Genomic DNA, 53287 nt, shown 5'->3' on the forward strand with positions numbered 1-53287 from the left:
CGCTCGGCGTCATCGGGCTCGAGTTTCTGCGGCTGCAGGTCGGGCTCGACTGGTGGATCTACGAGAAGCTGACCCGCGAGTACGAACAGGATCAGTTCGCCGGCTACGGCTACTACATGGTCAGCATGACCGTCGCGGTCCTCCTGTTCGAACCACAGATCGCCCTCCCCGCAATGTTGATGCTCGCGATCGGCGATCCGATCAGCGGCGCTGTCTCCGACGACACGCTCAAGACCGTCAAGGGACCGACGGTGCTCGGGACGATGTTCGTTGTCAGCGCCGTCCTCGCGGCACCGTTCCTCTACGAGGCGCCGCCGGCGGTGCTCGCGGCCGCGCTCGGCGCGACGATCGCCGACGGGATCAAGGTACAGGTCGGCGACTTCATCGTCGACGACAACCTGACGATCCCCATCTACGCAAGCGTGCTGGCGTATCTCGCCCTCGAGTTCCTGTAGCTACGGCCCGCCGTCGAGGACGCCCGCCACCGCTCGCGCTTCGCCCCGGCGCAGCAGCCCGGAGGCCGTCGACACCGCACAGCCGAGCTCGGCGGCGACGTCCTCGATCCCGTTTCGTCGGGGCACCTCGTAGTAGCCGAGCTCCCGGGCGACCGCGAGAGCCTCCCGCTGGCGGTCCGAAACGACGTCCCCGGAAACGGGAAGCTCGTCGCTCGCCCACAGCACCTCCAGCGAGACGCCCTCCGGCACCGTCTCGAGGATCGTCCCGAGGTCGTCGGGGTGGCCCACGAGCGTCAGGCGCATGGTCCGATCGGCACGAACCTCGATCGGCGGGACGACCACCACGGTCTCTCGCGCGAGCGCGTCCAGCAGCGAGCGTCCCTCCGGGCCGAGTTCCTGGCGCAAGTAGAGGAAGAACCCGTCCTCGGCGGGCGTGATCTCGTACTCCAGAACTCGCTCGGAGTCGGCGAGCAACGGCTCGTAGGCTGCCGGGTCGCCGTCGACGAACGACGTGATCGTCTCGACGTCCTCGACGGCCTGCCCGCCGAGGATCAGCTCCCGCTCGAGGTCGGGCGACGTACAGATCCCCTCGTGGATCGGGGGAAGCGCCTCGCTGGCGTATCGGAGTTCGATCCCGACGGACTTCATGTCCGTCGGTACGGACGGCGATAACTTAAAATGGCGATAGGTTTCGGGAGTACTGCAAACCGAAGTCGTGCCGATCGTTCGGTATGGAGTTTCGAACCTGGAGACGCCGAACCGTCGCGCTGGGAGCGCTCGTCGCCGCCAGCTACGCATGGCAGCGGACGCGTCCGGCTCGAGCCGACGATCGGCAGGGAACGATCACCGAGCGCCACGGCGCGGCCTTTCTCGTACGCCGACCCGTCGACGCGAATCGAGTCGAGTCGGTCCGCGAGGCGGTCGCGGGACTCTGTGCGGACCCCGACGACCCCAACCCGCTGCTCGGTCTCGAGGACGCGACCACGGCGTCACTGTTCCTCGACACCGGCGGCGAATCCCCGTCGCTGTGCTGGTACGTCGAAATCCCTCGCTCCGCGATCGTCGACTGGGCCGATCCCGAATCGCGCGTCGAGGCGGCGTTTCCCCTCGAACACGGTGCGATCGGTGACGAAATGGCGGTCGACCGCGAGCTGCTGGTCCACGCGGTCAATCCGAACCGACCCCGAACCGCGACGGGGACCGACGACGGCCCCCTCGTCGTCGGCCCGGACGGCGAGTGCGGCGTCGACGTCGACCTCGTCCAGTTGCACCTGAAACCGGGGGTGGCCGAGCGGCTCGCGGACAGATTCGCCGGACTCTCCCGGCGCGTCGCGGCGGGGGAGGTCGAACTCGGCCCTGTCGAAACGTGGAGCGCGGCGATGCTCGAGGCCGAGGAGATGTACACCGAGTCGGTCGTCCTCGAGCGACGACCCGAGGGATACCTGCTCTACGGATACATGGAGACCGCCGAGATGGCGAGGGTGTACGACGCTTACTACGACACCTGGAACCCGATCGCCCGGCTCTCGGAGCTGGTTCTCGGGCGCGTCCTCGAGGAGCCGGCCCAGATCCTCGAGTATCCGCTCGGGAGCGATGTCGACGTCCTCGCCCACGCGGTCGATCCGGACCGACCGCGCCGACCCGAGGAGTGAGGGGACCACTCAGGCGTTCAGTCGCCAGATCTCGAAGTTGAGGACGGCGGCGAAGCTCACCCAGAGGAGGTAGGGGACGAGCAACGCGGCGGCGCGGCGATCTACCCGTCGGAAGGCGGCGATGGTCGCGACGACGAGCACCCAGAGGAGGGCGATGATCCCGAACGCGACGAGCAGCCGCTCGAGCGAGAAAAAGGCGGGCGTCCAGGAGACGTTGACCGCCATCTGGACGACGAACAGGCCGAGCGCGAGCCGACGGCCGTCGCTGTCGCTGCGCCAGACGAGCCAGATCGCGACGCCCATGAGCGTAAACAGTAGCGTCCAGACGATCGAGAAGGCGATCCCGGGCGGGTAGAACCAGGGTTTGTCGAGCGCCTGGAACCAGGCCGTATCCGACGACGAGATCAGCGCGGGTGCGCTGCCGACGGCGTTGACCAGGACGACGAAGCCGACGGCGGTGAGGATCGATCGCGGCTCCGGCAGACCGAGGGTGCGCCTCGAGGTTTCCATACGTCCTCGACGAGCCACAGCTGCTTGGAGGGTGACGTTGCAACGTCAGAGAAATGTGACCTCGAGCAAGTTAGTGAGTGCTGCGACTTCGAAGTCGGCGTCTGCGACGACGAGGAGTTCGTCGTGGGCTATCGAAGCCCCTGCGATGAACGCATCGCGGGCGGCGAGGGGTTGTCCTTGGTTGCGTAGTTCGTCCTGCAACTCCCCTGCAGCGCGGGCGGTTTCACCGGCAGTTTCGACGGTCGTTACCCACTCGAGCGCACCGTCGACCGCATCCAGATTCGTCGGGCCGTTTTTGAATATTTCCCCCTGGTACACCTCGAACAACGCGAGCGGCGGCGTAACTGCGCGCTCGTCGAGGTGGCTCTCGACGTACGAGACGACGTCATCGTTGCCGTCCAAGTACTCGATCAGCACGCTGCTGTCGTACAGTGTCATCCGTCGTCGGAGCCGATTCCGCGTTTCATCTCCGTTCGAGCCTGCCGAGCTTTCTCGGCGGCGTCGGTATTCGCCCAGAGTCCGGCCCCTTCACGAACCGTTTCGCGCCGTTCGCTGACGAGTCGCGATAGCAGGTCGTCGAACGTTTCGTCCTCACCCTTGAGTGCTGCGAGTGCTGCGTGCGTATCCTCGTCGACACGGATACTCTTGCTCATACTAGTGTGTATACAACGCCGTATACAAGAGTATTGTGTCGGTTCCGGATACCAGCTTCACTTTCACCCCGATACGCGAACCCTTATTCGCGGCGAGGATGAACGCCCGGCAATGGCAGCGACGGACGAGGACGGCGGACAGCCGACGATCGATCACCCCTTACTCGAGCCGAACTTCCTCGAGCGACGGCTCTACCAGCTGAAGCTCGCGGGCACGGCCGCGAACCACCACACGCTGGTCTGTCTGCCGACGGGGCTGGGGAAGACGACGGTGAGCCTGCTGGTGACCGCCCGCCGGCTCGAGGAGGTCGGCGGAACCGCCCTGATGCTCGCGCCCACGAAGCCCCTCGTCCAGCAACACGCCGAGTTCTACCGAGAGGCCCTGCAGGTGCCCGACGACGAGATCGTCGTCTTCACGGGCGACGTCAGTCCCGACGACCGGGCCGCGCTGTGGGAGGACGCGACGGTCGTGATGGCCACCCCGCAGGTCATCGAGAACGACCTCGTCGGCAGTCGGATCTCCCTCTCTGACGTTACGCACTGTACCTTCGACGAGTGCCACCGCGCGACGGGCGACTACGCGTACAACTACATCGCCGAGCGCTATCACGCCGACGCCCGCGACCCGCTCGTAACCGGAATGAGCGCCTCCCCCGGCGGCGACGAGGAGGCCATCCTCGAGGTCTGCGAGAACCTCGGGCTCCAGGAAGTGGAGGTGATGACCGAGGAGGACGCCGACGTCGCCGAGTTTACCCACGACACCGACGTCGAGTGGGAGCGCATCGACCTCCCCGAGGAGGTCCTGGAGATCCGCGACGCCCTGAACGAGGTGATCACGGACCGCCTCGAGACCCTCAAGGAGCTGGGGGTCGCTGGCTCGACCCAGCCCGACCAGTCCCAGAAGGATCTCAACCGGATGCGCGCCGAGCTCCAGCGGCTGATCGACAACGACCAGTCGGAGGGGTTCGAGGGGATGTCCGTTCACGCCGAGGTGATGAAGCTCCGCCAGGCCGTGACGCTCGTCGAGACCCAGAGCGTCGAGGCCCTGCGGCGGTACTTCGACCGCCAGCGCAACCAGGCCCGGTCCTCGGGGGCCTCGAAGGCCAGCCAGCGGATGGTCTCGGATCCCCGCGTTCGCGAGGCGATGCGAAGGGCCGAGAAGTTCGACGAGCTCCACCCGAAGTACCGCAAGAGCCGGATGCTGCTGGCCGAGACTCTGGGGCTCGAGGACGGCGAGCGGGTGATCGTCTTCACCGAGTCCCGCGATACGGCGGAAGCGCTGACGGAGTTTTTGAGCGAGAGCTTCGACGCGAAGCGCTTCGTCGGCCAGGGCGACCGCGAGGGCTCGGACGGGATGACACAAAAGGAACAACAGGAGGTACTCGACGCCTTCCGGGCCGGCAAGTTCGAGGTGCTGGTCTCGACGTCGGTCGCCGAGGAGGGGCTTGACGTCCCCGAGGTCGATCTCGTCCTGTTCTACGAGCCCGTCCCGACGGCGATCCGGTCGATCCAGCGCAAGGGTCGTACGGGTCGCCAGTCGGAGGGACGGGTCGTTGTCCTGCTGGCCGAGGACACCCGCGACGAGGCCTACTTCTGGATCTCGAAGCGCCGCGAGAAGGAGATGGAATCCGAGCTCCGCGAGCTGAAGGGGATGGCCGACGAGCTCGAGGAGGAGCTCGACGACGCCCAGCAGTCCCTGGCCGCGTTCGAGAGCGGAGCGAAAGTGAACGGGGAAGGCGAAAAACCACAGGAGGGAAGCGGATCTTCCAGCGGAAACGAGGGGGTTGGCGACCGACCCGGACTGCAGGAGTTCGACGCGGAGAACTCGGAGTCGAGTAGCAACGCCGACGGATCGAGCGACGACGCCGCGGACGTCGCGACCCACGAACCCCACGCCGAGGGCGACCGCGTCGAGGTCGTCGCCGACCAGCGCGAGATGGACGCCAACATCGCCCGCGAGCTCTCGCGGCGCGAGAGCTACGAGGTGCGCCTCGAGACGCTGGAGGTCGGCGACTACGTCCTCTCGGATCGAGTCGCCGTCGAGCGCAAGTCCGTCGCCGACTTCGTCGACTCGCTGGTCGGGGGCGACCGCTCGGTGTTCGAGCAGGTCGGGGCGATGAGCCGCCACTACGCCCGTCCGATCGTGGTCGTCGAGGGCGAGGGGCTGTACGAGCAACGCGACGTCCACCCCAACGCCGTCCGGGGGGCGCTCTCGAGTTTGGCCGTCGACTTCGGAGCGAGCGTCCTCCGGACCGAGAGCGAGGCCGACACGACGGACCTGCTCGCGGTGATCGCCGGCCGCGAACAGGAGGTCGGTGACCGGGAAGTGTCGGTCCACGGCCAGAAGCAGGCCAAGACGATGGCCGAACAGCAGGAGTACGTCGTCTCCTCAATCGCCGAGATCGGGCCCGTCACCGCCCGAGCGCTCCTCGAGGAGTTCGGCACCGTCGAGGCGGTGATGATCGCGACCGAGGACGAACTGATGGAAGCCGACGGCGTCGGTCGGGTAACCGCCGAGCGGATCCGCGACGTGATCGGCAGCGAGTACACCGGCTGACCGACGAGACGGTACAGCTTTCGGTGAGTATGGACGGAAAATATATACCGGTTGCGTCTCGATTATCGAAGAGACAACCGACCCGCTCCCTCGGCCGTCGGGACGCGGGACCACTCGCGTTCTCGACCCGGGGCCGGGCGACCAGCGGAGGGGTGCTACAGAATGGACGACGCCACACACCGCGAGCACAGCCACGAAATCGAGGTTCTGTCGATCGACGGCACGAACCGACAGCCGACAATCGGCCTGCTGGGGCCGGGGAGCGATGAGTAGCGCCACCTCTAGCTTCGATGCCCTTGCCGGGCGGCTTCGCCGGGCGGTCGCGAATCGGGTCCGGATCGATACCCGGACGCTCGCGGCGTTTCGCGTCCTCGCCGGACTGTTGATCATCGCCGACCTGCTCCTGCGGAGTCGGAACTTCTCGTTTTACTATACGAACGACGGCGCCGTCCCACAGTCGCTGGCCCAGGCGATGAGTTCCGAGGGGGCGATCTCGATCTACCACTACACGACCGATCCGACCGTCATCGCCGGCCTGTTCGTGCTGCAGGGGTTGATCGCCGTCCAGCTCATCGTCGGTTACAAGACCCGGATCGCGACGATCCTTTCCTTCCTGCTCGTGGTCTCGCTCGATCACCACAACCCGCTGGTGTTGAGCTACGCCGACACGCTGTTCCGGCTCCTCTTGTTCTGGGCGATCTTCCTCCCGCTTGGCGAGCGGTGGTCGATCGACGCCGTTCACGCCGACCGGGAACCCCGAAAGGGGATCGCCAGCGTCGCGTCGGCGCTGATCCTCGCCCAGATGGTGGTCATGTACATTGTCAACGGCTACCACAAGGCCCACGACGAGCTCTGGACGAGCGGCGAGGCGACGCCGTTGATTATGGGGCTTCACGACACGACGTTTTTCCTCGCACCCTACCTCCGGGAGTTCCAGACGCTGCTCCAGATCGGCGGGCTGACGTGGTTCTACATGTTGCTGTTCTCCTGGCTGCTGTTCGTACTGCGGGGCCGACTGCGGATGGCGCTCGTCGGGATGTTCGTGGCGTCACACGCCTCGTTTATCGTCACCGTACGGATCGGCGCGTTCCCATACGTCGCGATCGCCGGCGTGATGCTGTTCCTCCAGGCGCAGTTCTGGGACGATCTGAAGGCGGTCGCTCGCTATCTCGGGGTCGACCTCGACGCCATCGACGCTCGACGGGAGCGTCTCGCCGGGCTCGCGAGGCGAGTCCCCGACGTCCGACTCCGGGGCGAACGTCAGCGCCGCGCGCGCGAGCTCGGTTATAACGCGGCGATCGGCGTCGTCGTGCTCTCGATCGTGCTGTTCGTGGCCCTCTCGATGCTTCCGATCGGCGGCGTCGCCGACGAGGAGACCGTCGTCGAGGAACAGATCGAGGACCGCGCCCAGCAGCTCAGCATCGACCAGCCCGACTGGAGCGTCTTCGCACCGACGCCGCGGACGACCGACAGCTACTACGTCTTCCCGGCACAGACCGCCGACGGCGAGGTGGTCGACGTCTACAACGGCCAGTCGTCGGTCTCCTACGACCGCCCCTACGAGGGGAGCCAGATCCAGGAGCAGTACGGCTCCTACCGGGAGCGGTTCTACATGAACAGCGTCCGTCGCGGGGGGATGCAGGGAACCAACGACGCCGACGACTCCCTGGCGGAGTACATCTGTACGAGCTGGGAGGAAGAGCAGGGAACGGAGCTCACCCACGTGAACATGTACCGGGTCTCCGAGGACGTCACGATGGACACGGTAAGCGATCCGGACGATCGCGACCGGAGCGTCGATCTCGTCTCCGCCCACGGCTGTGGTGACAACGAACCCGCGGAGATCCAGCCGCCCGACTTCTAGGGGTCGAGCCGGTTTCATCCCTGCCGTCGCGGTTTCCGACCGGAATTCTGAACTGCGAGCGCTCCGAACTGATGCTCAATGAGCAAGGAGATCCCCGAGGACGCGCCGATCGTCCTCTTCGACGGCGTCTGTAACCTCTGTGCCGGGTTCGTCCAGTTTATCGTGCCGCGGGACGACGAGGAGATCTTTCATTTCGCGTCGCTACAGTCAGACGTCGGCCAGCGCCTGCTGGCCGAGCACGGCCTCGCCGAGGACGGCCTCGAGTCGATCGTCCTGATCGAGGGCGAGGACGCCTACGTCAAGTCCGCGGCCGTCCTCCGGATCGGCGAACGCCTCGGCGGCGTCTACGCCCTCGGGCGGCCGCTCCGATATCTCCCGCGACGACTCCGTGACTTGGGGTACGACGTCGTCGCGGCCAATCGGTACCGCGTGTTCGGCAAGAAAGACCAGTGTATGATGCCGACCGGAAACGTACAGGAGCGGTTTCTCGACTAGCGTAGCGTCTCGAGGGTCTCGCCGGCCTCGCGGGCGGCCTCGAGACACTCGCGGGCGTAGCGGGGATCGTCCGTCTCGCTTGCCTCTCGCGCGAACTTCTCGAGGGCGGCGACCAGCGAGGCGCGGGCGTCCTCGAGCTCGCCGGAGCCCGAGGTCGCTCGTGTTCGCGAGTCGGTCGCTCGTCGCGATCGGTCAGCGGGACGGCGTGACTCACCGTGGTGGCGGTCCCGCTGTGCCCGATCGGGCTCCGGATCGCGAGATCGGTCGTCCCGGGACTGCGTTCTGACCTCCCCGTCGGCCGTCGACCGCGACGGGGGCGAGGACGGCCGCGCACTCGCGTCGCCCGCGGGGTCGGTGTCGGCGGTCTGGCCCTGGCCCGCGCGGTCGGGTGCCGTGTCGGGGCCGTCAGCGTCGGTTTCGGACCGCGTCACGTCGATTTCGGGCTCGGGGCGGTCCGACCCGTCCGCGCTTTCGTCGGTCCCCTCGGGCTCGGGCCCGTCCTCGGCCGGCTGGGCCTCGAGACTCGTTCCCTGGACGGCGTCGGGGTTGCCGTGACAGCTCGGACAGAACGTCGTGTCGTCCTGCTGGAAGAGCGGGTCACCACAGGTTCCGCAGTGATTGTTGGTCATCGTCGCGCCCTTGAGCAGAAGGTCGCTCATCCGCTGGGTTGCCTCCCGCTCTGCCTTGTCGCGTTCGTACTTCTCGCGAAGCTTCTCGCGTTCGGCTTCCTTGTCGAAGTCGCTCATACCCGTCGAAAGGCGCCCGAGCGTCGAAAAAGCTGCGACAGGCGATCAGTCGATCCAGCGGTGCATTCCCTTCGACGCGGGACGGAGCTCCTCGTAGCCGAACTCCTCGTAGAAGCCGTCGACGTCGGCGACCAGATTGACGTACGCCTCCGGGGGTGCCTCACGCTCGAGGTAGGCCTCGAGCCGTTCCATGATCCGCGTGCCGAGTCCTCGGTCCTGGTGGTCCGGGTGGACCGCCATATCACATATCTGATAGACCGTGCCGCCGTCGCCGACGAGCCGTCCCATTCCGACGGTTTCGCCGGTCGGCTCGTGGACCGCGACCGCGGCGTGGAGCGAGTTCGGCAGCCCGCGCTCGATCCCCTCGCGGGAGCGTGAGGACATCCCGGTCACCTCGCGCAAGCGGGCGAACGTATCCGGATCGGGAAGCCGATCGTGTACCGTGTACGGATCGCTGTCGTCGGTCACGATCGGAAGTAGTCGGGGCGGGAAAAAGCGGTACCGATCAGATCCGGAGGTGCGCCGGGGGGTCGACGACCTCGAGTTGCTCAAGCAGTCCGAGCCGATCCTCCTCGAGCCAGACCTCGGCGATCTCGTCGCCGTCGATCCGGTACATCGCCATCCCGCTCCACTCGGCGGCGTATCCCGTCGGTTCGACGTCGCGGTACTCGCCCGTGTGGGTCCCACCGACCGTGTACCGGACCGCGACGAGATCGTCCTCGGCGACTATCGCCTCGGTCGTCCCCGAGTAGTCCGGGAACGGCTCGAAGTGTGCCTCGAGCTTCTCGAGGAGTTCGTCGACGCCGTGTAGTTCGTCGTGGATGCCGTGCTCGACGACGTCGTCCGCGAGGAGCTCCGAGAGCGTCTCGCGGTCCCGGTCGTTGAACGCGGCCAGATACTCCCGAACGAGTTCCGTGTTCGATCCAGTCTGGGTTGCCATACTTTTACCTCGGCGGACGCTCCCTCGGCGGAGCGTCGGTTCTAGAGTCGACAGACTAGCTGTTGTTTGTTACCATCTGTCAACCAGCGGAGACGGGACGACGCGAGCAGCGGTTACTCGGAGACCGCGGCCTCCACTGCGTCGACGGCCGCCTGCGGCGTCTCGACGGCCTCGATTCCCGGCAGCTCGTGGGTCTCGAGGCCGACGACGGGTCGATCGTAGACGCCGGCGAACCCGATCTCCGAGAGCGTGCCGTGGCTCCCCGCGAGCGCGATCACCGCCGCGCCGTTCAGCGGAACGAGCGCGTTCCTGGCGTGGCCGAGCCCCGTCGCGATCGGGACGTCGACGTAGTCGTTCGCGTCCGCCGGGCGCTCCGTCGGGAGGATGCCGATCGTGCGTCCGTCCTCGGCCTTGGCACCGCGACAGACCGCCTCCATCGTCCCGCCGAGGCCACCACAGACGACCGTGTGTCCTCTTCGACCGAGCTCCCGACCCACGGCCTCGGCTCGAGTGCTCGCCTCGTCCTCGATCCGTCCGCCGCCGATGACGCTGACGCGCATGCTCGAGGACGCGACGGCGAGTCCAAAGATCCGTTCGATCCCGAACCGCGTCGACGCGCCTGGGCAAAAACGGGACGAAACGGGCGAGAGCGGCCCCGACTCGAGATTCGACGATCGACGTATAATTTCTCGTCAGTATCGGATGATCGTGGGCGTTCCGACGGATTTAACGCCTGGGATGGTGCAGTTTCACGTGGTATGACGAAAGTTAGCGTGGTCGGTGCGGCCGGAACGGTCGGAGCAGCCGCGGGCTACAACATCGCGCTCCGAGACGTCGCGGACGAGCTCGTCTTCGTCGACATCCCCGACAAGGAAGACGACGCGGTCGGCCAGGCCGCCGACACGAACCACGGTGTCGCCTACGATTCGAACACGACGATCCGGCAGGGCGGCTACGAGGACACCGCCGGCTCGGACGTCGTCGTCATCACGGCCGGGATCCCGCGCCAGCCGGGCCAGACCCGGATCGATCTGGCCGGGGACAACGCCCCGATCATGGAAGACATCGGGTCCTCGCTGGCCGAGCACAACGACGACTTCGTCACCGTCACCACCTCGAACCCGGTCGACCTGCTGAACCGCCACCTCTACGAGACCGGCGATCGGAGCCGCGAGAAGGTGGTCGGCTTCGGCGGGCGGCTCGACTCCGCCCGGTTCCGGTACGTGATCGCCCAGCGCTTCGACGTCCCCGTCCAAAACGTCGAGGCGACGATCCTCGGCGAGCACGGCGACGCCCAGGTCCCGGTCTTCTCGAAGGTCCGCGTCGACGGCAAAGACGTCGAGTTCTCCGACGACGAGAAGGAGGAGCTGCTCGAGGAGCTGCAGACCTCGGCGATGAACGTCATCGAGAAGAAAGGCGCCACCGAGTGGGGGCCCGCGACGGGCGTCGGCCACACCGTCGAGGCGATCCTCCGTGACACCGGCGAGGTGTTGCCCTGCAGCGTCGCCCTCGAGGGCGAGTACGGCCACGAGAACACCGCCTTCGGCGTCCCCGCGAAGCTCGGCGCCGACGGCGTCGAGGAGGTCGTCGAGTGGGACCTGACCGAGTTCGAACGCAACCAGCTCGGCGAGGCCGCCGAGAAGCTCTCCGAGCAGTACGACGAGATCGCGTAACGGACGACGACGTCCTCGTCGCTTCGTTCTTTCGGCGCCGAGCACAGAGCGCGAGTCCGTCCTGCGGACCCGCTGATCAGTGCAAGTAAAACCCGCAAGAACGCTTTTCCGAACGGTCGTAGAAACGCGAAGAACGGATGGTCACGCCGTCGTTCGTCCTGCTCGTCGGGATCGCCGTCATCACCTGTCTGTGTATGGCGTGGGTGCTCGGGGCAAACAGTAACTCGCCGCCGTTCGCGCCAGCGATCGGTGCGAACGCGATTTCGACGATGCGAGCCGCGTTCGTCATCGGTTTGCTCGCGGCCGCTGGCGCGCTCATGCAGGGCGGGAGCATCTCCGAAACCGTCGGCGCGGACCTCATCGACGGCGTCACGATTACGCCGCTTGCCGCCACTGCGGGACTGCTCACCGCGGCGGCGTTTATGGGGATCGGCATCTACACCAGGTACCCGATCCCGGCGGCGTTCGCGACGACGGGCGCGATGGTTGGAGTCGGGCTTTCGCTGGGCGGAGATCCGGCCATCGCGACCTACCAGCGACTCGGCACGTTCTGGCTACTCGTCCCGATCATGTCCGGCGGGCTGGCGTTCGCCACGGCGACGCTGTTGCGACGCGACGACGTGCCCGAGACGATCGGCGTCCCGCTGCTCGCGGGCATCGTCGGGGCGATCCTCGCGAACATCCGACTCGGCGTGATTCCGGATCCGGCGGCCGACCAGGGGACGCTCGCACGGTTCGTCTCGACCCACATCGGGGGTGAGCCGGAGCTGGCTGCAAACGTCGACGTCGGGATGGTTCTCACGACGATCGCGCTCGGCGTGCTCGCGTTCGGGTGGATCCGCAGGCAAGTCCTCGTCTCCGTCGAAGGTGGAATCCGTTCGTTCCTGCTCATCCTGGGCGGGATCGTCGCGTTCTCCTCGGGCGGTTCGCAGGTCGGGCTCGCGACCGGTCCACTCGAGCACCTGTTCCGGATCGAGCTCGGCCTGCCGGGGATCGTCCTGCTCGGCATCGGGGCGACCGGTATTCTCGCCGGTGCGTGGATGGCCGCACCGCGGCTCCTACAGGCGACGTCCCGGGAGTATGCCCAGCTCGGCGTCCGCCGATCGATCGCCGCGCTCGTCCCGGGCTTTATTATCGCCCAACTGGCGATCGCGCTCGGAATCCCGATCTCGCTCAACAACATCGTCCTCTCTGGGGTCATCGGCGGCGGGCTGGCCGCGGGCTCCGCTGGCGTCTCGCGGCGCAAGATCGGCGTGACGATCACCTTCTGGCTGCTGACGCTGGGGAGCTCGACCGCTGTCAGCTACGGACTCTACCGAGCGTTCGCGACGGTCGCCGGGTGAGGACCGTGGCTACTCGACGACCGTCACCGGACGCGATGTCCGGTTGATGACCGTCGTGGCGACGCCGCGGCCGAGAAACCGCCGAACGAACCCCGTCGTCCTGCTCTCGTGGCCGTACATGACGACGTGGTCGACGTCGTGCTCGCTCGCGTACTGCGGGATGACGGTGCCGGGCCGTCCCTCCGCGACCTCGATCCGAACCCGATCCGCGGCTTCCGGAGTGTCGACCGTCTCCAGCAGCCGAGACGCACGGTCGCGCGACCGATCCGTCCGTTCGTCGCTTCGCTCGAGCACCCCGCCCTCGCTCAACGGCGCGTCGAGCGGCGTCACGACCGCAAGCAGCGTGACCGCGGCGTCGGGAAACGTCTCGAGAGCATAGGCGAGTCCCTCGTCTTCCCCCGGATGGCCGAGGGTCGGAACGAGAACGCGGTCCGGGTCAGCCATGTGGCGGCGTTCAGCGTCGACACCTATCCGTCTATCGGCGACGAATCAGGGAATCAGCTGCTCGCCGTCGTCGTCGTAGATCGTGATCGCGTCGACGGGACAGGTCCGGGCCGCGAACTTCGCGTCGAGTTCGGCGTCCTCGGGCACCTCGCGGACGAAGATCCCGTCTTCGACCTCCTCGGCGTCCTCGAGGACGGCCTTCCCCGCCGATTTGTCCTTCTCGAAGGCGTCCCACTCGGCGACGCACTGGTACATTCCGATACAGGTGTCCTCGTCGAATTCGACCTTCATGGGCGGGGATTGAACCGATCGTCGTAAATCGTTAGCGGTCGCGACGACGGACGCCGGCAATATCCGGCGTCGACATCGCTCACGGCAGGTGAACTAGTCCGATCGAGGACAGTCATCGACTTTTTGAACACGGCTTATAGTCTCGAGAGTCTAATTGTGCCCAACAATCATGAGTGACACTCACAAGGATCTCTCCGCGCTCACGAACGGTGCTCCCGAGCACACCGTCGACGAGCTCCTCGGACTCCTTTCCGAGCGGGAGATCCGCACCACGCTGGGTTACCTGTACGATCACTCGGACGCCACGGTCGACGAACTCGCCGCGGTGGTCGCCGGTACCGAGGCCGTCGGCGAAGAAACGATCGCCGGACAGCGGGCGTACGATCGGGCCCGAATCAGTCTCCACCACTCGGTGTTGCCCCAGCTCGACGACCACGGGCTCCTCGAGTTCGATCCCGACGCGGGTGCCGTCGACGAGGTCGACATCCCGTCGGCCGTCTACGAGGTGCTCGGGGTCGGCGGATGACCGTCGAGACGCTGGGCGACACGCTCGCGGCCGTCGAGCGCGAACGAAAGCGGCTCGAGGTCTACACCACCGACAGCGACGTCGCGGCGGAGCTCCAGCGACAGTTCACGACCCGCAACGTAACCGTCGAGTACCGCCGCGCCGCGGCGTTCGAGGACGGGTTCGTCGTGATCCGGGACGGGGACGGCGAGTTTCGAGGCGCGCTGGGACTCGAGGGGTTCGACGCCGTCCTCTCGCCGGAGATCCATCCGCCATGGACCCTCAACGAGGACGTCCCCGACACCAGGGAGCTGTTCGACTTCCTCGAGAACACGCTGTTCGCCGCCTACGATCGCCGACGGATGCTCGCGGCGGCCAGGGAGATCGAGGAGCGCGCCTGGCGCAGCGCTGCAGGTAGGCTGTACGCCGGCTTCCAGCGTGAGGCGGCGTTTGACGACCAGCGGGCGGTGTACGGCCGTCTCACTGCCCGCGGCGAGCTGTCCGTAACGGCGTTCGTCGACGGGGCGAGGGAGTCGACCGACGACATCCCGCTCGTCGCCGGTTCGGGCGAGCTCGGGCAGTTCTGGCTCGTCGCCTTCGACGGCGCTGGCGACGACTACGGGAAGTGCGCGCTGGTCGCCGAGGAGCGCCGACCCGGTCGGTACTACGGCTTCTGGACCTACGATCCGGAGCTGGTCGACGAGCTGTTCGCACACCTCGAGACGAGCTACGACGTGCCGAGCGCGTAGGCGGCGAACGGGTCGACCGATCCGTCGGAAGCGTCGGGCCCCGAAGCCAGCGATACGACAGTTTAAACCGCGGGACGCACCAACTGCGGGTAATGAACATCGAGGAGCTGTCGGGGCTCCCGCCCGGCGCCGTCGATCACTTCCGGAGCGAGGGGATCGAGGAACTCTACCCGCCCCAGGCCGAGGCCGTCGAGGCCGGCGCGACGGAGGGCGAGAACCTCGTCGCAGCCGTCCCCACTGCCAGCGGCAAGACGATGATCGCCGCCCTGTCGATGCTGTCGGCGATCGAGCGCGGCGGGACGGCGCTGTACATCGTCCCGCTGCGGGCGCTGGCCAGCGAGAAACGCGAGGAGTTCGCGGCCTACGAGTCCTTCGGCGTCGACGTCGGCGTGACGACGGGCAACTACGAGTCGACCGACGACTGGCTCGCGGCGAAGGATATCGTCGTCGCCACCAGCGAGAAGGTCGACTCGCTCGTGCGCAACGGCGCGAGCTGGCTCTCCGAGCTGACCTGCGTCGTCAGCGACGAGGTCCACCTCATCGACGACCGGAATCGAGGACCGACACTGGAGGTTACCCTCGCGAAACTGCGCCGGCTCAACCCCGACCTCCAGACCGTCGCGCTCTCGGCCACGGTCGGCAACGCCGACGAAATTGCAGAGTGGCTCGACGCCGAGCTCGTCGACACCGACTGGCGGCCGATCGACCTGCAGATGGGCGTCCACTACGGCAACGCCCTGAACTTCGACGACGGCTCGACCCGCGAGGTGCCCGTCGAGGGCGGCGAAAAACAGGAGGCCGCCCTCGTTCGCGACATCGTCCGGGAGGGCGGGTCCTCGCTCGTGTTCGTCAACTCCCGGCGAAACGCCGAGGCCGCGGCCCGCAGGCTGGGCCAGGTGACGAGTCGGGAGCTGACCGACGACGAACGGAACGACCTCGCCGAACTGGCCGACGAGATCCGTGAGGACAGCGACACCGAGACCAGCGCTGATCTCGCCGACTGCGTCGAGCGCGGCTCCGCGTTCCACCACGCGGGGCTCTCGAGCACCCAGCGCTCGCTCGTCGAGGACGCCTTCCGCGAGCGCCTGCTGAAGGTGATCTCGGCGACGCCGACGCTGGCCGCGGGCGTGAACACCCCCGCCCGCCGGGTCATCGTCCGCGACTGGCGGCGGTTCGATCCGAGTGCGGGCGGGATGGCGCCGCTCGACGTCCTCGAGATCCACCAGATGATGGGACGGGCCGGACGACCGGGACTCGACCCCTACGGCGAGGCCGTCCTGCTCGCGAAGAGCCACGACGAGAGCGAGGAGCTGTTCGACCGCTACGTCTGGGCCGACCCCGAACCGGTCCGCTCGAAACTCGCGGCCGAGCCCGCCCTGCGGACCCACGTGCTGGCCACGATCGCCTCCGGATTCGCCCGCACGCGGGAGGGATTGCTCGAGTTCCTCGGGGCGACGCTGTACGCGAGCCAGTCGACCGAGCCGGGTCGGCTCGAGACGGTCACCGACAGCGTGCTCGACTACCTCGAGCGAAACGACTTTGTCGAGCGCGACCGCGGAGATGGAAGCGATGAGGCCGGCGCGTTCACGACCGCAGCCGACCTCGCAGACGACGGCGGCCGAAGCGAAGACCTCGAGGCCACCAGCCTCGGCCACACCGTCTCGCGACTCTACCTGGATCCGATGAGCGCGGCCACGATCGTCCACGGGCTCGAGGACGCCGACGACCGTCCCACTGCGCTGGGGCTCTACCAGCTCGTCTCCCGAACCCCGGACATGTACGAGCTCTACCTGCGCTCGGGCGAGGACGAGAAGTTCGGTGAGCTCTACTACGAGCGCGAGAGCGAACTGCTCGGTGACGCGCCCAGCGAGTTCGAAGAAGATCGCTTCGAGGACTGGCTCGCCGCGCTGAAGACGGGGAAGCTGCTCGAGGACTGGGCCCAGGAAGACGACGAGGAACGGATCACCGAACGGTACAAGATCGGGCCGGGCGACCTGCGCGGGAAGGTCGACACCGCCGAGTGGCTGCTCGGGGCGGCCGAGTCGCTGGCGAACGAGATCGACAGCGAGTGGACCGTCGCCGTCCGCGAGGCCCGCGCCCGCGTCGAACACGGCGTGAGCGAGGAGCTGCTCGAGCTCGTCTCGGTCCGCGGCGTCGGCCGCAAGCGTGCCCGGCAGCTGTACGCCGTCGGCATCGAGGAGCCCGCCGATCTCCGCACCGCGGACAAGTCGGTCGTCCTTGGGGCACTCAAAGGTGAGAAGACCGCCGAGAACGTCCTCGAGAACGCCGGCCGCGAGGACCCCTCGATGGACGGCGTCGAGGCCGACGCGTCGGTCGCGGCGACGGACTCGAGCGACGGCGACGGCACCGCCGAGACGGATGCGACCGCGACGACCGACGACGAAGAGAGCCAGTCCAGCCTGGGTGATTTCTGATGGAGCTGCTCGAGTGTACCCTCTCGATCGACGACCTCGACTCGTTCGTCGCCGAGCTCGGCGCGATCGGCGAGACCCACGGAACGACCCTGCAGGCGTTCGACGCTCGCTACGTCGCCGGCCCTCACCACCTCAAGCGGGCCGTCGAGCTCGCGGACCGATCGATCGCGCGCGGCGAGAACGTCGCCCGCGACCGGGCCGTCGAGTTCCTGCTGTACGCCGCGGGACGCCGCCAGATCGACCGCGCGCTGGAGATGGGTGTCGACAGAGGCGAGAATCGGGCCGTCGTCCTCGCGGACGGGGGCGCGGAGGCCGCGGCGCTCGAGGACGTCCGGGAGCTCGCGGCGTTCGCCGGGACGGCGTCGACCCTCGAGGCGCTCGACGAGGACGTCCTCCAGGAGTTCTTCGAGATTCCCGACCGCGAGCGCGCGGCGACCGACGCCTCGCTGGGCGCCCTGGTTCGCGAGCGGGTGGCGCTACTCGAAGTCGAGAAGTGACTAGTCGGACGCCGCGTCGTCGAGCCGTTGCTCTCGGGACTCCCGGAGCCCGTCGCAGATCCCACCCTGACTCGACATGTTGACCTGCGCGAGCCGTCCTCGCCGATGCACCAGCTCGAACTCGTCGGGATCGATCGGCTCGCCCTCGGGAGTCAGGAACAGCGGGTCCGTGTCGGCGTCGACCAGCCCCGTCTCGCGGGCCTTTTCGAGATAGCGGTCGATCGGTTCCGCGGGGACGGAGACGGCGACCGCCCGGTCCGCGAGGTAGATCGTCAGTCGATCGTCGCTGTCGGTGCGCTCGAGATCCCGCGGCCGGAGCGAAACGATCGTCTCGGGATCGAGTCCCGCCTCGAGCAACGCCTCGACGGCGTCGTACTGGCGGGCGGTTCTGGCCTTGCGGTCGAGCTCTGCACGGACGGCGTCGACGGTGTCCTCGGCGTCGGGAAACGCCTCCGGGAACGACCGCCCCACGTTCACGCCCCGGTTGATCTCGATCTCGTGCATGTGCTCGTGAAGGTAGATCCTTGCCCGCTCGACTGCGGGGAGTTCCTCGACCGCCGTGCGGGAGTCGACGGCCATCATCCAGGCGAACGCGGGCGAACACCACGCCGTCGGCAGCGTCAGGTGGACAGTGACGGTTCGGGCCTCGATCTCGATCGCGTCGATATACTCGAGGACGACGATCGAACGGTCGAGTTCGGGATCGGTGACCCGGTCCAGTCGGTCGCGGACGGCCTCCTTGGAGGGGCCGTCGGGTGTCTGATCGGTCATCAGTCGTCGGCCGCCGCGGGGGCGTCGCTCGCGTAGTGGTCCTCGAGGCCGAACCGCTCGCTGATCTCGTCCTCGCGGAACTGCTCTTTCTTGGCCTCGATATCGATATCGTACAGCTCGGCGGCGTTCTCGCCCATTACCTTCCGTTTGGTCTCGAGATCCCACTCGACGCCGTACTCCATTCGGTCCTCCTGGGTGAGCTCGGCCTCGAGAACCTCCTCGACGAGCCAGTCGGGGTTCCAGATGGCGTAATCCGAGCCGAACAGGATTCGGTCCTCGCCGAGCCACCACAGCAGTTCCGAGAGGATTTCGGAGAACTTGGCGGGACGGTTCTGGGCGAAGGGCGCGGCGACCGCGAGCCCGCCGTAGACGTTTGGCTCCTGGGCGGCGATCCAGCAGAAGTCGTCCAGCCGCGGCAGCCCGACGTGTTCGACGACGAAGTTGAGATCGGGAAACGACGACGCCGCGTCGTCGACGTCGGCGACGTCGAACGCGTCGCGGTTCAGCGGCCGGATCGTCGGCCCCTTGTGGGCGTGGATGTTCTTGATTCCCAGCTCCTCACATTTCTCCAGGAATTCGAAGGCGTCCTCGTCGTCAAGGCGCCACCCCTTCGACTCGTCGCGCCACTCCGCGGTGTAGAGCTTGACGCCCTGAATGCCGTAGGTGTCGTGGAGTTCCTCGAGGTACTCCAGTCCCTCCTCGCCGTCGCGAGGGTCGAAGGTGCCGTTGAGGACGAACCGTTCCGGGTACTCGGTCGCGAGCGCGGCGTTTTGCTGGGTCGTGTTGAACCCGTCCTCGTAGAACTCCGTGAGGTAGGTCGGCTGGAAGATCGCCATGTCCGCGGCGGCGTTCGCGAACAGGTCCTCGACCATTCGCTCGGCACCGTACTTGCGGTACTCCTCGATGCTCCACTGACGCTCCTCGGGCGTGAACGTCGTGTGGTAGTCGTAGAAACACTGGATGAACTCCTCGCCGCCCTCGTGGGTGATGTTCCCCTCGGTCGCGTCCCACAGGTGGACGTGACCGTCGATAACGAAGATCTCCTCGCCGTTGTGGTCGTACATCGCAGTATGGTGCTAGATATCAACAACCATTATTCTTCGTGATGGGTTCCTGACCGGTGGACCGGACGTCGCTTCGACGACGGTCGTGTTCGTGAAGCGATACGTCGGGCGAACGTTTTCACCTAGTACGACAAAGCGTGACGTGGTATCATGCAAGCAGCCCGTCTCCACGAGTACACCGACGAGATGAGCGAGGCTCTCGAGGTAGAGGAGGTCGATCGTCCGGAGCTCGAGAAGTCCGACGAAGTCCTGGTCGAGGTCTCCGGCGCCGGTTGGTGTCAGACAGACAACCACATCATCGAAGGAATGTGGGAGGAGTATGCTCCGCAGGACCTGCCGATGACGCTAGGCCATGAGAACGCGGGCATCGTCGCGGAAGTCGGCGAAGAGGTGACGCTCGTCGAGGAGGGCGACCCGGTGATCTGTCACCCCGTCCAGACCTGCGGGATCTGCCGGCCCTGTCGGCTCGGCGAGGACATGTACTGCGAGAACAGCGCCTTCAACGGGCTGACGACCGACGGCGGGTTCGCGGAGTATCTCCAGACCAACGAGCGCGCGGTGATCCCGCTCCCCGACGGCGTCGATCCGACCGAGATCGCGCCCCACGCCGACGCGGGGATCACGGCCTACCACGCCGCGAAGAAGGCGGTCCGCGAGCTGAACCCGGGCGACACCTGCGTCGTCATCGGCGTCGGCGGGCTGGGCCACATCGGGCTGCAGTGTCTCGACGCGATGAGCGCGGCCGACGTCGTCGCCGCCGACCTCAAGGACGAGGCCCTCAAGCTGGCCGAGGACCTCGGCGCCCGCCACACGATCAACTCCGGCGAGGACGACCTCGCGAGCACCGTACTGGACCTGACCGACGACGAGGGCGCCCAGCAGGTGCTCGATTTCGTCGGGGCCGACGAGACCACCGCGACCGCGCCGGAGATGGTCGCCGCGGGCGGCGACCACCACGTGATCGGTTACGGCGGCCACATCCACGAGCCGTGTCAGGCGCTGGTCGACGGCGAGTTCTCGTTTAAGGGGACGCTGGTCGGAAAGTACGCCGAGCTCCAGGAGCTGGTCGCGCTCGTCGACCGCGGGGACGTCGAGCTGCGGACCGAGGTCTACGACCTCTCAGACATCAACACCGTCGCGGAACGCCTCGAGCACCGCGAGATCGAGGGTCGAGCGGTGATCACCCCACCCTGAGCGGGGGCAGCCTCTTGTGGTGTCCCCCCGAACGGATCGCGTATGGCGACCCTCGAGGACCCGATCGAGATCGGCGGCTGTCGCGTGCCGAACCGCCTCTACCGAGCCCCGCTGCTCGAGTGTGCGGGCAACGGCCCCGACGCCGTCGACACGCTGATCGAGGACCTCGAACCCGCCGCGGCGTCGGGAGTCGGACTGATCTGCCAGGGCGCGACGATCGTCCGCGGCGAGGGCGGCTGTGCTGCGCCGGGGATGACCCGCGTCCACGACCCCGACTTCGTCTCCCGACTGTCGCGACTAACCGACCGCGTTCACGATCACGGAGGACGGATCTTCCTCCAGCTCGAACACGGCGGGCTGCGGAGCATGGAGACCTGGCACGCCGCGTACCGCCGCGCCAACCCGGGCCTCGAGCAGCTCGCGGTCTCGAACCTCCCCTGGCAGCTCCGGGCGCTCGATCGAGCCGGCTTTCTCTCCTACGATCCGCACGTCCTCGAGACCGAGGAGGTGTACGAGCTCGCCGCCGACTTTGGCCGTGCGGCAGGGTACGCGGCCGACACGGGGTACGACGGAATCCACATCGCGGGAGCGAACATGGGGATCGTCCAGCAGTTCCTCTCGCCCTTTTACAACCGCCGCGACGACGAGTTCGGCGGCTCGCCGGAGGCCCGACTTCGGTTTCTGGCTGTCGTCTACGAGGCGATCCGCGAGTGGGCGGGCGAGCTCCCCGTAATGGCGAAGGTGCCCGCCGAGACTCCCGCTCCGCCAGCGCCGCTGGTTCGACGGAAGCTCTCGCTCGAGGACGGGATCGAGATCGCTCGTCGACTCGAGAAGATCGGTTACGACGCCGTCGTCCCGGTCGAAACGTCGGTCGCCTGGGACATGAGCATCGCCAGGGGAGAGTACCCGGACCGAGCCTGGGAAAACGAGGCTCTCCAGGAGGGGTACGACGCAGCCTTCGGCGGGCCGTTGCGAAAACGGCTCGTGGCCGCGGCGAACCGCGCGGAGGCGCTCGTGTACGATGCCGAACCGGCCTGGAACGAGAAGTTCTGCCGTCGCGTTCGCGAGCGGGTGTCGATCCCCGTCCTCGCGGAAGGCGGGATCCGCGGACGCGGGCAGATGGATCGGCTCCTCGGCGACGGGGCGAGTCGCGGAGACGACCCGACCCCGGCCTGCGACATGGTCGGACTGGCCCGGCCGTTCTACGCCGAGCCGCGGCTAGGGGCGCGGCTGCTCGAGGACGGCACGGCGAGTGACGCGGGCGGCAATCGAGATCTCCGCGTCCTCTGTGAGAGCTGTAACAACTGCACCGTTCCGCAGGCGACGGGCGCACCCGGAATCTGTCGGACGCCGTCGGTGCTCAGACGCCGCGGCGAACTCGAACGCGCGGGGGCCTACGACGGAACCACGAGCGAGCAGTAGTTCTCAACCAGTGATGACGCCGCTCGTCGCCTCCTCGAGTGTCAACTCCCGGGTGTAGTTCGGCGCCTCGATCTCGAGCAGCGAGTCGGCCTTGAGTCCCGTAAAGTGAACCGTCAGCTCGTAGCTGCCGTCGTCCTCGACGGTACTCAGCTCGCTCTGATCGGAGTCGACGGTTCGGGCGCGAACGTACTCGCCGGCGTAGGCGGGATCCGACCGACCGCGAATCTGATACGACGTCAGACTCTGTGTCGCTTGCTCGCCATCGACGGGATACCCCTGGGTGACCCACGCCTCGAGCCCCTCGTCGAACGCGTAGACGTTCTCGTAGCCGGCCTCGAGCAGCGACGCGGCCCGCTGTCCCGCCAGCGCGTGCGGACAGACGCAGTAGGTGACGATGCGGTCCTCCTCGGGCCACTCCTCGACCGGATCGTTCGAGACGCCGTCCGGAGCGCTGCTAAGCGCTGCACCCGTGATCCGGAGGTCGTCGTACTGGTCGGCACCCCGCGTATCGACGAACCGGGCCTCCTGGCGCTGGTACCAGTAGGCGACGTCCTCGAGCGGCGCCAGCGGAACGTCGACGCTCCCGACCGAGAGCGTCTCGTAGCTGTCGGTGTCGATCGATCGCTCCTCGGGAGCCGACTCCGGCTCGGGACCGTAGCCGTCGACGTCGTCACTGCCGAGACACCCCGCGATACCCACCGCCGTCGCCGCCGTTCCCGCGGCGAGAAACTGCCGTCGTCTCATCGACGACTCCTAGGGAAGGCGATCGAATATGGGTTCTGGTCGGGCCGACGATCCGGAGACCCCTTCGTTTCGACTGGAGATCGACAGCGGGCGCTACGAATCGGGTCGAAATGAAATCGGGAGGAAGTAGTCCATCCTGGATTCGAACCAGGGTCGAAGCCCCCAGAAGGCTTCAGGATTGGCCACTACCCCAATGGACTCCGACACGTCGTCCGTCAAAGACGACCTATCTATTCATAACGGCGGGTCCGTATTAGAGTGTTACGAACTCCGACGAACGATCGCTGTTTCCCTGCTCGGCCGCCGACGATCAGCGATCAGTGGCGGAGTCCTCATCGTGTTTCTTCCGATGACAGTTCGCGCAGAGAACGGTACAGCGTTCGATTTCGATCCGAATTCGTTCTCTGGATCGATCGTCCGAGATCAATCTCGCAACTGTCGCCTCCTTCCGATCAGTCGTATGATGAAAGTCCAGAGACGCCGGGTTCGATTCACCACAACGTTCGCACCCCTCGGCGCGTTTTCGATCGTGAACCCACCGTCTGCGCTCTCGTTTCGGCGGCGCGTAGTGGAGCTTGCGATGGCAGTTCGCACAGAGCAGCGTACACTTTTGGATTTCCTCACGGAGCGCGTCCTTACCGTGTCCGAACGTGATCATTCGTCCGACAGCCATCCGTTTCGTTTCCTCTTCTCGGTGGTGGAAATCGAGACAGGCCGGCGTATCGACATCGCAATGCGAACAGCCCTGGTCTCGTTTTTTGGCGTTGAGCCACGAACGGAGGTCGGAACGACGGGACAGCGTCCGTTCGGTATTCTGCTCGACGTTCCGGTAGTGCCACCGTTGATCGACCGAGAGCTCCTCCCAGGCTGTATCCGATGGAAGATCCACGTCGTCCGGTTTCGGTAGTGTGCGGGAACCGGTGGACGGTTCGGTCGCCAACCCGGCTCGCTCTTTCGCAGCGTTCCATCCGCCCAGAGTTCGAATGATCGTCGCCGAGGCCGGCGTCAACCCGAGGTCCTCGTACTGAGCCTTCGTCGGTGATTCGCCGAGCGTCTCCGCGGCACGCCGCAACGCCTCGAGACAGGCCGCCTCCGTCGCCATAGTCGGAGTTGGTATGTAATATTATATAAATATCCGGTCCAGTCGATCGTCGAGAGTCGACGATCGTGCACATATCGACACACATTTTCCCTTCGGCTGTCCACCCACGTGTATGTACGTCGGACGATTCGTCGTCGTCGGTCCCGAGGTCGGCGCCTACCGCGTCTCCTCGCGATCGTTCCCGAACCGAAAAATCACCGCTCGAGACGAGGCCCTCACGGTGGGTCCCACCGAGGACGCCCTCGAGACGGACAACCCCTACGTCTCCTACAACTGTCTGCGGATCGTCGAGACGCCGACGGGCGAGACGGCGGCCTTCGGCAACGGTTCCCACGTCGATCCGATCGCCGAGAAGCTCGAGCTGGGCTATCCCGCCCGGGACGCCCTCGCGGAGAGCCTGCTCGCGCTGGACTACGAGAAAGACGACTACGACACCCCGCGGATCGCGGCGACCCTGGGGGGAGACGGCGAGGCTCTGATCGGGACGGTCCGAAAGGACGCTCTATTGGTCGAAACCGTCGAGGAGCCGACGCTGGTCGCGACCTACGAGGAGGATTCGCCGACGGCGTTCGATCTCGAGGCCGACGGCGCCGCGGCGGCGGCGAGCGAGGTGTACGACCACGAGTTCGAACACGCCGTCTGTGCGGCCGGCGTCGCCCGGACCGCGGACGGGTTCGAGACGGCGATCGAGAACGGTAACTGACTCGAGAGACATCCGTCGGGCTTCCGGTCGATTCCGTCACCTGGCGACAGTCTTCGTGGCAGTATCGTTATCACTCTCGACAGCGAACTGTCGGCTCGTGGAGAGGCGAACTACCGGCCGGTGGTCTCCAGAGGGGACACCAACGCGCTGGCAGCTGATGGGATCGGCGCTGGTCGTTGCGTTCGCGGTCCTGAACCTGTGGGCTACCGGTGCAGTTTTTTGGCTCTGGATCGGTATCGGGTTCGTCTCGTTCGCCGCGGCGACCGGTCCGATCGCCGCATCGTCGGTTGGATCTCGAGTCGGTGCGTGGTTCCGCGGTATCGGATACGCGGGTCGAGCGATCGCGATCGCGGGGTTCGCAGCCGCCGTCTGGCTATCGGTATCCGTCCTCGACGTTCCGGCGGGGCCGCTGGTGAGCTTCGGGAACGGGGGACTGCTCGGCGTTTCCGCGATCGTCTTCCTCGAGGCGACACGGGAGTCCCTCGAGGTCGTATAGCGGCCTGGCGAACCTACATACCGCTCGCACCCATTACTCCCGCCCATGAAAATCGGGCTCATCTCCGATATCCACGGGAACCGCGTCGCTCTCCGGACTGTCCTCGCGGACATGCCTGCAGTCGACGAGTTGCTCTGTACCGGCGACGTCGTCGGCTACAACCCCTGGCCCGCGGCCTGCGTCGACGACCTCCGCGAGCGAGGGGTCCCGACCGTGATGGGCAACCACGACGCCGCGGTCGTCGAGGAGACGCCGTTCCGGTTTAACAGCATGGCCAAAGCGGGAGTCGAACACGCCCTCGAGCAGCTCTCGGCCGACCAGCTCGCCTGGCTCGCCGATCTCCCCGAGGAGCGGCTGGCGTGTGACGATCGGGTGAAGCTCGTCCACGGCCACCCCGACGATCCCGATCGGTACACCCGCTACACCCGCCCCGGCGAGTTCTCGCCGCGGCTGCTCGGCGACGAGGACGTCCTCGTGCTGGGCCACACCCACGTCCAGCACGTCGAGCGGTACGGCGAGGGGATCGTCGTCAACCCGGGCAGCGTCGGCCAGCCCCGCGACGGCGATCCGCGGGCAGCCTACGCCGTCCTCGACCTCGACGCGATGACCGTCGAGACCCACCGCGTGGAGTACGACATCGACAAGGTCAGGAACGCCGTCGCTGCAGCAGGACTGCCCGAACGGATCGGGAGCCGTCTCGAACGCGGCAAGTGAGCCGTCGGCACCGAAAAGATATCGTGGTGACTAGTTTATGACCCGGCGACGAAACGATCCCTTTTAGCTCGTCGATCGGAGTAGTGGAACCATGTTCTCGACCGGTCGCGTCGCGTGTTCCGTCCGGAACGCCGGGACCGCGACTCGACGGCGTTCCGATGCAACCGGGCGAACAGGCTCCGACGACCGCGACGCCGCCGAACGCGAGCAATCGTGATCGGGCGGCTCCGCGAGGACGTCCGGGCGATGTGTGATCGCGATCCCGCGGCGACGGGCTGTCGCGTGGTCTGGCTCACGTATCCCGGCGTCCACGCCGTCTGGGGTCACCGCCTCGCCCATCGACTCTATAACGGGGGGTTCGAACTCCTCGCTCGCGTCCTCGCCTATTTCGTCCGCACGTTGACGGGCGTCGAGATCCACCCCGCAGCGACGATCGGCCGCCGTGTCACGATCGATCACGGGATGGGCGTGGTCATCGGCGAGACCGCCGAGGTTGGCGACGACGTCCATATGTACCACGGGGTCACTCTGGGCGGGACGGCGAACGAGCCCGTCAAACGCCATCCGACCCTCGAGGACGGCGTTACTGTCGGCGCGAACGCGACGCTGCTGGGAGATATCACGATCGGCGAGGACGCTGCCGTCGGCGCGGGCTCGGTCGTCACCGACGACGTCGACCCCGAGACGACGGTCGCCGGGGTTCCCGCGGAGCGGATCGATTGAACTACGTCTGGTCCTCGTCGACGGTCCCGCCCGGATCCGGGTCCGAGTCCGAAGCCGGGACGCCCTCCTCGGACTCGACGTCCTGGTCGGTCTCGCCCTCGCTGTCGTCCGCGCCGACGGCGTCGTCGGTCATCGACTCGTCGGGATCGGAGACGTAGCCGAGTTCGAACCAGAGCTTGGCCGTACAGTCCATCGGCTGGGTGTCGAGCTCGACGTCCTCGTCGTGTTTGCTCAGGTAGCCGTTACAGCGGCCGTGTTTGACGACGTTCATCAGCGTCGCCTTCGACCCGCACTCGGGACAGTCGATCGCGTAGTCGCTTTCCTCGGTCTGATGCCACGCGTCGGGCTCGAGTTCGGTGTAGGCGGCGTCGTCGGATCTGCTCATATCCGTCTCTGCGGTCGCTGTCCCGGTAAACGTAGGCCCGGAGTGCGCAACCCTCAGACCAGCGGTTCGACCAGCGCTTCGCCCGCCTCGAGCAGTTCGGCGACCCGGTCCTCGTCGGTCGCCTCCGCGTAGACCCGCAGCTTGGGTTCGGTGCCGCTCGGCCGAACGAGCAGCCAGGAGCCGTCCTCGAGTTGGAGCTTGAACCCGTCGGCGGTGTTGACGTCCTCGACGGACGTCCCGGCGACGGCGTCGGGGATCTCGTCACCGAGGTCGTCGATCACGCGTGCTTTTTCGTGGTCGGGGCAGGCGACGCTGCGTTTGTCCTGGACGACGGTTCCGTGCTCGTCGAGCAGGCGGTCGACGCGGTCGTCGGTCGGTTCGGCGTCGTGCATCGCGGCAGCGAGCAGCGCCATCAGGACGCCGTCCTTCTCGCGGACGTGGCCCCTGATCGTAAACCCGCCTGACTCCTCGCCGCCGACCAGCGCGTCGTGGTCGGCCATCCCCTGGGCGATCCACTTGAACCCGACCGGGACCTCGTGGACGTCCTCGTCGTGGGCGTCGGCGACGTGGTCGATGAGAAACGTCGTCGAGACCGTCCTGACGACGGCACCCGAGTCGCGCTCGAGCAGGTAGTCGTACAGCGCGGCGAAAAAGAGGTTTTCGTCGAGGTAGCCCCGCTGAGGTGTCACGATCGCGAGACGGTCGGCGTCGCCGTCGTTGGCGACGCCGAGGTCGGCCCCGCCGTCGGTCACGCGCTCGACGAGCGCCTCGAGGTTCTCCGGGGCGGGTTCGGGCGCCCCGCCGCCGAACTCCGGATCCTGCTCGCAACGCAGCCGATCGACGTCGGCGCCGGCCCGCTCTAAGATGGCGTCGGTCGTCCCGCGACCGCTACCGTACATCGCGTCGTAGGCGACGGACACTTCCTCGAGGTCGACGTTGCCGATCGTCTCCTCGAGGAGCTCGAACGCGGCGTCGGCGTGGGGGGTGACGAAGTCGATCTCCTCGGCGCTGCCGTGTTCGTCCTCGGGCAGCGGGTCGGGTTCGGCGAGTCGCTCCTCGATCGCGTCCATTACCTCGGGAAGCGCGGGCGCGCCGTCCTCGGGGATGAACTTCACGCCGTTGTACTCCGGCGGGTTGTGTGAGGCCGTGACGACCAACGCTCCCGCCAGGTCCCGTTCAACGATCGCGTGGGCGAACAGCGGCGTCGGTCGGTCCCGTTCGGGCAGCAAGACGTCGAATCCGTTAGCACACAGCACGCGAGTCAGCTCCTCGGCGAACCCCCGCGAGGTTTCGCGGGCGTCGTAGCCGACCGCGACCGGACCCTCGAGTCCCTCGTCGGCGAGGTACGTCGCGACCGCCTGTCCGACCATCCGCACTCTGGGCGCCGTGAACTCCTCGAGGGGCGCCCGCCAGCCGTCAGTTCCGAACGAGATCGTCTCCATACTCCGCCTCTCATCGCCCGGTGCGAAAAAGGCGACGCTGCGCGGTCGGATCCCTCCGGCCCCAGCTTTCGACGGCAGGCCGACGCCGTTTTGCCGACCGCGTCGCTAGCGCAGCTATGACTAGTCCCTCCGTCCTCGCAGTTTCGGGCAGCCTTCGCGACGAGAGCTACACTCGGACGGCGCTGCGGTACGTCCTCGACGCCGCCGCGGAGGCCGGCGCCGAGACGCAACTGCTCGATCTGCGCGAGTACGATCTCCCCGTCTACGACCCCGATATCGACGGGCAGGGCGACGGCGAAGCGGCGATGAAGCTCGTCCGCGAGGCCGACGCGGTCGCGCTGGGAACTCCCGTCTACCACGGCTCCTACTCGGGGGCGCTGAAGAACTTCCACGACTACTGCGGGTTCGAGGAGTTCGAGGACACCACTGTCGGTCTGCTGGCGACCGCCGGCGGTGGCAGCTACGGTTCGACGCTCGACCACCTCCGGATCACGGTCCGTGGCGTCCACGGCTGGGTGCTCCCCCACCAGGTCGGGATTCAGGGCGCCTCGAGTTCGTTCGAGCCCGATCCGAAGGCAATCGACGGGCGAGCGTTCGTCGACGAGACCCTCGAGGAGCGCACCCGGAAGCTCGGTCGAATGCTCGCCGAGTACGCCTTCATCGAGCCCGACGTGAACTCACCGCGGACGGACGCGACCGACGAGTAGCGTCCTCGGGCGAGCGACTGCCGTGCAAGGGAGAAGACACGCTCCGCTCCGACCTCACTCCAGTCCGACCAGCTCTTCCTTCTGTCGTCGGGTCAACTGCTTGATCTCGTACTCACGGGACATCGCCGCGGACTTCGAGTCGTACTCCTCGTGGTAGCGAAGCTCGACGGGGGTTCGACAGCGGGTGTACTTCGCGCCCTCGCCCGCGTCGTGTTCCGCGACGCGTCGCTCGAGGTCGGTCGTGTAGCCCGTATACAGCGAGCCGTCGGCACACTCGAGGACGTAGACGACGTGGTCGGCCTCAGCCATCGCTCGAGGGTAGGGAACCGGTGGGTAAAAATCGTCTCGTCCGCAGGGTGGGAGCTAGGAGTCGGGGTCCGGCCGTGGTCTATCGGTGACGGTACTCAGGAGCCGCGGACGCGCTCCTTCGCGGCTTCCGCGATCCCGGCGTTCGCCGAACAGCTGACGCAGGCGTGGATCTCGCCGCGCTCGTCGGCGAACACGCGGGCAAACCGTTCGGAGACGTGCGCATCGCAGTGGTCACAGGTAGGCATTGTCGTGCCGGCTTCGGCCGGCATCAAAGGATAGCCAGTATACGAATAAAAGTGCTTCCCCAAACGCGGTTTGGCTTTCCGAAATGGAAAGAAAATCTTCGGATATTACTACCGCGACTACGATCGGGCCCGGTCGAGCGCCCGCGCGATCAGGGTCGCCTGCGCGCCCGCGACGAACCCGGCGTCGACGTTGACGACCGACAGGATCGTACAGGACTGGAGCATTCCGGCGAGCGCCGCCTCCCCGTCGCCGGCGTGGCCGTACCCGCTGGAAACCGGGACCCCGATCACCGGGGAGTCGACCAGGCCGGCGACGACGGTCGGGAGGGCGCCCTCCCGACCCGCGGCGACGAGCAGTACGTCGGCCTCGCGGAGCCGATCGAGCTGATCGAGGAGCCGATCGAGCGCGGCGACGCCGACGTCGTCGACCCGGTCGATCGTGACACCCGCGTCCCGACAGACTGCCGCGGCCTCGTCGGCGACGGGGCCGTCGACGGTACCGGCGGTGACGATCCCCACCGTCGCGTCGAGGCTCGGTCGCTCGGCGTTGGCGCTACGGACGAGGACGGTCCCGTCCCAGCGCTCGAGAGTCGCGTCGGGAAACGAGTCCCGGAGCGAGGACTCGAGGGCCTCGATCTGGGCGTCGTCGGCCCGGGTGATCAGCGCCCGGTCGGTCGTCTCGAGTGCGTCCTCGGCGAGGGCGACGACCTGCGGGGCGGACTTGCCCGCCGCGAAGATCCCCTCCGGAATGCCGCGGCGCTGCTGGCGGGCGGCGTCGAACCGACCCGCCTCCCCGGTGACGTACCCTCTGAGTTCGGCTTCGGCCTCCGCCGGCGAGAGCGAGCCATCGGCGACGGCCTCGAGGAGTTCACGCATACCTGACCTGGGTGATGGATACACTCGAATCCGTCGACCCGTCGCGACCGGCCCCGCCGCTGCTCGAAACGCGCGCGAGCGGTCCCAGACCGCGCGCGAGCCGGGGATCCCGGTTCGATCGAACCGAATCGAGGTCGCGGAGTTCATCAACCATATATTTTCCGGTGGAATTTGCGTGCCAAACAGGCGAACTAACCCCTGCAGCCCCGGTATCCCCCGTCATAACCAGAATACTTATAATGGGGAAACGGGAACGGACACATCGTATGGCAGACCTTATCGTCAAAGCCGCTGTGAAGGAAGCGCTCGATGACAAGAACGTCGCCTCGGACTTCTACGACGCACTCGACGAGGAAGTCGACCAGCTTCTCGAGGACGCGGCCCGCCGCGCCGAGGAGAACGACCGGAAGACGGTCCAGCCGCGCGACCTGTAAGGTCGACAGTTCGAGCGTTCTTTTATCGCCGCACCGATACGATACTCTCGACTGTAGCCACCGATAGCGGCTGTGATACCGGAACGCAGCCGCTACTGTCGCTGGTCGAGGTACTCCCGGGTTCGTCCGGTGAGGACGTACTCGCGCTCGCCTAACGCCTCGATCGAGTCCGCGCCGGTGACGAACATCGCCGTCCGGAGCTCGAGTTCGAGGGTCTCGAGCAGGTCGACGACCGCGTCGGCACCCTTCCCCGCCGGGGAGAGAAACGGCTTCGCGAGCCCGCCGGCGCTGGCGCCCATCGCGATCGCCTTCGCGACGTCGAGCCCCGATCGAACGCCGCCGCTGGCGATGACGGTGTCGTGTTCTGCGGCGGCCTCGAGGGTACTGACCGCCGTCGGAACGCCCCACGCGCGGAACAGCTTCCCGATCTGCTCCTGTCGGTCGGCGCCGACCGCCGCGGCCCGGTGGGACTCGATCCCCGACCACGTCGTCCCGCCCTTGCCCGCGACGTCGATGGCGTCGACGCCGGCGTCGGCGAGCCGTCGGGCCGTCTCCCGAGAGATGCCGTTGCCCGTCTCCTTGACGACGACCGGAACCGAGAGCCCGTCGGCGACCCGTTCGATCTCGGCGAGACAGCCGCGAGCGTCGACGTCACCCTCGGGCTGGACCGCCTCCTGGAGGAAGTTCAGGTGGATCGCCATCGCGTCGGCGTCGATCATCTCGACGGCCCGTTCGACGTCCGCGAGGTCGTACTCGAGCAGCTGTGCGGCGCCGACGTTGCCATAGAGGACGGCGTCGGGCGCCGCCTCGCGGACGACGGTGTACGATTCGAGCAACTCCTCGTCGTCGAGTTCCAGACCCGCTCGCTGGCTGCCGACCCCCATCGCGACGTTCGTTCGTTGGGCGGCCTCGGCCAGCGCCCGGTTGATCTTCGTCGTGTTCGGGTGGCCACCGGTCATGCTCTCGATGACGATCGGCGCGTCGACCTCGGCGCCGAACAGCGTCGTCGACGTGTCGATCTCGTCGCGGTGGATCTCGGGCAGGGCCTCGTGGATCAGCTCGACGTCTTCGAAACCGGTTCCTCTCGTTTCGACGTCTTCCTCTTCGATGATTCGAATGTGGTCGTCCTTGCGATCGGCCGTCTCAGTCATTGCCTAGTAGGCGAACGAGGACCGTGAAAAACGATCCGTTCGCCGCGTGCGAGTCCGGGACCGATTTTTTGAGGATCGCCGTCCATCCGAGAGACGAGATGCTTCGCAAACTGCTGATCGCGTTCGGAATCTTCGAGATCGCAAACCCCCAGCCGGTCATCGACGCCTGCGAGCGGATCGGTCTGGAGAACCCCGAGGACGCCCGGCTTCGCCCCCGGGCGCTGTGGGGCGCCCGACTCGAGGGAGCACTGTTCGTCTGGGTCCTCGCTCGCCGGGAGTCGGGCGCGACGATCGCCAACCGACTGCTCGCGCTGGCGGGGATCGCGCTCGTGCTCGTCCCGCAGCCGATCGTCGAGGTGAGCCAGCAGCTGGTCTACGAGAACGTCGACGAACTCGAGACGAAACCGTGGGTCGATCCCGCAGCCCGGCTGCTGGGCGCGCTGTACCTTACCGTCGCGGCGCTGTCGACGATCGGTAGCGACGAAAGTAACGAGGACGCGACCGTGAACTGACTCAGTACTGACGGACGTCGACGCCGTCGTCGGTCCCGACGTAGGTCGCGTCGGCGCAGTCGACGAACAGCCCGTGCTCGACGACGCCGGGCAGCGCCGAGAGCCGCTCCGCGAGCGCTGCCGGGTCCTCGATCGGCCCGAACGCGCAGTCGAGCACCAGGTTCCCGTTGTCGGTGACGACCGGCCCGTCTTTCTGCTGTGCGTCTCGCAGCGTCGCTTCGCCGCCCAGCTCGCCGATCCGCTCGGCGACGACCGTGTGGGCTTCGGGGAGCACAGCGACCGGAACCGACGCCTCGAGGCGGTCGGTTAGCTTCGAGGGGTCGGCGACGACGACGAACCGGTCGGCACTGGCGTCGACGAGCTTCTCGCGGGTGTGGGCGGCGCCCCCGCCCTTGATCAGCGTTCCGCGGGCGTCGCCGTCCTCGAGGACGCGGTCGGCCCCGTCGATCGCGAGATCGACCCCCGGGACGGCGTCGAGCTCGGTCAGCGGAATCCCTTCTTCGAGGGCCAGCTGCCGGGACTGGAAGGAGGTCGCGATGCCACGGACGTCGAGCCCGTCGTCGACGGCCCGCCCGATCGCCGCGATCGCGTGGGCGGTCGTCGACCCCGTTCCGAGCCCGACGACGAACCCGTCCTCGACGTCCTCGGCCGCACGCTCGCCCGCGCGTCGCTTCGCCGCGTCGGAGCCGCCCGTCGTCTTCATGCCAGAGAGGGCGGGCGGGGACGGGAAAAACGTTGTACTTCGGCCCTCGGATGGACCGTTGGAGTTCGTTCCGGCGATCGCCGTCTCCGTTCGAGCGAGCGCCGGGAAAACGCTGCGACGATCCAGATCAGAGGTCGATCGACTCGAACCGTAGAACGCCGAGCGCGAGCGGGACCAGCGCCCAGACCCCGAGGACGACGAATCCGAACCAGGGCCGGGCGGCAAGCGGGAGCTCGTCGCCGCCGTACATCCCGCTCATCGCCAGCCCGGACTCGCCGAGGACGGCCCCCAGCGCCGAGCCGTAGGCGGCGTCGGGCGACAAGGAGAGCAGCGTGACGTACCAGTCGGGGAACTCCTCCATGAGCAGCTGGCCCTCGACGGCGTACAGCAGGAGCTGGACGAGAATCGACCAGGCGAACCAGAAGAAGACGAGCAGACCGAACGCGCCGATGGCAGCCTTCGTCGTCGATCGGGTTAGCGAGGAGAGCCCGATCCCGATACAGACGTAGACCAGTCCGAACAGCAGCGTGACCAGCGTAAAGCCGAGGTAGTCGACCAGCGAGACCGACCCCACGAACGCGAACAGCCCGATCAGGCCGACGGCGAACCCGACGAGGATCGAGACGCCGACGACACCGGTGCGTCCGAGGATCTTCCCGACCACGACGTCGCGCCGCGAGTGAGGCAAGCCGAGCAGGAACTTCAGGCTCCCGTTCTCGCGCTCGCCGGCGATCGCTGCGTAGCTGACCACGAGCGCGATGATCGGGACGAGATACCCCGCGGGCGTCTGGAGAGCGATGATGAGATCGAGCGTCGTCTCGGCGCCGCCCTCGAGGGCCTCGGCGGCCCAGGACGCCAGATACGCCCCGCCGACGGTAAAGAGCCCGAACAGCGCCGTCAGGGCAAGCAGCGTCCGCGAGCGCACGGCGTCGCGGAAGTCCTTCTTGGCGACCGCGATCGCGCTCACGGCGCCACCTCCCGCTCGTCGGCGGTGTAGGCCACGAACAGGTCCTCGAGCGAGGACTCGTCGGTCTCGAAGTCCTCGACGGTGACGCCGTGCTCCTCGATCGTCCGGAGGACGGTCGTCTTCGCCCCGTCGGCGACCGCGACGACCACCGTCGTCCCCTCGGTCTCGACCTCGGAGACGCCGTCGATCGACTCGACGGCCGACAGGGCTGCCGCCGAGTCCTCGGGGATCCGATCGAGTCGCACTCGCAGTCGAGTCCGGTTCGGGACCGCGTCCTCGAGGCCGGCGATGGTGTCCTCGGCGATCAGCTCGCCGTCCCGGAGGATCCCCACGCGATCACAGATCGCCTCGACCTGGCCGAGGACGTGCGAGGAGAAAAAGACGGTCGCACCCCGACGGTTCTCCTCGCGGATGATCTCGCGCATCTCGCGGGCGCCGTTGGGATCGAGTCCCGTCGAGGGTTCGTCCAGGATCAACAGGTCGGGCTCGCCGACCAGCGCCGTCGCCAGCGTGAGCCGCTGAGCCATCCCCTTCGAGTAGCCGCCGGCCTTCTTGTCGGCGGCGTCGGCGATCCCCACCCGTTCGAGGAGCTCGTCGGCGTCGTCATCGGCGTCTTTCGACTCGATAGCGAACTCGACGTGCTGGCGCCCCGTCAGCCGGTCGTAGAGCTCGATCCCCTCGGGCAGGATTCCCGTTCGTTCGCGGATCTCGAGGCTGCCGTCCTCGGCGTCGCGGCCGAACACCGTCACTTCGCCCGCGGTCGGCCGGATGAAATCGAGCAGCAGATTGATCGTCGTCGATTTCCCCGCCCCGTTCGGGCCGAGAAAGCCGTACACCTCGCCCTCCTGGACGGTGAGGTCCAGCTCCTCGAGGGCGAGTTCGTCGCCGTACCGTTTCGTTACGCCCGAGATATCGATTGCGGTCACTGTTATACGACCGTATTTAATTAGCTATCACATATGTTTTGCGCAGAATACTAACACTTCCTGGCCGGTGTCGGCTGCGGGAATCGGTTCCGGAGTTCGAACCTTTTTCGACCGGGCTGTGGATGTGACCGTATGGCACGATCGGGCACCACCGGCGAAACCGACGGGGGGACTGCCGTGCGACTCGCGGACGTCCGGAAGACCTACCAGCTCGGGGAGCCGGTTCACGCCCTCGACGGGATCGATCTCGGGATTCCGCGAGGCTCGTATACCGCGATCATGGGACCGAGCGGCTCCGGGAAGTCGACGCTGATGAACCTGGTGGGCTGTCTCGACACGCCGACGGAAGGAACCGTCGTCGTCGACGGGGCCGACGTCACGACCCTGAGCGACCGCGAGCGAACGACGCTTCGGGGGACGACCGTCGGCTTCGTCTTCCAGACGTTCAACCTCATGCCGCGGCTGAACGCCGTCGAGAACGTGGCGCTCCCGCAGCTGTTCCAGGGGATCGGTCGGGACGAGCGCCGCGAGCGGGCCCGAGAGTTGCTCGAACGGGTCGGCCTCGGTGACCGTACCGACCACCTCCCCAACGAGCTCTCGGGTGGCCAGCGCCAGCGGGTCGCACTCGCGCGGGCGCTGGTGAACGACCCCGCGATCGTCCTGGCCGACGAGCCCTCCGGGAACTTAGACACCGAGACCGAAGCCGAGGTGCTGGACCTCTTCGGCGAGTTCCACGACGCCGGGACGACGCTGGTGGTCGTCACCCACGAGCGCCACGTCGCCGAGCGCGCCGAGCGGATCGTCCACCTGCTGGACGGGAAGATCGAACGGATCGAGGAGCTCGGCTCGGCGGGCGATCCCGACGAGCCGGCCGACGGTGGTAGGGAGGATCGATGAACCCCCTCGAGAGCCTGCGACTCTCCTGGCGCTCGATCCGGGGCCACAAGCTCCGCTCGGCGCTGACGACGCTTGGCATCGTGATCGGGATCGCCGCGGTGATCGCGTTCGTCACCCTGGGTGCGAGCCTGCAGGCCGGGATCGTCGGCGACATCAGCCCGGACGACCAGCGCAACGTCTACGGCTGGGCGGCCGACCCCGACACCGAGGGCGGGCCGCTGGCGGGCGCCCAGCCGGTCGTCAGCGGCGACGACCTCGAAGCGATCGAGGATCTCGAGGACGTCGACGCGGCCTACGGGTACGCGCCGATCCAGAGCCAGGCGGTCGCGAGCGGCGACGAGCAGGTCGCCCAGGGCGACGGGGTGATCGCGACCGGCCCCTCCTACGTCCGCGAGGACACCCTCCGGGAGGGCCGGCAGTTCGAGCCCGGCGAGCGCGAGGCAGTGCTCAACCCCGCGGCCGCGGGCCAGTTCGAGGAGAACGTCAGCGTCGGCGACGAGATTACGATCACGATCCTGGGCGGCCAGCAGACAACCGCGGAGGTGGTCGGGATCACCGACAGCAACGAGGGGCTGAGCCCGTTCGAGGGGTTCGAGTCCTCGCCGCGGCTCTACGTGTCGACCGACCCCTACTACGTCGAACAGGCCGGCGCCGCGGGGCTCGGCGACGACGGGCCGCTCGGGGGAGACGGCAATGAGGACGTCGACGACGGCGAGGACGCGGCCGACGCCGACGACGCCGACCAGGCGGCACAAGCACAGGCCGACGGCGGTGACGCACGCTTCATGGCGGTCATCGTCGAAGCCCACTCCGCGGACGGGGACGACGTCGACGCCGCCCGCGAGGCCGCACTCGACTACCTCGAGAGCGACGACGCCGACGCGAGCGAGTTCCTCGGCGAGGAGCTCGCGATGACGTTCCAGACTAGCGCCGAGTTGCTCCAGCAGCTCGAGGACGTCCTCGAGCTGTTACAGAACTTCATCGTCGGCATCGCGGCGATCTCCCTGCTGGTGGGCTCGATCGGGATCGCGAACATCATGCTCGTCAGCGTCACCGAACGGACCCGCGAGATCGGGATCATGAAAGCCGTCGGCGCCCAGAACCGCGACGTGCTCGGACTGTTCCTCGCCGAGGCGGTGATCCTGGGGGTCGTCGGCGCGATCCTGGGAACCGCGCTCGGGCTGGCCGCGGGCTATCTCGGCGCCTGGTACATCGACCTGCCGCTGGTCTACCCCCTCGAGTACGTCGCGCTCGCGATCGCCGTCGGCGTCCTCGTGGGGATCCTCTCGGGGCTGTATCCGGCCTGGCGGGCGGCCCGGACGGATCCGATCGACGCGCTCAGATACGAGTGACTGGCCGACCGACAAAGCATATGGCCCCGATTTGGGAGTCGGGTGGTCTGCAACGCCGACACGTCCTCGCGGCGGTCTGCGGAGCCGGCACCGTCGGCGTCGCCGGCCGTCTCGGCGGTGAGTGCCCGCCCCGGACGGACGATCGAACGTCGGCGCTTTTCGAGTTCGTGTGGGCTACTCGTCTCGCTCGCGGTCCCGGGTTTCGTGCCACCGCGAGGGATCGAGGTCGTCGTCCTCGGGCTCGGCAACCGGTTCGTTTCGCGAGGACGGTTCCGGGTCGGACCGATCGGTCGCGTCCTCGTCCCGCTCGCGCGGTTGCGCCCCGGAACGATGCGGCGGATCCCGTCGCCTCGTGCCGATCGTCTCCCGCGTCCGCGCGTGTCGTCGAGGATACTCTCGCGCGAGGTAGGCGCCGAGATACCCCCCGAGCAGCGACAGGCCGACGGTGTAGACGAACGCGAACAGGACGCCGACGAGGATCAACAGAACGACGAACGCAAAGCCCTCCGCAGGTGCGGCGGCGACGCCGAACCCGAACCCGACGAACCCGATTCCCAGCACGGCAACGGCGGCGATCGGAACGAACGTGATCGCACCGGCGAGGGCGCCGACGATCGCCCCGTCCCGGTCGTTCGGGCCCTCGAGAAAGCCCGCGACCGCGCCGCCGATGACCGTCGAGAACGGGATAAAGGAGAGGACGATACCGACGACGGCACCGATGATCGCGTTGATGATCGTTCGGCCACTGACCATGTGGGACCGACGATGAGCAGGGAGAAAGGCGTGTTGGGTGTCGCTGCCGGTCAGTCGTCGGTCGGGACCTCGGATTCCACGTCGGCGCTCGACGCTCGCGTGCCGCCGTTCTCGGAGTCGGGCGACGCGAGCTCCGCGAGGCTCACGTCGCCGTTGACCTCGTCGGCGAGCAGCTCGATCGCTTCGACGAAGATCGCGACGATCAGCGGACCGACCACGATCCCGATCGCGCCGAGGGTGAAGAGTCCGCCGGTGAAACCGACGAAGTAGAGGCTTCCCGGCAGCCCGGCCGAGCGGCGGGCGAGACGGGGTCTGACGACGATGTCGGGCAGCCAGGCGACGAGCGTGATGCCGAGGACGCCGACCAGCGCCGCCGCGGCGAGTTCGTCCGCGGCGACGTGATAGAGCGCGATCGGGGCGATCAACAGGCTCGGGCCGATGATCGGTACGAACTGCAAGATCGCGGCGAACAGCGCGAGGGTAAACGCCATCTCGTACCCGAGCAGGTGAAAGAGGGGGTAGCCGATCAGCAGGGAGGCGAGCGACGTCGCGAGCTGCAGGACGTAGATCGCGTACAGCGTCTCCCGAGCCCGGACGGCGAGCGCTCGAACGACGCCCCGATACTCGTGGGGAACGGGCGCGATCGCGGCGCGTGCGGCGGCGTCGCCCTTGTACAGCAGGGCGAACAGCAGGATGACGAACAGCGCGAACTTGATCGCGAGCACCGGTAACGACGAGGCAAGCGAGACGGCGACGTCCCGGAGAAAGCCCACCGCGAGCGCCTGGACCTCCCTGGTCTCGATCGTGTAGGTCATCTCGAGGACCGTCACCGGGATCTCGGCCGGCGCCTCCTCGATGAGGGCGACCACCTCGTCGACCCGGAAGTACAGCGTGAGGACGATCGGCGCGAACACCGCGGTCGCGCTCACGAAGCCGACGAGCGTCGCGCCGACGGCTGCGGCCCACTCGCCGAGGCCGCGCCTGACCAGCCAGCCATGGACCGGAACCAGAACGTATGCGACCGTTAACGCGAAGAGGATCGTTCCAAGCACCTCGAGCAGGATCGCGCCGGTCAGCAGACCCAGCAACGCCACGACGCCGCCGAGGACGTAGCGCCGTCGCCGCGGGGAGTTTGCGGTGGCTGTCACACCGACCGGTCGGCGTCGACCGTCAAAGCTTTTCTGAGACGGGACGCCCCGTCGCCGGGGTGATCCCCGGGCTTAAGACGACACGGAGAGTCACTACCCGTATGAATCGGCGTGCGGTCGTGCGGGCCGTCGGCGTCGGAGCGCTCACTGGAGCCGCCGGCTGTTTCTCCCGCGAGGACGACGAGGACGACGCCGACGACGCGACCGATCGGGACGACGTCGAACCCGACGAGCCCGATCTCGAGGGCGTCCTCCGGGTCGCGACGACCGAGTCGATGGTCGTCGGCGAGCGGGCAGTCGGCGACTGGCTCAGGGAGGCCTTCGAGGAGGAGTTTCCCGACGCCGAACTCCAGTGGACCGTCCCGGAGGCCGGCCTCGAACACTACCGCAGGCGCGTCGAACAGGACGCCGAGATCGACGCTGACGTCTACCTCGGGCTCACGCCGCCCGATCTGGCCGACCTCGACGCGAGGCTCGCCCCCGAGACCCCGTTTCGCGAACTCAACGACGAGCGGCTCCCGGCGACGGATCGGTTCCGCGATGACCTCGCGTTCGGCGATCCCTGGGATCGGGTCGTCCCCACCGGGGTGCGCTACAGCTGTCTGTGGTACGACGAGAACGATCTCGAGGCAGCCAACGGACCGGAGGAGTCAAGCGACGACGCGGACGAGGACGACCTCGAGGTACCCGACGCGCTGGAGGAGCTACCCGACGGCGCCTACGAGGACGCGCTGGTGGCCCCCGATCCCGGTCGTTCCGACGCCGGGCTCGCCTTCCTGCTGTGGGTGATCGAGACCGTCGGCGAGGACGAGTTCATCAGGTACTGGGGGGAGCTCGACGAGAACGGACTCGAGCTCACCGACGACTGGGAGGGGACAGTGACGGCGTTCGCGGACGGCCACCGACCGCTCGCGGCCGGCTACACGACCGACGCGGCGTACGCCGAGCGCGAGGGATGGGAGACCGACGGCTGGGAGGTCGTATTTCCCGACGAGCGGGGGTACGAGACGCCGATCGGTGCGGCCGTCTTCGAGGACGCCGTGGAGGTCGATCTCGCCTACGACTTCCTGAATTTCCTGCTCTCGGCCGACATCCAGGCCGAACTCGCCGTGCGTCACTCACAGATCCCGGCCCTCAGCCGGGCGTTTCTCGATCTTGACGAGTCGTTCGAGGACGCTATCGCGGTTCCCTCCGAGCCCGTCTCGATCGGGTACGATCGGCTCCGAGAGGAGCTCACAGGCTGGCGGGACGCGTGGGCGAACGCGTTTCCCGTCCGCTGAGACCCCCCGGCACCGCGCCGTTCGACGCCTCAGGAGCGTCGCGACCGGAACCGGTCGAGCCCGACCTCGAGCATGTCGGGGCTGACGGGCTGGAACTCGCCGTCGTCGGGGAGGTACTCCCGCACCGAGTCCCAGCTGTCCCGGGCGTAGCGCTCGTCGAGCAACACGCGGACGCCGACGTCCTCGGCCGAGCGGATGACCCGACCGACCGCCTGGCGGGCCTTCCGAACCGCCGGGATCGTCAACGCGTACTCGAAGCCGTCGCCGAAGGCGTCGTCGTAGGCCCGGCGCACGGCCGTCGTCCGCGGACTCGAGGTGTTGACGATCGGGACGCCACAGACCACGGCTGCAGAGAGTCGGTCGCCGCTGTAGTCGACCCCCTCGGTGAGCGTCCCTCGAAGACTCGTGACGAGCACCTTCCCCTCGCCCGCAAAGAAGTCGCTCTTGAGCGACTGGGTCGTCTCGTCGTCGCTGGCGGAATCGAGCAGCACGGGCTTCTCGATCCGGTCCTCGAGGGCGCCCGCGATCCACTCGGCCTCCGCGTAGCTGGGCATCCCGACGAGGACGTTGCCGGGGAGGCGAGCGACCTTCGCGGCCGCGTCGGCGTAGTGGGTCCGCGTGGGATTGGTCTCGCCGGGCCGCCCCCGGTTGTCGTAGGTGTATTTGGGCGCAGCAACCGCGAAGCTCTCGCGGTTCTCCTCGGGGAAGTGGAGCCCGTACCGGCGTTCGACGACCGGTCGATCCTTCTCGTCGGCGAGATAGTCCAGGCCAGTCACCTCGGTGAACGCCGCGACGGGCTCGAGGGTCGCGCTCATCAGAATCCCGCCGCCGAACGCCGCCAGCCGATCGCCGATCGCGTCGCTTGGCACACAGTTGTGTAAAGCGAGCCTGGCGGTGTAGGCCCGTCGCCAGGAGTCGGCCGGCTCGGTCTCGTCCCAGGTGCGTTCCAGTTCGATCTCCCGGAAGTAGTCGGTGTGATCGCGGCGGTACCACTCGCCGAGGACGCGGCCGACGGCGGGGGCCGCGCGGGTTCGGTCCTCGTCCTCGGCCTCGTTTAACACGCGCTCGACGACGGCACCGACGTCCTCGGCCCGGACCCAGACGGCGTCGCTGTAGCCCGCGTCGGCGGCCCACTCGGTGAGGTCGTCGACAGCGGGTTCCTGCGGGTCGCGCAGAGGAATCTCCGCGTCCGAGAGCTCGGTGAGGTTCGACTGCCACCCCCGGTGGTTCCGGTCGAGGTGGGCGGTGACGCGACGGTCGAGCTCCTCCCGGAGGTCCCGAACGAACTCGAGGGTGCGGGAGAGCTCCTCGAAAGAGACGTCGCTGTCCTCGAGCTCGCCCCGGACGAGGTCGGCGTCGGCGGTCTTCGAACCGCCCTGGGCCTCCCGTCCCTCGCGCTCGAACCGGATCGGCTGGAGCACTCGAGAGAGCTCCGTCTCGGCGTCCCGTAACGTCTGGTCGGCGACGCCGTCACTGACCAGATCGCGCACGCGTGGCTCGAGCATGTGGGCCTCGTCGCAGACGACAAACGTCGAGTCGTCGAGCAGGGCGCCGGTGAACGCGGTCGTCGTGGTGGGATCGAACGCGTGGTAGTAGTTGCCGATGACGACCTCGACGTGGCCCAGCGCGGCGCCCATCACCGAATGGGGACAGGTGCCGTGACGGACCGACCGCGCGACGAGGTCGTCGGGGGTCAACATCCCGGTCGCGGTGAAATCAAAGGGGACGGCCTCGGCGGGGTCGTCGTCCTCCTCGTCAGGCAAGTCCTCGAGGTACTGGGCGTAGAACGGGCAGTACTCCGTCTCGGCGCCGACCGCGCCGCCATCGCTGTAGGTCGACATCTCCGGCGGGTAGGCCGCGGTCTCCCCGGCGGTCTCGAGGAACCGTCCCGTCGCGCCCGTCGCTCCGCTGTCGGCGAGCCCGGTCTGTTGCTGGCGGGCGCGGGCGGTCAGCGTCCCCGCAGTCGTCTCGCCGCCCTCGCCCGTGAGGTCGCGGGTGCGCTCGCGCAGGCTCTCGCAGCGATCGTAGACGTTGCCGTCGTCGATTCCTCCTGCACCGGCGCGGTTGTACGGACAGACGTCGGCCTTCCCGACCAGCGTCAGCCCCGAGACGGGGTTCCAGTCGTCGGGCAGGTTCTCGTTGATCGTCTCGAGGTCGTCCTCGAACTGGCGCAGCTGCTGTTTGACGCTCGTGAGGACGAAGACGCGCTCGTAGTCGGTGTTGGGGTCGCGCACGAGGTCAATCCCGGCCGTGAGCGCGATCATCGTCTTTCCGGTGCCACAGGCCCCCTCGACGACGGTGTAGCCGCCATCGCGAGCGGTTTCGATGGCGGTCTCGATACCGTCGACCTGCTCGTCGTAGGGCTGGGGGTGGCCGAAGATCGAGCGCCAGTCGGTCATTCCTGCCGTACTCATCGTCGGTCGCTCATAGCGTTGACGAACCGTAGCCGCGGCTTCGGTTATAAAGCTCGGAGATCCTCGGCCGGGAACCGACGAGGACTCGCGTCACCGGCTCCGGGGGTCGGTCGCCAGCTCGACCAAGCGCACGAGGACGCGCTTGACCGCGAGGACCGACTCGCGGAAGACCGGTGCGCCGTCGTAGAGCCACAGCAGGGCGGCAAACCCGGTCGCACCGAGCATGAGCAGGGCGTACGTCGACGGATCGTCGGAGAACAGCTCCTGGTGGTAGTTCCCCAGGAGGACGAAGAACTGGTCGGTAAAGCCGGTGTGCTCGTGGGCGTGGTGGTAAACCTCGTCCGGTTGGAACGGCCACAGCAGGATCCAGAAGCTGAGGTGGCCGTCCCGGACATAGCCGTCGACGACGTCAGCAGGCAGATGCAGCAGGTAGCCGACGGCGAACGCGAGTCCAGCACGAGGGCGGCCGTACGACCGGGCGAGCGCGCCGACGGCGATCGACAGCGGGACGGCAAAGAAGATCGAGTGGCCGAGCGCGTAGCCGATCTCGAAGACGTCGTACTCCCAGGCCAGCGGTTTGTCGATCAGATCCGGAAGGACGGAGGCGAAGACGACCGCGAACGCCTCGAGTCCGCCGGGCGAGTCGCGGTAGTAGACGTGGCAAAACAGCGAGTACGCGACGTATCCCATGATCGCGTGTTCCCAGGGCCACATACGGATTCAGGTCACCTCTTTGATAGCATTCATTTCGTTTGTGTTGTTACTCATTGGTTGACGCTACCTGTCGTTGACGATTGCAAACACGTAGACAAGGATCGCGACGAGAACGATCGCCGGTCCGGTCGCAATGTCGAGGTAATACGAGGAGAGAATGCCGGCGAGAACAGCGATCTCGCCGAACAGAATCGAGAGAGCGAGGCCGCGGTTGAAGTTGCTCGTCAGTTGCATTGCGGCCGCGACGGGAACGACGAGCATCGCGGCGACGAGGATCGCACCGAGGATCTGCATCGCCGCGACGACGACCAGCGCCGTCACGACGATCAGGAGCGTATCGTAGAACCAAACGTTGATCCGAGCCAGTCGCGCCGCTTCGCGGTCGAACGTGATGAACAACAACTGCTTGTGGGTCAGCCCCACCATGCCGACGACCAGTATCGTGAGCGCGACCATCAGCTGGACGTTCTCGAAGGGAACGAACAGGATGTTGCCGAACAGGTAGCTCTCGATCTCGCGACCGAACGCGACACCCTCGCCGTAGGAGATGACGGCGACCCCGACGGCGAACCCCCCGGTCAGGATGATCGCCAGCGGAACGTCGGCGTAGGCGTCCGTCGTCACGGCGAGATACTGGAGCCCGAGCGCGGCGAGGACGGCGGCGATCAGCGCGAAGACCAGCGGATAGTTCAGCCACTCGACGCTCGCGCCGACCACGAGTCCGATCGCTACGCCGCCGAACGCGGTGTGAGCGAGAGCCTCTCCGATGAGTGCCATCTGCCGGTTAACGACGTAGGCGCCGACGAGCGGCGCGGCGATCCCGACGAGAACGCCGGCCGTAATGCCGTGCTGAAGGAACGTACTACAGACCAGCCAGGAGTCGATTGCTCCGCAGGTCGTTCCCCAGAACGCGTCGAAAAGCGGCGGGAAAACCCAGTAGACGAACGCGGCGGTAGCGAGCACTGCCGCAGGAAGACCGACCGCGGTCGCCGTCAGCCCGCGCCGGGACCGGAACGTATCGTCGTTCATCGTCAGTCTCCCGAGGCAACGCCCGTCGACCGCGCTGCTCGCGCCGAGCTGAACGCGCGTTCGAGTGCGTCGGTTTCGAGGAACCGTTCCGTATCGCAGTGTTCGTAGAGCTCGCGGTTGAGACACGCGATCGTATCGGCGTGCTCGGTGACGACGCCGATATCGTGTTCGATCAGGACGATCGTGATCCCCGCCTCGTTGAGTTCGTGTAACAGATCGTAGAACGCGTCCCGCGAGTCGGCGTCGACCCCGACCGTCGGCTCGTCGAGCGCCAGCAGATCGGCTTTGGACGCGAGCGCGCGAGCGATGTACGTCCGCTGTTTTTGTCCACCCGAGAGCGAGCTGATCTGTCGGTCGGCCAGGTCGACGATACCGACCTGCTCGAGGGCGTCGTCGACGATCCGATGATCGTCGGACCCGAGAGGCGAGAGGCCGGCGTGGGCGTACCGTCCCATCCGTACGACCTCACGGACGGAGATCGGCATCGTCGTGTCGGCCTCCGAGGACTGCTGTGAGACGTAGCCGAGACGGGTCCCCTCGTCGAACGACGTCGCGTCGGTGCCGAACAGCTCGACAGTCCCCGTATCCGGCGTCTGCAGTCCCAGCAGGATTTTCAACAGGGTCGTCTTCCCGGAGCCGTTCGGTCCGATCAATCCCAGGAAATCGCCAGCTTCGACCGTAAGAGAGACGTCTTTGACCACGGGCTGGTCGTCGTACGCGAAGGTGACGTTCTCGGCGGCTATTACAGCGTTCATTTGAGGTTGGTAACCAGTTTTTGCTCTTGGGCTATCCAAATCTTTCGAGACTGCTAACTCTTATGCTGCCTGGAGGGCTCGCTCGAGCGACGGGAAGTTGATCTCCTGATAGTGGGCGACATACCCCCAGTCGGACTCCATCTCGACGTCCCCGACCTCCGTGGTTTCGTCGAGTTGCGTCTCCACCGGCGAGAGCGGGAGCACCTCCGCGCCCGTCTCGTCGGCGATCGATTCGGCGAGGTGGGCTGGCTCGCCGACGTCGTAGAGGACGTGCTCGATATCGTACTCCTCGATGTGGTTTTCGACCTCCTCGATGTCCTGTGCGGACGCCTCTCCATCCGGCGACGTGCCGATCGGAGAGTAGACGTCGATGTCGTACCGGCGGTGCCACCACTGGAAGGAATCGTGGGTGCCGATGACGATTTCGTCGAGGGTCGCGCGCTCGACCAACTCCTCGAACTCCTCGTGGATCTCCTCGAGCTCCTCGCTGAAATCGGTCGCGTTATCGTCGTACTCGTCGGCGTGGTCGGGATCGAGCTCCGCGAAGCCGGCGGCGATGTTGTCGACGCCGTTCTGACACTCGACGGGGTCCATCCACCAGTGTTCGTCGTCGTCTTCGGCGGGGCTGTCGAAGAACTCGATCCCCGATGAGGCGTCGATGACGGCGACGCTGTCGTCGTCCTCGAGCTCCGCGACGGCGTCGTCCATCCAGCCGGCGAACTCCCGCATATAAACGAACGCGTCGGCCTCGTCGATCTCCTCGACGATCCCCGGCCCGGGTTCGTAGTCGTGGCCGTGCTCGCCGGTCGGAACCAGATCGACGGCGTTCACGTGATCGCCGCCAACCTCCCGTGTGAAGTCCCAGAGCGCCGGCGTTCCGGCGGCGACGGTGTACGTGTCGTCTCCGTCGTCTTCGCTTGCTATATCGTCGTCGCCGTCGACACCGTTACCGTCCTGGGGATCCTCGTCGAGACAGCCCGCGATACCCGCGGCGAGCGTTCCGACCCCCGCAGCGAGGACCGTCCGACGCGTAGAGCGGGGCTGAGTAGTCCTCGAGAGATCTGTCATCAGCTCGTATTCCGCCACACCAATTAAAATAGTTTGTGCTTCTACACAGATTATTAGACGTGGCTAATCATCTCGGTCCGGACCAGAGTACAGCGTACTTACTCGAGGGACCACCCCCGGAAGGGCACGCTGGCTGTCTGGTTAGCCGTGGTGTCGGAGCTTCGGCTCCTGGCCCGGTCTGGACGTGACCAATCGACTTCGGGAGGGAGGTAACAACTGGACTGGCGACACCCGGATCTGCAGCTCGCGGGCCACTCCGTTCCCCGTTCGCCATCCCCTGTTCCTCGCTCACGCTGTTCCGTCCGAACTGCGCTTCCCCCGTGCGATCAAGCGCATGAACTGGCTGTCAGCGGCGACTATCGTTCGCGGGGTTATCGTTCGCGGGGTTAGTTTCCCGTCTGTCAAACGCAACGCCTTCCAGTCTCGCTGCTCAACCGACGGTATGAGCGATTCCATCGACGTCGACGAGTGGCGCGCGGAGCTCGAATCCAAGCGCGCCGAGAAGGACGACTTCTTCGCCGAACATCCCCAGTCGCCGGTGCCGCCCGAGGACCGCGAGGAGTTCGAGGGACTGGACTACTTCGATCCCGATCCGACCTACCGGGTGACCGCGACCGTAACCGCCCACGACGATCCGGAGGTCGTCCTGATGGACACCACGGCGGGCCGAGAGATGCGCTACCTCCGGGCTGTAACCCTCGAGTTCGAGTTAGATCGCGAGGACGACGACCTCGAGGACGGAACCTTCGAGCTGGCGGCCTACCAGCTCGAGAGCCCGAACGAGGAGCCGTACTTCGTCCCGTTCCGGGACAAGACGACGGGCCAGCAGACCTACGAAGGCGGGCGATATATGGAACTGGCCGCGGACCGGGACCTCGAGACCGGCGACGAGTTAGTCGTCGACTTCAACATCGCGTACACGCCGTTCTGTGCCTACAGCGAGACGTTCGACTGCCCGCTGCCGCCGGAGGAGAACTGGCTCGAGGTGACGATTCCGGCCGGCGAGCGATTCGAGTAGCGTTCCGCTGCGGATCGGTCGGTGTCGTTCTCGTCCGTACCGTCACGTCCGATCGGCGTTTCGGCAGTCGCCTCGTTGTCGCTGGCCGCCGTCCCGGAAGAAGAGCTACCGTCCCGAGTAGAAAACCGAGGGACCGACGAACGCTCGAGTGGAAATCAAGGGGTTCGGCCGGAGCGTCGACCCGAAATCAGGGGGCGACCCCGACCGTGAGCAAGGTGCCGTACTCCCGGTAGCGCTCGACCATCGCCTCGCGGGTGTCCCAGTCCTCGAGCGGGAACTCCGCCTCGCTGGGGATGGCGATCTCCCGGTCGGGGATGTTGTCCTGTTCGGCGACCGAGAGCCCCACCGCGCGGAACGCCTCGCGGTACTGGTCGCGGTCCCAGCGGGTCATCTCCACGTCGATGTTGTCCTGCCACTCGTGGGAGTGGACGTTCTCCTCGTAGTAGTTGACAGCGCAGTAGAACGTGCCGCCCGGTCGGAGGAGCCGCGCGATCTCCTCGAGTGTCTCGTGGGGGTCGGCGGCGTAGTAGAACGCCTCCATCGACCAGACGTGGTCGATCGAGTTCTCCGCAAAGGGGAGGGAACCGAAGTCGCCGACGACGTAGCCGACCTGGCCGTCCTCGGTGTAGCTCGCGGCGTTGCGGGCCATCTCGGGCGAGCCATCGAGTCCGTAGATCCGCCCGGCGTCCTTGGTATCTCGCAGTGCACGGCCGGCGTAGCCGCTGCCACAGCCCAGATCGAGGACGACGTCGCCCGGTTCGACGGGCATCCGCGCGAGCGCGTGTTTGGCGGTGTGCCAGTGGCGCTCCTCCATTCCCTTGTCCCGACCGCTCGTAGCCCACTCGTCGAACTCTTCGCGTACGCTCATACCCACCCTATTCCGCCAGAAGGTCAAAACGGGTTCGGCTCCGGTCCCGGACGACGGGAGCGACCGACAAGCTCTTTAGGCTTCCCTAAAAAGATTCGCTCGGAGAGGTTTAGGTCGGCCGAAATCCGTGGGCATCGGACGAGGGCCGAACGGGAAGCGGTAGCTATCCCGGCCTCTCGATCGTTCTCTCGGGAACAATCGGAAGGTATTAATGTTTTAGGTCGACCTAAAACTAGATATGCAACAGCGCGACGATGACGACAGTTCGGACCGAACCGCAACCGGTCGCCGACCGCTCCTCGCCACCGCGGGAGCCTCCGTCGCTGGACTCGCGGGACTGGCGGGGTGCCTCGGTGAGGACGGTGACGACGGAAACGGTGACGACGGCGGCGATAGCGCGGTCGCGAGCGCCGAACCCCTGGGAGAGGCGGTCGACTCCGAGGCCGTCTCCTGGGACGACCTCGGTGATCTCGAGGGTGAGCTGACGATCTACTCCGGACGAACCCGAGACCAGATCGATCCCGTCTTCGTCGAGCTCGAAGAGGAGTACGACGGACTGACGCTCAACATCGACTACGACGACAACGACGTCCAGGTCAACCAGATCCTGCAGGAGGGTGACGCGGTCGCTGCCGACCTGATGTACTCCCAGGACCCGGGTGCGCTGGCCGAACTCGAGCGCGAGGACGCCGTCCAGCAGCTTCCCGAGGACGTCGTCGACGCGGTTCCCGAGAGCTACCGCGAGCCCGACGGCTACTGGACCGGCGTTACGGGTCGCGTACGTTCGATCCAGTACAACAGCGAGCGACTCGCCGAGGAAACCGAGTTCGAGGACGGCGACGATCTGCCGACGGATATCTTCGAGTTCGCCGAGGACCCCCGTTTCGAGGGGATCATCTCGACGCGACCCAACTCCGGAACCTTCCGCGGGTTCATCCAGGCGATGGTCGAACTCGAGGGCGAAGAAGAGACCCGCGAGTGGGTCCGCGCGATGGTCGAGGATCAGGACGCACAGCTCTTCTCGGGCGGGTCGGATCAGGCGGAAGCCGTCAACAGAGGAGGTGACGGCGACCCGATCGTCGCGCTCGGAAACAGCTACTACGCTGCCCGGATCCTCAACGAGGACTCCGGCGCCCCGATCAGAGCAACGTTCACGGAGAACGACCCCGGCTGTCTGTTCAGCGTCGCGGGCGTTGGTGTGATGAACGACGTCGAAGACCCCGAACTCGTCGCGGAGTTCGTTCGTCACCTGCTGGCCGCCGAGGGCCAGGAGTTCATGATGGACGCCAACGGCGAGTACCCCGTCGTCGAGGGCGTCGACTACGTCGGCCCGCTGCCCGACCTCGAGGAGATCAACCCGCCGGAGTTCGACCTCAGCGACTTCGACATGGAGCTCCAGGAAGCTCAGGACCTCCTCACCGAGGAAGGGATGACCGTCTGACGCCGTTCGAACGGCAGGCGCCCCGAGACGCCCGATATCGTCCTTCCCAACCCTCGGGAACGCTTCGGGGGATTTAGGAGCGCCTAGCTCCAACGGCCGATTACGTCCGCGGCTCCGGCGGACCGAGCAGACGATTTCCAATGAAACTCACCGATCTCGATTCTTCACGGCCGCTCGAGTCGATCCGGGAGCGACTCGAGAACACCGATCGTCCGAGGATAGCCCTGGCGCTGTCGAGTGCCATCGTCGCGTTCCTCGTCGTCTCCCCGATGTTCTGGCTGTTCTGGCAGGCGACGACGGTCGAGCCGACACGCGCGTACGACCTCCTCGTCTCTTCGCAAACGGCCCGGATCACGATCAACAGCATCGCTTTGATGGTGCTCGTCACGGTGTTTTCGATCCTGCTTGGCGTTCCGCTCGCCATATTGACGACGAGAACGGACCTCCCGTACCCTCGACTCTGGACCATCGTCGCCGCACTCCCGCTCGTGATTCCGAGCTACATCGGCGCGATCGCGTTCGCCGGCATGTTCGGGCCTGGTGGCGAGGTCGATACGCTCCTGGGGACGACGATCCCGCGCATCGACGGGCTCTCGGGAGCGATACTGATTATCACGCTGTACACCTACCCCTACGTCTTCCTGACGACCCGCGCGGCGTTGCTGTCGATGGACGACTCGCTGGTCGACGCCGCGCGCACGCTCAACGCGAGTCCTTTCGAGGCGTTCCGACGGGTTACGTTCCCGCAGATCAGACCAGGAATCGCCGCTGGTGCCCTGCTCGCTGCCCTCTATGCCGTCTCTGACTTCGGGACGCCGGCGTTCATGCAGGCCGACGTCTTCACGAGCACGATCTACTGGGAGTTCAGCGGCTTCGCCGTCGAGTACGCCGCCCTGCTCGCACTCCAGTTGATCGCGATCGTCGCCATCGTGCTGGTCATCGAGGCCGGCATCGGTCGTGACGAGGACGTAAGCGGCGGGGCGGGCAAGGGTGCGACCATCCGTCTCGGCCGCTGGAAGTGGCCCGCAATGGGCTTTGTCTCCCTGATCGGCGTGCTCACGCTCGTCGTTCCGGTCGCGATCTTTACGAACTGGCTGTTCCGCAGCGAGGGCGATCCGATCCCCTCGCTGGAGTTCCAGTGGGAGTTCGCGTTCAACTCGGTCTATCTGGCCCTGCTTGCCGCGCTGGTCGCGTGTCTGTTCGCCCTGCCGGTCGCGTACTACTCCGGGCGGTCGAACTCGCTTCTCTCACGGATCCTCGAGCGGGCAACCTACGTCGGGTTCGCCGTCCCTGGCGTCGTCATCGGGCTCGCGCTCGTCTTCCTCGGCACCAGGACTCTGCCCTCGTTCTACCGGGAGGGTGTTGCCCTGCTCGTGTTCGCGTACGTCGTTCGCTTCCTCCCGCAGGCGGTCGGCACCGTTCGGTCCTCGGTGCTCCAGATCGACGACAAGACCATCGAGGCCGCCCGCACGCTCAACGCGGGCTGGTTCGAGACGTTCCGCCGGGTTACGCTGCCGCTGATCACGCCCGGGCTGATCGCCGGAGGCGTCCTCGTGTTTCTGACGACGATGAAGGAACTGCCCGTGACGTTGATGCTCCAGCCTGTCGGAATGGACACGCTCGTCTCGATCATCTGGGGGGCACAGGACGCGCTGGCCTACCGGTACGCGGCCGTCCCCGCCCTTCTGCTGGTGGTGATCTCCGGGTTCTCGATGCTCGTCCTCCTGCGTCAGGAGGACGTTTGATCGTCGGGAGTCCGCGGTCGAGCACCGGAACGTGACCGAACGATCCTTCGTTTCGACTCGAAAACGGTGACGGCGTCGCGTGCTGTCGAGCGACACATCCTCAGTATTAAGTCGATTCCGGCAATTGGTCACGCAGTATGGAGTACGAACTGGCGATCGAGGGGACACCCGAAACGGTCCCCGGGGGAACCGGCATCCTTCTGTTGCACCCAAGCACCGGTGAGACCGACCGCATCGACACCGACTTTCTCAAGACCGACACCGACAACTTTCTGGTCGTCTCGACCCGAACGACCGCTCGCGAAGCCAGACAGAAACTCGAATACTACGACGTCGACGAGAACCGCGCCGAGATTCTGGACACCCTGAGCATCGAGCGGGGCTACTCCCGGCGAACCAGCGACACGGTCCACTACGTCGCCGCACCCGACGACGTCGACGGTATCGTCGACCACATCGACGGCTTCCTCTCGGATCACGACGGGAAGCTCCGGCTCAGCTTCGATTCGGTCACCGAACTCGCCTACTACGCCGGCGAGGAACAGGCCCTCGGAGCCGCCGAGCGCATTCTCGAACTGCTCGAGGAACACGACGCCGTCGGGCTGTTCCACCTCTCTGAGGACCCACACGACGAGGAACTCGTCGACCAGTTCCGCGACCTGTTCGACGGCACGATCGATCTCGACGAGGACGGCGGCATCGAGGCGACGTTCTAGTCCTCGAGGGCGTCGAACGTCTTTTCGGCCCACGTTACCGCGTAGTCCGGTCCGTGATCCCGGTAGGCGTCGGTATCGAGCGCGGCGAACGGTGCCGGCAGCTCGAGGCCGTGTTTGATCGCGGCACACGCCAGCTCGGTCGCGTCCGCGAAGTCGGTCTCGCCGCGGGCGACGGCCCCCGGCAGTCCGGACACTCGCTCCTCAAGTCGACTCCCCGCGTCCCGCCAGGCGTCGGCCAGCTCCGGATGGCCGTCGTCCCACGCGGCGAACGCCTCGCGTGTCTGAAGTCCCTTCCAGCCGTCGTACAGCGCCGCGGCGACCTGGTAGGTGTCGGCCGGATCGAGCGCCGTCGCCCGGTCGAGCGACCGGTACTCGTCCTCGAAAAAGCCCAGAAACTGTTCCGGAACGCCGAGTCCGACCTCGACGAGCGCTTCCGCGAGCAGGAATTCGATGAACGATTCGGGCGATCCCTCGACGCGGGGTTTGACGACGATCGTCGGCGGATCGGTCTGGCGGGTCCAGGCGATGCTGCCGTCGCCGGGCATCCCGACGGTGAAGTCACCGCTCGCGTAGCGGGCGAGCAGCTCCGGGACGTCCTCGGGGAGCCACGCGGCCGGGTACGTCGCCGGCTCGAGCGAATCCACGAGTAGGCCGAGCTCTTCGGCCTGGGACGGGGGGAGCGTCTCGAAG

Annotated in this window: 59 protein-coding genes and 1 tRNA gene (2 of these 60 cut by a window edge); 27 read left to right on the top strand and 33 right to left on the bottom strand. The window is 66.8% G+C overall.

The genetic code is table 11. The features are described 5' to 3' along the window. Positions 1–455: the 3' portion of a diacylglycerol/polyprenol kinase family protein gene (locus tag NATOC_RS19175; protein ID WP_015323143.1), read on the top strand. It extends 130 nt beyond the left edge of the window; 455 of the gene's 585 nt are visible here — the last part of the coding sequence; its start codon lies beyond the left edge, outside the window; its stop codon occupies positions 453–455. Here NATOC_RS19175 and NATOC_RS19180 read toward each other — a convergent pair whose 3' ends face one another. Continuing rightward, positions 456–1103: a helix-turn-helix domain-containing protein gene (locus tag NATOC_RS19180; RefSeq protein WP_015323144.1), complete on the bottom strand. Its 648-nt coding sequence runs from the start codon at positions 1101–1103 to the stop codon at positions 456–458. A gap of 83 nt (positions 1104–1186) precedes the next feature. On the opposite strand from NATOC_RS19180, the gene NATOC_RS19185 reads away from it, so the two are divergent. After that, complete coding sequence (locus NATOC_RS19185) at positions 1187–2107, top strand: hypothetical protein (protein WP_015323145.1); 921 nt, start codon at positions 1187–1189, stop codon at positions 2105–2107. Positions 2108–2116: 9 nt separating this feature from the next. Here the strand turns inward: NATOC_RS19185 and NATOC_RS19190 are convergent, their stop codons facing one another. From NATOC_RS19190 to NATOC_RS19200, 3 genes are read right to left on the bottom strand one after another with little or no spacing between them, the layout of a single operon-like run. Further along, positions 2117–2617: a TspO/MBR family protein gene (locus tag NATOC_RS19190; RefSeq protein ID WP_015323146.1), complete on the bottom strand. Its 501-nt coding sequence runs from the start codon at positions 2615–2617 to the stop codon at positions 2117–2119. 45 nt (positions 2618–2662) lie between these two features. Further along, positions 2663–3055: a PIN domain-containing protein gene (locus NATOC_RS19195; RefSeq protein WP_015323147.1), complete on the bottom strand. Its 393-nt coding sequence runs from the start codon at positions 3053–3055 to the stop codon at positions 2663–2665. Further along, a complete protein-coding gene (locus tag NATOC_RS19200) occupies positions 3052–3270 on the bottom strand; it encodes a DUF7557 family protein (protein ID WP_015323148.1) in 219 nt (72 codons plus the stop codon). The genes NATOC_RS19195 and NATOC_RS19200 overlap by 4 nt, the downstream gene beginning before the upstream one ends. A 112-nt stretch (positions 3271–3382) precedes the next feature. Here NATOC_RS19200 and NATOC_RS19205 point away from each other — a divergent pair, with 112 nt between their 5' ends. The 3 genes from NATOC_RS19205 (at position 3383) to NATOC_RS19215 (ending at position 8186) form a co-directional block, all read left to right on the top strand. Beyond that, positions 3383–5827, top strand: a complete 2445-nt coding sequence (locus tag NATOC_RS19205; RefSeq protein ID WP_015323149.1) for a DEAD/DEAH box helicase — start codon at positions 3383–3385, stop codon at positions 5825–5827. A 265-nt stretch (positions 5828–6092) separates the two neighbouring features. Next, positions 6093–7691 (top strand): HTTM domain-containing protein, encoded by a 1599-nt coding sequence (locus NATOC_RS19210; RefSeq protein ID WP_015323150.1) that lies wholly within the window; start codon positions 6093–6095, stop codon positions 7689–7691. Between the two features lie 78 nt (positions 7692–7769). Next, complete coding sequence (locus tag NATOC_RS19215) at positions 7770–8186, top strand: thiol-disulfide oxidoreductase DCC family protein (RefSeq protein ID WP_015323151.1); 417 nt, start codon at positions 7770–7772, stop codon at positions 8184–8186. Here the strand turns inward: NATOC_RS19215 and NATOC_RS19220 are convergent. From NATOC_RS19220 to NATOC_RS19235, 4 genes are all read right to left on the bottom strand, one after another. Beyond that, positions 8183–8932, bottom strand: coding sequence for an Sjogren's syndrome/scleroderma autoantigen 1 family protein (locus tag NATOC_RS19220; protein WP_015323152.1), 750 nt, complete (start codon positions 8930–8932; stop codon positions 8183–8185). The genes NATOC_RS19215 and NATOC_RS19220 overlap by 4 nt on opposite strands. A 45-nt stretch (positions 8933–8977) precedes the next feature. Next, the gene (locus NATOC_RS19225; protein ID WP_015323153.1) at positions 8978–9400 is read right to left on the bottom strand and encodes a GNAT family N-acetyltransferase; all 423 of its coding nucleotides are present in this window, start codon (positions 9398–9400) and stop codon (positions 8978–8980) included. A 37-nt stretch (positions 9401–9437) separates the two neighbouring features. Then, entirely contained in the window at positions 9438–9872 is a 435-nt protein-coding gene (locus NATOC_RS19230; RefSeq protein WP_015323154.1) for an ester cyclase, read from the bottom strand. 113 nt (positions 9873–9985) lie between these two features. Then, entirely contained in the window at positions 9986–10432 is a 447-nt protein-coding gene (locus tag NATOC_RS19235) for a TIGR00725 family protein (protein WP_015323155.1), read from the bottom strand. Positions 10433–10630: 198 nt separating this feature from the next. On the opposite strand from NATOC_RS19235, the gene mdh reads away from it, so the two are divergent. Both mdh and NATOC_RS19250 read left to right on the top strand, forming a co-directional pair. Next, entirely contained in the window at positions 10631–11545 is a 915-nt protein-coding gene (gene mdh / locus NATOC_RS19245) for a malate dehydrogenase (protein WP_015323156.1), read from the top strand. 137 nt (positions 11546–11682) lie between these two features. Then, positions 11683–12888, top strand: a complete 1206-nt coding sequence (locus tag NATOC_RS19250) for an inorganic phosphate transporter (RefSeq protein ID WP_015323157.1) — start codon at positions 11683–11685, stop codon at positions 12886–12888. A gap of 9 nt (positions 12889–12897) precedes the next feature. Here NATOC_RS19250 and NATOC_RS19255 read toward each other — a convergent pair whose 3' ends face one another. Both NATOC_RS19255 and NATOC_RS19260 read right to left on the bottom strand, forming a co-directional pair. After that, positions 12898–13332, bottom strand: a complete 435-nt coding sequence (locus tag NATOC_RS19255; protein ID WP_015323158.1) for a universal stress protein — start codon at positions 13330–13332, stop codon at positions 12898–12900. A 45-nt stretch (positions 13333–13377) separates the two neighbouring features. After that, positions 13378–13623, bottom strand: a complete 246-nt coding sequence (locus NATOC_RS19260) for a ferredoxin (protein WP_015323159.1) — start codon at positions 13621–13623, stop codon at positions 13378–13380. Positions 13624–13792: 169 nt separating this feature from the next. Here NATOC_RS19260 and NATOC_RS19265 point away from each other — a divergent pair, with 169 nt between their 5' ends. From NATOC_RS19265 to cgi121, 4 genes are all read left to right on the top strand, one after another. Next, positions 13793–14149, top strand: coding sequence for a DUF7344 domain-containing protein (locus NATOC_RS19265; protein WP_015323160.1), 357 nt, complete (start codon positions 13793–13795; stop codon positions 14147–14149). Beyond that, entirely contained in the window at positions 14146–14877 is a 732-nt protein-coding gene (locus NATOC_RS19270; RefSeq protein ID WP_015323161.1) for a DICT sensory domain-containing protein, read from the top strand. Before NATOC_RS19265 ends, NATOC_RS19270 begins: the two co-directional genes overlap by 4 nt. A gap of 92 nt (positions 14878–14969) precedes the next feature. Then, positions 14970–17312, top strand: coding sequence for an ATP-dependent DNA helicase (locus tag NATOC_RS19275; protein ID WP_015323162.1), 2343 nt, complete (start codon positions 14970–14972; stop codon positions 17310–17312). Continuing rightward, on the top strand, positions 17312–17809 hold the full coding sequence (gene cgi121 / locus NATOC_RS19280) for a KEOPS complex subunit Cgi121 (protein ID WP_015323163.1): 498 nt from the start codon (positions 17312–17314) through the stop codon (positions 17807–17809). The genes NATOC_RS19275 and cgi121 overlap by 1 nt, the downstream gene beginning before the upstream one ends. Here cgi121 and NATOC_RS19285 read toward each other — a convergent pair whose 3' ends face one another. Both NATOC_RS19285 and NATOC_RS19290 read right to left on the bottom strand, forming a co-directional pair. Next, entirely contained in the window at positions 17810–18580 is a 771-nt protein-coding gene (locus NATOC_RS19285; protein WP_015323164.1) for an iron-sulfur cluster assembly protein, read from the bottom strand. Beyond that, entirely contained in the window at positions 18580–19644 is a 1065-nt protein-coding gene (locus tag NATOC_RS19290) for an amidohydrolase family protein (protein ID WP_015323165.1), read from the bottom strand. The genes NATOC_RS19285 and NATOC_RS19290 overlap by 1 nt, the downstream gene beginning before the upstream one ends. A gap of 150 nt (positions 19645–19794) precedes the next feature. Here NATOC_RS19290 and NATOC_RS19295 point away from each other — a divergent pair, with 150 nt between their 5' ends. Together NATOC_RS19295 and NATOC_RS19300 are read left to right on the top strand one after the other, a co-directional pair. After that, positions 19795–20838: an NAD(P)-dependent alcohol dehydrogenase gene (locus tag NATOC_RS19295; protein ID WP_015323166.1), complete on the top strand. Its 1044-nt coding sequence runs from the start codon at positions 19795–19797 to the stop codon at positions 20836–20838. A 42-nt stretch (positions 20839–20880) separates the two neighbouring features. Then, positions 20881–22260, top strand: a complete 1380-nt coding sequence (locus NATOC_RS19300) for an oxidoreductase (RefSeq protein ID WP_015323167.1) — start codon at positions 20881–20883, stop codon at positions 22258–22260. A gap of 3 nt (positions 22261–22263) precedes the next feature. Here the strand turns inward: NATOC_RS19300 and NATOC_RS19305 are convergent, their stop codons facing one another. The 3 genes from NATOC_RS19305 to NATOC_RS22950 all read right to left on the bottom strand — a co-directional run bounded on the left by NATOC_RS19305 (position 22264) and on the right by NATOC_RS22950 (position 24106). Beyond that, positions 22264–23004 carry a rhodanese-like domain-containing protein gene (locus NATOC_RS19305; RefSeq protein WP_015323168.1) on the bottom strand — a complete coding sequence of 247 codons (741 nt, stop codon included), beginning with the start codon at positions 23002–23004 and terminating at the stop codon, positions 22264–22266. 127 nt (positions 23005–23131) lie between these two features. Next, positions 23132–23204 (bottom strand) — tRNA-Gln (locus NATOC_RS19310). 110 nt (positions 23205–23314) lie between these two features. Next, on the bottom strand, positions 23315–24106 hold the full coding sequence (locus NATOC_RS22950; RefSeq protein WP_015323169.1) for a homing endonuclease associated repeat-containing protein: 792 nt from the start codon (positions 24104–24106) through the stop codon (positions 23315–23317). A gap of 112 nt (positions 24107–24218) precedes the next feature. On the opposite strand from NATOC_RS22950, the gene NATOC_RS19320 reads away from it, so the two are divergent. The 4 genes from NATOC_RS19320 (at position 24219) to cysE (ending at position 26742) form a co-directional block, all read left to right on the top strand. Further along, positions 24219–24809, top strand: a complete 591-nt coding sequence (locus tag NATOC_RS19320) for an IMP cyclohydrolase (protein WP_015323170.1) — start codon at positions 24219–24221, stop codon at positions 24807–24809. Between the two features lie 97 nt (positions 24810–24906). Beyond that, the gene (locus NATOC_RS19325) at positions 24907–25305 is read left to right on the top strand and encodes a hypothetical protein (protein ID WP_157224658.1); all 399 of its coding nucleotides are present in this window, start codon (positions 24907–24909) and stop codon (positions 25303–25305) included. 45 nt (positions 25306–25350) lie between these two features. Further along, positions 25351–26019 (top strand): metallophosphoesterase family protein, encoded by a 669-nt coding sequence (locus NATOC_RS19330; protein ID WP_015323172.1) that lies wholly within the window; start codon positions 25351–25353, stop codon positions 26017–26019. Positions 26020–26232: 213 nt separating this feature from the next. Continuing rightward, positions 26233–26742 (top strand): serine O-acetyltransferase, encoded by a 510-nt coding sequence (cysE, locus tag NATOC_RS19335; protein ID WP_015323173.1) that lies wholly within the window; start codon positions 26233–26235, stop codon positions 26740–26742. Position 26743: 1 nt separating this feature from the next. Here cysE and NATOC_RS19340 read toward each other — a convergent pair whose 3' ends face one another. Both NATOC_RS19340 and NATOC_RS19345 read right to left on the bottom strand, forming a co-directional pair. Next, a complete protein-coding gene (locus tag NATOC_RS19340) occupies positions 26744–27127 on the bottom strand; it encodes a hypothetical protein (protein ID WP_015323174.1) in 384 nt (127 codons plus the stop codon). Positions 27128–27180: 53 nt separating this feature from the next. Then, positions 27181–28569 (bottom strand): phosphoglucomutase/phosphomannomutase family protein, encoded by a 1389-nt coding sequence (locus tag NATOC_RS19345; protein ID WP_015323175.1) that lies wholly within the window; start codon positions 28567–28569, stop codon positions 27181–27183. Between the two features lie 116 nt (positions 28570–28685). On the opposite strand from NATOC_RS19345, the gene NATOC_RS19350 reads away from it, so the two are divergent. After that, complete coding sequence (locus tag NATOC_RS19350; RefSeq protein ID WP_015323176.1) at positions 28686–29276, top strand: NADPH-dependent FMN reductase; 591 nt, start codon at positions 28686–28688, stop codon at positions 29274–29276. Between the two features lie 54 nt (positions 29277–29330). Here the strand turns inward: NATOC_RS19350 and NATOC_RS19355 are convergent, their stop codons facing one another. The 3 genes from NATOC_RS19355 to larB form a co-directional block, all read right to left on the bottom strand. Next, positions 29331–29585, bottom strand: a complete 255-nt coding sequence (locus tag NATOC_RS19355; protein WP_015323177.1) for a GIY-YIG nuclease family protein — start codon at positions 29583–29585, stop codon at positions 29331–29333. Positions 29586–29680: 95 nt separating this feature from the next. Further along, entirely contained in the window at positions 29681–29830 is a 150-nt protein-coding gene (locus NATOC_RS22560) for a DUF7563 family protein (protein ID WP_169330934.1), read from the bottom strand. Between the two features lie 117 nt (positions 29831–29947). Next, entirely contained in the window at positions 29948–30706 is a 759-nt protein-coding gene (larB, locus tag NATOC_RS19360; RefSeq protein ID WP_015323179.1) for a nickel pincer cofactor biosynthesis protein LarB, read from the bottom strand. Between the two features lie 266 nt (positions 30707–30972). Here larB and NATOC_RS19365 point away from each other — a divergent pair, with 266 nt between their 5' ends. Next, positions 30973–31140, top strand: a complete 168-nt coding sequence (locus NATOC_RS19365; protein WP_005554854.1) for a DUF1931 family protein — start codon at positions 30973–30975, stop codon at positions 31138–31140. Positions 31141–31232: 92 nt separating this feature from the next. Here the strand turns inward: NATOC_RS19365 and fni are convergent, their stop codons facing one another. Then, positions 31233–32291, bottom strand: a complete 1059-nt coding sequence (gene fni, locus NATOC_RS19370; protein ID WP_015323180.1) for a type 2 isopentenyl-diphosphate Delta-isomerase — start codon at positions 32289–32291, stop codon at positions 31233–31235. A 98-nt stretch (positions 32292–32389) separates the two neighbouring features. Between fni and NATOC_RS19375 the strand changes: the two genes are divergently transcribed. Further along, on the top strand, positions 32390–32803 hold the full coding sequence (locus tag NATOC_RS19375) for a hypothetical protein (protein WP_015323181.1): 414 nt from the start codon (positions 32390–32392) through the stop codon (positions 32801–32803). Position 32804: 1 nt separating this feature from the next. On the opposite strand, the gene rpiA is transcribed toward NATOC_RS19375, so the two are convergent. The 3 genes from rpiA to NATOC_RS19390 form a co-directional block, all read right to left on the bottom strand. Further along, positions 32805–33506, bottom strand: coding sequence for a ribose-5-phosphate isomerase RpiA (gene rpiA, locus NATOC_RS19380; protein ID WP_015323182.1), 702 nt, complete (start codon positions 33504–33506; stop codon positions 32805–32807). Between the two features lie 127 nt (positions 33507–33633). After that, positions 33634–34473 carry an ABC transporter permease gene (locus tag NATOC_RS19385; protein WP_015323183.1) on the bottom strand — a complete coding sequence of 280 codons (840 nt, stop codon included), beginning with the start codon at positions 34471–34473 and terminating at the stop codon, positions 33634–33636. Further along, complete coding sequence (locus tag NATOC_RS19390) at positions 34470–35399, bottom strand: ABC transporter ATP-binding protein (RefSeq protein WP_015323184.1); 930 nt, start codon at positions 35397–35399, stop codon at positions 34470–34472. Before NATOC_RS19390 ends, NATOC_RS19385 begins: the two co-directional genes overlap by 4 nt. Positions 35400–35531: 132 nt before the next feature. Here NATOC_RS19390 and NATOC_RS19395 point away from each other — a divergent pair, with 132 nt between their 5' ends. Together NATOC_RS19395 and NATOC_RS19400 are read left to right on the top strand one after the other, a co-directional pair. Beyond that, entirely contained in the window at positions 35532–36296 is a 765-nt protein-coding gene (locus tag NATOC_RS19395; protein WP_015323185.1) for an ABC transporter ATP-binding protein, read from the top strand. Continuing rightward, complete coding sequence (locus NATOC_RS19400; RefSeq protein WP_015323186.1) at positions 36293–37648, top strand: ABC transporter permease; 1356 nt, start codon at positions 36293–36295, stop codon at positions 37646–37648. The genes NATOC_RS19395 and NATOC_RS19400 overlap by 4 nt, the downstream gene beginning before the upstream one ends. A gap of 174 nt (positions 37649–37822) precedes the next feature. Here NATOC_RS19400 and NATOC_RS19405 read toward each other — a convergent pair whose 3' ends face one another. Both NATOC_RS19405 and NATOC_RS19410 read right to left on the bottom strand, forming a co-directional pair. Then, positions 37823–38401: a DUF5518 domain-containing protein gene (locus tag NATOC_RS19405; RefSeq protein WP_015323187.1), complete on the bottom strand. Its 579-nt coding sequence runs from the start codon at positions 38399–38401 to the stop codon at positions 37823–37825. Between the two features lie 50 nt (positions 38402–38451). Next, a complete protein-coding gene (locus tag NATOC_RS19410) occupies positions 38452–39549 on the bottom strand; it encodes an AI-2E family transporter (RefSeq protein ID WP_015323188.1) in 1098 nt (365 codons plus the stop codon). Between the two features lie 101 nt (positions 39550–39650). Here NATOC_RS19410 and NATOC_RS19415 point away from each other — a divergent pair, with 101 nt between their 5' ends. Continuing rightward, a complete protein-coding gene (locus NATOC_RS19415; RefSeq protein ID WP_015323189.1) occupies positions 39651–40829 on the top strand; it encodes a thiamine ABC transporter substrate-binding protein in 1179 nt (392 codons plus the stop codon). Between the two features lie 29 nt (positions 40830–40858). On the opposite strand, the gene NATOC_RS19420 is transcribed toward NATOC_RS19415, so the two are convergent. The 5 genes from NATOC_RS19420 to NATOC_RS19440 all read right to left on the bottom strand — a co-directional run bounded on the left by NATOC_RS19420 (position 40859) and on the right by NATOC_RS19440 (position 46809). Then, positions 40859–43228: an ATP-dependent DNA helicase gene (locus NATOC_RS19420; RefSeq protein WP_015323190.1), complete on the bottom strand. Its 2370-nt coding sequence runs from the start codon at positions 43226–43228 to the stop codon at positions 40859–40861. Positions 43229–43333: 105 nt separating this feature from the next. Then, a complete protein-coding gene (locus NATOC_RS19425; protein ID WP_015323191.1) occupies positions 43334–43957 on the bottom strand; it encodes a metal-dependent hydrolase in 624 nt (207 codons plus the stop codon). Positions 43958–44020: 63 nt separating this feature from the next. Further along, complete coding sequence (locus NATOC_RS19430; protein ID WP_015323192.1) at positions 44021–44986, bottom strand: metal ABC transporter permease; 966 nt, start codon at positions 44984–44986, stop codon at positions 44021–44023. 2 nt (positions 44987–44988) lie between these two features. Further along, positions 44989–45741 (bottom strand): metal ABC transporter ATP-binding protein, encoded by a 753-nt coding sequence (locus NATOC_RS19435; protein ID WP_015323193.1) that lies wholly within the window; start codon positions 45739–45741, stop codon positions 44989–44991. Positions 45742–45801: 60 nt separating this feature from the next. Continuing rightward, on the bottom strand, positions 45802–46809 hold the full coding sequence (locus tag NATOC_RS19440; RefSeq protein ID WP_015323194.1) for a metal ABC transporter substrate-binding protein: 1008 nt from the start codon (positions 46807–46809) through the stop codon (positions 45802–45804). 442 nt (positions 46810–47251) lie between these two features. Between NATOC_RS19440 and NATOC_RS19445 the strand changes: the two genes are divergently transcribed. After that, a complete protein-coding gene (locus NATOC_RS19445) occupies positions 47252–47827 on the top strand; it encodes a DUF1684 domain-containing protein (protein WP_015323195.1) in 576 nt (191 codons plus the stop codon). A 187-nt stretch (positions 47828–48014) separates the two neighbouring features. On the opposite strand, the gene NATOC_RS19450 is transcribed toward NATOC_RS19445, so the two are convergent. Continuing rightward, positions 48015–48695, bottom strand: a complete 681-nt coding sequence (locus NATOC_RS19450) for a class I SAM-dependent methyltransferase (protein WP_015323196.1) — start codon at positions 48693–48695, stop codon at positions 48015–48017. Between the two features lie 238 nt (positions 48696–48933). Between NATOC_RS19450 and NATOC_RS19455 the strand changes: the two genes are divergently transcribed. The 3 genes from NATOC_RS19455 to NATOC_RS19465 all read left to right on the top strand — a co-directional run bounded on the left by NATOC_RS19455 (position 48934) and on the right by NATOC_RS19465 (position 52597). Next, positions 48934–50136, top strand: a complete 1203-nt coding sequence (locus tag NATOC_RS19455; RefSeq protein ID WP_015323197.1) for an extracellular solute-binding protein — start codon at positions 48934–48936, stop codon at positions 50134–50136. A 140-nt stretch (positions 50137–50276) separates the two neighbouring features. Further along, positions 50277–51881, top strand: a complete 1605-nt coding sequence (locus NATOC_RS19460) for an ABC transporter permease (RefSeq protein WP_015323198.1) — start codon at positions 50277–50279, stop codon at positions 51879–51881. 137 nt (positions 51882–52018) lie between these two features. Further along, a complete protein-coding gene (locus NATOC_RS19465) occupies positions 52019–52597 on the top strand; it encodes a DUF7090 family protein (RefSeq protein ID WP_015323199.1) in 579 nt (192 codons plus the stop codon). Here NATOC_RS19465 and NATOC_RS19470 read toward each other — a convergent pair. Beyond that, on the bottom strand, positions 52594–53287 hold the 3' portion of the coding sequence (locus tag NATOC_RS19470) for a DUF7089 family protein (RefSeq protein WP_015323200.1). The gene runs 89 nt beyond the window's last position; 694 of the gene's 783 nt are visible here — the last part of the coding sequence; the start codon falls outside the window, past its right edge; it ends in the stop codon at positions 52594–52596. The genes NATOC_RS19465 and NATOC_RS19470 overlap by 4 nt on opposite strands.

The sequence above is a fragment of the Natronococcus occultus SP4 genome (assembly GCF_000328685.1).
GTDB classification, from domain to species: Archaea; Halobacteriota; Halobacteria; order Halobacteriales; family Natrialbaceae; genus Natronococcus; species Natronococcus occultus.

What these genes read in the sequence shown, in the direction of transcription:
- NATOC_RS19445 (WP_015323195.1), top strand. Translation starts at nt 47,252, where the DNA reads ATGAGCGATTCCATCGACGTCGACGAGTGGCGCGCGGAGCTCGAATCC.
- NATOC_RS19330 (WP_015323172.1), top strand. Translation starts at nt 25,351, where the DNA reads ATGAAAATCGGGCTCATCTCCGATATCCACGGGAACCGCGTCGCTCTC.
- NATOC_RS19440 (WP_015323194.1), bottom strand. Translation starts at nt 46,809, where the DNA reads ATGACAGATCTCTCGAGGACTACTCAGCCCCGCTCTACGCGTCGGACG.
- NATOC_RS19350 (WP_015323176.1), top strand. Translation starts at nt 28,686, where the DNA reads ATGACTAGTCCCTCCGTCCTCGCAGTTTCGGGCAGCCTTCGCGACGAG.
- NATOC_RS19400 (WP_015323186.1), top strand. Translation starts at nt 36,293, where the DNA reads ATGAACCCCCTCGAGAGCCTGCGACTCTCCTGGCGCTCGATCCGGGGC.
- NATOC_RS22950 (WP_015323169.1), bottom strand. Translation starts at nt 24,106, where the DNA reads ATGGCGACGGAGGCGGCCTGTCTCGAGGCGTTGCGGCGTGCCGCGGAG.
- NATOC_RS19375 (WP_015323181.1), top strand. Translation starts at nt 32,390, where the DNA reads ATGCTTCGCAAACTGCTGATCGCGTTCGGAATCTTCGAGATCGCAAAC.
- NATOC_RS19405 (WP_015323187.1), bottom strand. Translation starts at nt 38,401, where the DNA reads ATGGTCAGTGGCCGAACGATCATCAACGCGATCATCGGTGCCGTCGTC.
- NATOC_RS19460 (WP_015323198.1), top strand. Translation starts at nt 50,277, where the DNA reads ATGAAACTCACCGATCTCGATTCTTCACGGCCGCTCGAGTCGATCCGG.
- NATOC_RS22560 (WP_169330934.1), bottom strand. Translation starts at nt 29,830, where the DNA reads ATGCCTACCTGTGACCACTGCGATGCGCACGTCTCCGAACGGTTTGCC.
- fni (WP_015323180.1), bottom strand. Translation starts at nt 32,291, where the DNA reads ATGACTGAGACGGCCGATCGCAAGGACGACCACATTCGAATCATCGAA.
- NATOC_RS19300 (WP_015323167.1), top strand. Translation starts at nt 20,881, where the DNA reads ATGGCGACCCTCGAGGACCCGATCGAGATCGGCGGCTGTCGCGTGCCG.
- NATOC_RS19200 (WP_015323148.1), bottom strand. Translation starts at nt 3,270, where the DNA reads ATGAGCAAGAGTATCCGTGTCGACGAGGATACGCACGCAGCACTCGCA.
- NATOC_RS19220 (WP_015323152.1), bottom strand. Translation starts at nt 8,932, where the DNA reads ATGAGCGACTTCGACAAGGAAGCCGAACGCGAGAAGCTTCGCGAGAAG.
- NATOC_RS19425 (WP_015323191.1), bottom strand. Translation starts at nt 43,957, where the DNA reads ATGTGGCCCTGGGAACACGCGATCATGGGATACGTCGCGTACTCGCTG.
- NATOC_RS19295 (WP_015323166.1), top strand. Translation starts at nt 19,795, where the DNA reads ATGCAAGCAGCCCGTCTCCACGAGTACACCGACGAGATGAGCGAGGCT.
- mdh (WP_015323156.1), top strand. Translation starts at nt 10,631, where the DNA reads ATGACGAAAGTTAGCGTGGTCGGTGCGGCCGGAACGGTCGGAGCAGCC.
- NATOC_RS19290 (WP_015323165.1), bottom strand. Translation starts at nt 19,644, where the DNA reads ATGTACGACCACAACGGCGAGGAGATCTTCGTTATCGACGGTCACGTC.
- NATOC_RS19250 (WP_015323157.1), top strand. Translation starts at nt 11,683, where the DNA reads ATGGTCACGCCGTCGTTCGTCCTGCTCGTCGGGATCGCCGTCATCACC.
- NATOC_RS19305 (WP_015323168.1), bottom strand. Translation starts at nt 23,004, where the DNA reads ATGAGACGACGGCAGTTTCTCGCCGCGGGAACGGCGGCGACGGCGGTG.
- NATOC_RS19190 (WP_015323146.1), bottom strand. Translation starts at nt 2,617, where the DNA reads ATGGAAACCTCGAGGCGCACCCTCGGTCTGCCGGAGCCGCGATCGATC.
- NATOC_RS19230 (WP_015323154.1), bottom strand. Translation starts at nt 9,872, where the DNA reads ATGGCAACCCAGACTGGATCGAACACGGAACTCGTTCGGGAGTATCTG.
- NATOC_RS19420 (WP_015323190.1), bottom strand. Translation starts at nt 43,228, where the DNA reads ATGACCGACTGGCGCTCGATCTTCGGCCACCCCCAGCCCTACGACGAG.
- NATOC_RS19365 (WP_005554854.1), top strand. Translation starts at nt 30,973, where the DNA reads ATGGCAGACCTTATCGTCAAAGCCGCTGTGAAGGAAGCGCTCGATGAC.
- NATOC_RS19355 (WP_015323177.1), bottom strand. Translation starts at nt 29,585, where the DNA reads ATGGCTGAGGCCGACCACGTCGTCTACGTCCTCGAGTGTGCCGACGGC.
- NATOC_RS19285 (WP_015323164.1), bottom strand. Translation starts at nt 18,580, where the DNA reads ATGACCGATCAGACACCCGACGGCCCCTCCAAGGAGGCCGTCCGCGAC.
- NATOC_RS19450 (WP_015323196.1), bottom strand. Translation starts at nt 48,695, where the DNA reads ATGAGCGTACGCGAAGAGTTCGACGAGTGGGCTACGAGCGGTCGGGAC.
- cgi121 (WP_015323163.1), top strand. Translation starts at nt 17,312, where the DNA reads ATGGAGCTGCTCGAGTGTACCCTCTCGATCGACGACCTCGACTCGTTC.
- NATOC_RS19430 (WP_015323192.1), bottom strand. Translation starts at nt 44,986, where the DNA reads ATGAACGACGATACGTTCCGGTCCCGGCGCGGGCTGACGGCGACCGCG.
- NATOC_RS19270 (WP_015323161.1), top strand. Translation starts at nt 14,146, where the DNA reads ATGACCGTCGAGACGCTGGGCGACACGCTCGCGGCCGTCGAGCGCGAA.
- NATOC_RS19465 (WP_015323199.1), top strand. Translation starts at nt 52,019, where the DNA reads ATGGAGTACGAACTGGCGATCGAGGGGACACCCGAAACGGTCCCCGGG.
- NATOC_RS19340 (WP_015323174.1), bottom strand. Translation starts at nt 27,127, where the DNA reads ATGAGCAGATCCGACGACGCCGCCTACACCGAACTCGAGCCCGACGCG.
- NATOC_RS19210 (WP_015323150.1), top strand. Translation starts at nt 6,093, where the DNA reads ATGAGTAGCGCCACCTCTAGCTTCGATGCCCTTGCCGGGCGGCTTCGC.
- NATOC_RS19320 (WP_015323170.1), top strand. Translation starts at nt 24,219, where the DNA reads ATGTACGTCGGACGATTCGTCGTCGTCGGTCCCGAGGTCGGCGCCTAC.
- NATOC_RS19455 (WP_015323197.1), top strand. Translation starts at nt 48,934, where the DNA reads ATGCAACAGCGCGACGATGACGACAGTTCGGACCGAACCGCAACCGGT.
- larB (WP_015323179.1), bottom strand. Translation starts at nt 30,706, where the DNA reads ATGCGTGAACTCCTCGAGGCCGTCGCCGATGGCTCGCTCTCGCCGGCG.
- NATOC_RS19265 (WP_015323160.1), top strand. Translation starts at nt 13,793, where the DNA reads ATGAGTGACACTCACAAGGATCTCTCCGCGCTCACGAACGGTGCTCCC.
- NATOC_RS19235 (WP_015323155.1), bottom strand. Translation starts at nt 10,432, where the DNA reads ATGCGCGTCAGCGTCATCGGCGGCGGACGGATCGAGGACGAGGCGAGC.
- NATOC_RS19345 (WP_015323175.1), bottom strand. Translation starts at nt 28,569, where the DNA reads ATGGAGACGATCTCGTTCGGAACTGACGGCTGGCGGGCGCCCCTCGAG.
- NATOC_RS19205 (WP_015323149.1), top strand. Translation starts at nt 3,383, where the DNA reads ATGGCAGCGACGGACGAGGACGGCGGACAGCCGACGATCGATCACCCC.
- NATOC_RS19255 (WP_015323158.1), bottom strand. Translation starts at nt 13,332, where the DNA reads ATGGCTGACCCGGACCGCGTTCTCGTTCCGACCCTCGGCCATCCGGGG.
- rpiA (WP_015323182.1), bottom strand. Translation starts at nt 33,506, where the DNA reads ATGAAGACGACGGGCGGCTCCGACGCGGCGAAGCGACGCGCGGGCGAG.
- NATOC_RS19395 (WP_015323185.1), top strand. Translation starts at nt 35,532, where the DNA reads ATGGCACGATCGGGCACCACCGGCGAAACCGACGGGGGGACTGCCGTG.
- NATOC_RS19185 (WP_015323145.1), top strand. Translation starts at nt 1,187, where the DNA reads ATGGAGTTTCGAACCTGGAGACGCCGAACCGTCGCGCTGGGAGCGCTC.
- NATOC_RS19435 (WP_015323193.1), bottom strand. Translation starts at nt 45,741, where the DNA reads ATGAACGCTGTAATAGCCGCCGAGAACGTCACCTTCGCGTACGACGAC.
- NATOC_RS19415 (WP_015323189.1), top strand. Translation starts at nt 39,651, where the DNA reads ATGAATCGGCGTGCGGTCGTGCGGGCCGTCGGCGTCGGAGCGCTCACT.
- NATOC_RS19180 (WP_015323144.1), bottom strand. Translation starts at nt 1,103, where the DNA reads ATGAAGTCCGTCGGGATCGAACTCCGATACGCCAGCGAGGCGCTTCCC.
- NATOC_RS19260 (WP_015323159.1), bottom strand. Translation starts at nt 13,623, where the DNA reads ATGAAGGTCGAATTCGACGAGGACACCTGTATCGGAATGTACCAGTGC.
- NATOC_RS19275 (WP_015323162.1), top strand. Translation starts at nt 14,970, where the DNA reads ATGAACATCGAGGAGCTGTCGGGGCTCCCGCCCGGCGCCGTCGATCAC.
- NATOC_RS19215 (WP_015323151.1), top strand. Translation starts at nt 7,770, where the DNA reads ATGAGCAAGGAGATCCCCGAGGACGCGCCGATCGTCCTCTTCGACGGC.
- NATOC_RS19195 (WP_015323147.1), bottom strand. Translation starts at nt 3,055, where the DNA reads ATGACACTGTACGACAGCAGCGTGCTGATCGAGTACTTGGACGGCAAC.